The sequence below is a fragment of the Vulcanisaeta sp. EB80 genome (assembly GCF_002078205.2).
On the sequence record NZ_LCWN02000004.1, the window covers coordinates 1 to 57671 of the forward strand.

The following is a 57671-nucleotide window of genomic DNA, read 5'->3' on the forward strand; positions in this document are numbered from 1 at the left end:
GTGGGATCAGGCGGAGAATAGGCTTCATACATCAAAGGCGGTATTGATATCCCTACTTACATGAACTCAAAAATCACTAAAGCCACGGAATTAAATACGCTAAGGAAGTGTGTAAGCTTTATTAATAACGGGATCCTTGATCATGTCGTATGAGAAGGTGGGCTGGAATAATCGTAATATTAACCTTATCCCTAACCGTGGCATTGTTAACCGCGGCATTATTAGCCACTGAGTGGCAACAGGTTTATACGAGATCAATAACAATACATGCACTCGCAGTATCCTCAAACGACACAGGTGCTGTCATAAACATAACAGTAACAGCAATGACGCTAGGCTCGGGCTATGTGTACATTGCCTCAAGCCCATTACCAACCGCCGAGAGCGGCACGTTCATCTCATCATCACAGATAGCTGCCCTGGTCGCCACATACTTGGCGAACCAACCATTCAATAAGTATAACTTCCTAATAAATGTGGAACCAACAACCCTCGAGATCGGCGGACCATCAGCCAGTGGTTACATGACCGTTGCCATGTGGGCATTAATAACAAACCATACATTAAATCCCGACGTCGTGATGACCGGCATGATATTGCCAGATGGGTCCATAGGACCAGTGGGAGGGTTGCCAGCTAAAATAAAGGCCGCTGCCCAGGAGGGCTACGAGGTTGTGTTGATACCGTATGGGCAGCAGGAGTACCAAACGAGTACTGGGCAGGTCATTAATCTAGTGAGTTATGGTAGAAGCCTTGGTGTGGATGTTATACCCATAATGAGCGTTAGGCAAGCCATTTACTACTTCACTGGTATTAACCTCACAATACCATCGATATCAAGCGAGGAGTTGAAGAATACGGCCTACGTCAATATTACGAAATTCCTCTGGATGAGAATATATGACAGGTTAATTAAGAGCGGGGCCATTAATTCCACGGACCCAAACGTTTCCAAATACGTAGAACGGGCAATCAATTATGCAAACCAGGGCATGTACTACACAGCGGCAAGCCTCGGTTTCCAAGGATTAATTAATTATTACCAAGATGAGATGCAGAATTATACCACAAGCCAACTCTACGGATTACTTAACCAATTAAATAATGAACTCAACTACTATAGTGACGCCGTTTCCCACTACAATGTAACCACGGCAAACATAGACATAATAATTGGAATATACGATAGGATTGAGGATGCGCAGCAGTCATTAACGGCTGCAAGCCAGGACTTGGCAACGAACGATATTGCTGACGCAATAAGTAACTTAGCATATGCTAAGGCTAGGATTGAGACCTTGGGTGATTGGCTTGCAGTACTCAACGCAATAAATGGTGGTGCACCAATATCGACTAATTATCTCGAGGAACTAACGAGTATGTACCTGGTCTATGCTCAGTCAATAACTGAGTACACAATCTCACTATTGAACGCTGTCGGTCTTACTAATCTTCCTAATATAAAGCAGTGGATGAATTCCATAACGCAAGAGGTTCAGAATGCCCAAAACAATTACCAAAATGGGCTTTACCCACTAGCCCTGGCGCAGAGCCTTGATGCAATATCGAGTAATGACGTAATGCTGCACTCGCTATTTACACCAACAATCAATGGGCAGGAAAGTGCTGGTTATTTAATAAATATAACGGAGTACGTTAGGAAGTTAGCGGTATTCAACACGTACGAGGCCGAGAATAGATGCGGTCTATTCCCAATGCTTGCAATATCCTACATAGACTTCGGCAATTACTACCTAAACGACTACAACTCAACAGGTGGCATCAATGATTTAGCGGCAGCGCTCCAACTCTATGAACTAGCCGCATCGTATTCACAGGCACTTTACGAACTAGCCGCATCAACTAACTCGTGTGGTACGCCCTTCATAATAACTAATATACAATCAATAAATGTGAGCAATGCGTCATTCAATATTCAAAACACCTCATTAACTGGCTACAACATGGCATTCTTAGTGGTTGGCATAGCGTTGGTGGCATTGGCTGTGGGTGTCGCCATATTTTCATTAAAAAGCCTAAAAATTAATGAATAAGCCGGGGTTTGTATGGATTTCATATACGCATTAATTGCGGTATTCATAATAAGTTTCGTAAGCAATGCATTACCATTCTTCGGCGAGGCCTACACCGTTTACGCCTCACTGTTACTACTGAGCATTGGTGCCTCCCCCTACAACACCCTAATAGTAATTATTGTGACCGCCGTGGGCGCTGCGATATCAAAGAACGTATCCTACGCGTTGGGTTATGCATTAAAGAGGCCGTTGAGGAAGACGAGCGCTGTCAGATTGATAGGAGCCTTATCGAACAAGGCACCACTATGGATCTTGGTAATCGTACTAGCCGCAATACCGGGCCTTCCACTTGATGATTACCTCTACATAGGGGCTGGGGCGGCCATTATAAGCCCATTAAAGCTAAACACCTACGTTCTAGTTGGTAAGGTCATAAAGAGCTCCGTTGAGATACCGATAGAGCTATTGCTATTCTCATCAATATACACAGCATTTAGATATAGCATAGGCATATCCCTATTCCAGGTCATCATGGCTGTCATATTCACGGCCTTGGCAGTGGTAATATTCAAGATTGATTGGGTGAAAATTTACGTAAAGCTCCAGTATAGGCTTCCGTATTTACCCAAGATAGGTAATGATGATTTTTAATTTTGAAGCGTTGCCTTATTTTTATTATTATGATGATTGAACAAGCCTCTTAGCGAGTGCGTATATGAGTGGTATGACTATTATGCCGAAGGCTATGGCCAGACCCCATGACATGGCATATATTATTTGCGTTATATTCGCAAACGGCTGAACTATTATTGCAACAACAACCAGTATGAACACGGCGTATAAGATGAGCCTAGCATAACCAAGCACACTACCCATCTCTGGATGCTCCTTCTTAAGGTCATTAATTGCCTTGTTAACGATGCTAAAGCTGAAGAGCAGTATTATGGATGCGATTATTATGTCGTAAAATAGGTACGGACTTATATTCGGTATCCAATAGAATATGGCTAGGTTAGCCGCTATCGTTATTATGACCGCATAAAGACCGAACCTCAACACGTTGATTATAGTACCGAGTAACTCATCGGTGGTACCCATCTTCTTCTGCATGTAGTCCACGAGCAAATCAACGAGGAGCAAGCCGAGGGTTAACAGTATTATGGCACCTGCGAGTGATGGCAGGTACTTCGCAATCATGGCAACCCACACGGTAGCGGGCCCGAGGTTAAGTACGGAGAATGCGATTGCCAAGGCAATGAGTATTATGAACGCCTCAACAGCACCAGCAATGATACTCACAATCTCAGGACTCAAGCCAGCCTGCTTAATCAGCATTGGCAGGAGCCTCTTTATTACCTTCGCCACGATAACGGCTATGGCATAACCTATCAACGCTATTATTATGAACAGTATTATGGATGGTATTGCAAGTATTATCGTAGACAACATGCTCGATAAAGCAGTCCATACAGACGTTGTTGCTTGTAATATCACGGCTGCCGTCATGGGATACATTTTTTGAGAAATCTTTATAAATATTACGTGATTCTTAGGATTAAAATATCATTAATCAACGTATATTAAAGAAATTTTACAAAGAAATAAAGCATAATCCCGAATTAAATCTCGAATTAATGCAATTAAATTTCAATTTCCAAAATAACAATTAATGAGTTTTATTTGGTGCGGGGGGTGGGATTCGAACCCACGCAGGCCTTCGCCAGCGGATCTTAAGTGCGGCCTCTTTTAACTGACCTGAGGTGTCCGCCCCCTTTGACCTGGCTCGGGCACCCCCGCGGGTTTGGATGCACAGTCACAAACTTATAAAGATTACTTACGAACTTACGAAAACGTTGTTCAATACCATTAGAAAGAGTTATAAGTGTATTTTTCGATAACGACTAAGTGTCGGCTGTTGTGTTCAATCATGTTACCAAGAGGTTTGGTCACGTTATTGCTGTTGAGGATGTCTACCTGGAAATACCCGAGGGCAGGATTGTCGTGCTTGTTGGCCCCAATGGAGCTGGCAAAACAACCTTGCTTAGGCTAGCGGCTGGTATATTAATTCCCGACGGTGGTTATGTCTCGGTATATGGTTACAGGTCTACGGACCCAAGGGCTAAGCGCAGGGTTGGATTTATGACGCCCATGGATCGTGGAGTTTACTGGAGAATCTCCGCAGTGGATAACCTAGTATTCTTTGGGGCGTTGTATGGCTTATCGCTTAGGGAGGCCAGGGCTCGGGCGATTGAATTACTTAGGGACTTGGGTCTTGGTGAAAGGGCTAATGATTGGGTCGCCACATACAGCACGGGCATGATGAGGAGGTTGGAGATTGCCAGGGCGCTCATACACGATCCCGACGTGCTACTGCTTGATGAACCAACCAGCGGCATTGATGCGGATGCTAAGCACGCAATACTTGATTTCCTAAGGGGTCTTAGGGGTAGGAAGACAATAATACTTGCGTCTCACGATCCCCAGGAGATAGAGCTTGCCGATACGGTGATTTACATCAATAAGCGAATATTGAATGAAGCACCAGCCCTTAAGACCGTTAAAGTCCTAATCAGGGGTGATGTCGTTAACCTTGATGGATTTAACGTGAAGCGTGTTGGGCAGGGCGAGTATGTGGTGGTGACAAGTATTGATAGGTTCAATGAATTAATAAGTAGATTGGCAATGCTCAATGGTAGGGTTAGGGTAGTGGATATCGACGTTGAGGTCGCCACGGCTGAGGGTAATGCACGTAGGATGGAGAGGGTTATGAGGAGGAGGGAGGGGTGGGCGTGATGGGTGTGTTGGATAGGGTTTATGCCTTCGTTGTTATTAGGGGTTGGAAGATGTGGATTAGTTACAAGACCCAGGTTTTCCTGACAGTCATTAATTGGGTGATTCCTGTGTTCATATACTTCTTCATTGGACTAACCCTCGGTTTTGGTAAATTCTCATTGATTAGGGATTATACGGCATTCATGGTAATAGGCACAGCATTTCAAGGGTACTTCTCAGCATCCGTGGTTACGCTAGCTGGTCGTATCAGGAACGAGGAATTAATTGGTACGCTGGAGTACCTAGTGGCATCACCACTAAAGCCAATGGCATTAATGATGTATAATACCATATGGGGATTGGTCATTAACTCCATGAGCGCCATCATGGTGCTAGCCATAGGCGTTGGGCTTGGTGTTCAATACCACGTTAACGCCGCATCAACATTATTATTTCTACTACTTTACTTATTATCAATAATCGGATTAAACCTAATAGCAGGTGCTGTGGTGCTTATTGTTAAGCAGGGAAACCCCGTGGCACTATTCACCTCAGTCGCCTCAAACCTATTGGGTGGTGTGGTTTTTCCAGTATCCATCCTACCCACGTGGTTGAGGTACGTTAGTTACTCGTTATCGCTGACCTGGGCATTATCAGGCCTTAGAGAAGCCATGCTCAATAACTACGGCACACCACAATTGCTGGGTTACCTATGGCCATTGGCTGTGCTCACGCTGGCCTATCTAGTGATTGGTATCTCATTATCGAATTACGCATTCAGTAGAATCCTTAGGGAGGGCACAGTGCACATGTACTAGGTGCTCGTTTGAGCAGGCTTTTCCTGGCTTTCCACGGTCTTTCCACGCACCATTCCTTAAATATCGGTGTGAGAACTCCCTGGTGATGAGGACGCAAATAGTAATTATGGTACTGGCACTGGCCCTCTCAATAGCTGTGGTGGCCACAGTGCACGCCCAAACCTCTGTCCAAGCCTCAATGGGCCTTGAGGTGTCCTATGAGGTTCACTTACAAATCGCTGAGCAGTGGGTAAATAAACTAGGTGAGTATGGTATTAATACTACATCTGTTACCCAATTAATAAGTAAGGCACAGGCTGAGGCGTCGGTTGGTAATTACGTAGAGGCAATAACCCTCCTAAACCAAGCCATAGCATTATCAGCGCAATTAATGGCTAGCCACATATCAAACAATACATCACTAATCATAAGCAACTACGCCAATACAGTAACTAACCTCAACTCGTACGTTGAGACTTCACTAAATAACAGCAATGTAACCACGGCATTAACACTCAACGCACTAGGTTATGCAGGTGGTTACGTTAACTCGGGAAACATCCAGGAGTCGCTAAGGGTAGTGTCTCTACTCAACACCACACTCGGCACGGCGGTGGCGATAAGCCCTGGGCTCAGCGCCACGGTACAGACTGTCACGCCCATACTCAACAACCTATACCTAAGCATAAAGAGTGCGGAGTATACGCAAAACATCACTGAAGCACAGTTGGCGTTATTAAGGGCTGAGGTCTCCGTAACCACTAAGGTGGTGAGCAGTCCAGGGGTTAGGGAGGAGTACCTACGATTGATAATGAGCACGTGGGAGGGGCAGTTAATGAGCGGTGTGAATTCCACGTACCTAAACATAACAAGCACACTAGGTGCGAGTGCCTGGTCCTACGTGAGTGGTAACGTCAGTGCATGCCTATCCGCAGTGAATAATTTAATACCCAGCGTTGCTGCGGGAACAATAGGCCCAGAGCAACTCGTTAATGCGTATACCACGTGCTTAACCAGGGAGGAGGCACTTAAGCTCCTCGCAAAAACTGGGGTTAAGGCAATCATGAAGCTGCATGAGGAGTCCAAGGTATTACTTAGGCTTGGGTATGTTAATTACAGCAATTACTTAGCAAGCATGGGTAATGCATGCAGCAATGTAATGCTCAATAACGCAATCGCAGGTAACATAGCATCCCTAAACGCCAGCATAAACACCTGCGTAGCATTGGCTAGTCAATATGGCGAACGCATAAGGTATGTATCAACCATACTCAACATTAGCAGTAACAATATCGAGAAGCTCAACGAGACGCTGATTAAGCAATTAAAAGCACATGGGCTAGGTACTACTGAGGCTATGTTATGTTGGGTTAGGATCTACGGTAATTTAAGCTCAGTCATAGACTCGGAAATAAACTCCATACTCAACGGCACGGTGGCCCCGCCGATGGCAATCAACGCCATAAATAATTACTTCATAGGCCTAAACTCGAGTATACAATCAATAGTGGCTGGATGCCTTAATGCAACAATGCCAGGCCCCGGCAGAAACATACCCATGACCGGCGTCAGCCAGGGACAACCTCAGGCCAGACCAATCGAGCTTGGGTTAAGTGCCAATGGTTCCATAGAGTTATCACTACTTGTAACGAACCCAACACAGACCAACCTGTACATAAGCGGCCTTGTGCTGGGCGGGCTTAAGTGTAACTTTAACAACGTCCTCACGCTAGGCGCGAACTCGCAGGGGATCCTAACGATAACGTTGTACGTAACCAACAACGGCGTTATGGGAACCGCTAAGTTGAATACGAATTCCAGCATAATGGGGTCCCAGGAGACGGCATTGACATGCGTGGGATCGCAAACCTTCATTGTAGGCATGCAGTACATGGGTTATCTAACGCTGACTAACCATGAGGAGTTGCAATTCCAGGTACGGGCTACGGATTCCACAATACCCTTTAATTGGTAGTTAAGGTAATTGTAAACCTTATATTATTTGCTGTTAGGAATTGAAGTACTACCTCTATCATACCCTCTAAAGAATATGAAATATAGTATGGGATCCAGTAGGGCGATTGAACCGCCAATCAACATGGATAGGAGGTAATCGGCATAATCCATCAATAAACCGGCAATACTACTACCGACACCGTATGGAATTCTACGCGCCACACCTGTTAATGATAAACCCCTTGCTCTCTCGCTTTCATCAATAATATCAACTGATAGGGATTGGCGCAGTGGGATTGTTATCATGTATAGCGCCACCCTGGTTATGTAAAGGGCTGCATCAACTATGAATATGGGTATTAATGCCATTATTATGAATGCTACTGTGGATAATGACCTAAGTATTGTGATCGCCCTAACCCTGCCCAGGAAGACCTCAATTCTTCTTGCGAACATCATGAGTATTATCGACACCGCGTAGGATGCCGTGTACATACTATTTATTTCAATCTCACTTGCATGAAGATAAAGCCTAAACCACAGCGGTAGTAATGGTGTAACCATTCCAAGACCAAGGCTACCCAGGGAACCTGCAATTGCTATCTTAGTTATGGATCTAGATGACCTCCTCGGCATAACACTCTTAATATTAAGTGATTTAACCCTGGGCCTATCCCTAGCAATTGGGAATAGTAAGAATAGCGATGCAACACTTAAGGCTAGGGATAACCTGAAAAGCACAATGTCGTTAAAACCCATGCTTAAAACCAGGTAGGATACCACGGAACCAAGTAGGGTAAATACCATGGTAATGGATACCGCCAAACTAAAGACCTTAGTCCTCTCATCACGCTCAGTATAATCGGCGAGTAATGAGGTCTGCAGCGGCGCGACGGGACCACCACCAGCACCACCCCCGCCAGCCGATCCCGTGGTTGTGCCGAAGATGGATGTTAGGAATAGTAATAGTTTATTGCTGGTTATATTGAATATAAGCATTGAGATTATGAATAGGCTTGACATTATAATTAACGAATTCCTCCTACCAATAATATCACCCATAAAGCCTGAAAGCAATACTAGCAGTGCTGACGAAATCGTGGCTATGAAGAAGTACGCACCAACAAGGGTTGCTGAGAAACCCACCGCATGTAGGTATAGGGGTATTATGAATGTTAAATAGCCAAACGCCATACTCCTCAACATCCTGGACGCAATGAGTAAATAAACGTCCTTACGCATTTGACTACATGCGCATTTGATTGTGCGGTCTTAAATTCCTTAATCGCATGCCGTGCACTCACCACCATCGATGACTATCGCATGCCCTGTCATGAATGACGAATCATCACTAAGTAGGAATACGACAGCCCTGGCAACCTCCTCAGGTAGTCCGAGCCTACCCATGGGTATATACCTAATCAATCTCTCAACCTCTGAATCACTTAACCAATTAATCCAACCAGTCTTGATACTACCAAGAACTACCGTATTGACCCTAGTTTTAGGTGCTAATGCTAACGCCATAGATTTCGTAAGTGCGATTATACCAGCCTTGGCTACCAGGTATGGTATGCCCATCGTATCCCCTGTTTTTGCCGAAATCGATGCTACATTGATTATTGAACCACCATTCCTCATAAGCCTGATGCCAAACTTGGTGCATAGGAATGTACCCTTTAGATCAACGTTGATTACCTCCTCGAAGTCGCCCCATGTTAATTCATTGAATCCCTTATTCCAGATAATAGCTGATCCATGCCCTGCATTGTTAACAATGCCGTACAGCTCACCGTAATTCTCCTCAACGACCCTAAACATGCTCTCAACATCCTCCTCCCTAGACACATCAGCCCTAATACCAAGTACATCAGCACCACTCTCCTTCAGCCTTCTAACAAGCTCCTCAGCCTCCCTGCTTGAGGACCTATAATTAATGATCGCTCTAGCACCCTCGGCGACCACGGCTTCGGCTATAGCCCTACCTATACCCCTCGACGCGCCCGTGATCAACACAACCTTGCCTCTTAATCTCGACATCAATCTCTGATGCCGCTCACTAACAAAAACCCTTTGTTAATGATGTGTTTAATCTTTAATAATGAGGCTTGGGTAGTCCTGTTGATGGATGCCGTATTACTTAGGAGGGTTAAGAGGAATCCTCACGAGGTTAGGGCTTGGTTTAGGGATAGATTGTCAAAGCCCGGCATAGTGGTGGCACCAGGCGCCTTCGATGCCTTCGTGGCATTGATGATTCAGCAACTAGGCTTTGAGGCGCTGTATGTATCTGGTGCCGCATTCAGCAGCTCATTGGGTCTGCCAGACCTTGGCGTCTTCACGCTTGATGAGCTTGTTAAGTTCACGAAGTACATAACCGACGCCGTCGACATACCCGTGATAGTCGATACCGACACAGGTTTTGGCGAGACGCTGAATGTTGTCAGGACGGTGAGGGAGTTCGAGGCGATAGGCGCATCCGCAATACAGATTGAGGACCAGGAATTACCGAAAAAGTGCGGACACCTCTCTGGTAAACACGTTGTTTCCACCGATGAGATGGTGAAGAAGATAAGGGCTGCCGTTGAGGCTAGAAGGGATGAGAACTTCCTAATAATCGCCAGGACAGACGCCCGTGGAGTCTACGGCATAGATGAGGCAATATGGAGAGCACAAGCCTACGTGGAGGCTGGTGCTGACGTCATATTCCCAGAGGCTCTTGAGAGTAGGGAGGAGTTCGAAAGGTTTGCAAGGGAGGTTAAGGTACCATTACTCGCAAACATGACTGAGTTCGGCAAAACGCCGTACATAACGGCTAAGGAGTTTGAGGAAATGGGTTATAAGATCGTGATATTCCCAGTGACTACATTCAGGGTGGCAATGAAGGCTGTTAGGGATGCGCTCATTGAGCTTAAGGAGAAGGGTACCCAGAAGGGCTTGCTTGATAAGATGATCACTAGGCAGGAGCAGTATGAAGTAATCCATTATTGGGATTACGAGAATTGGGATAAGGAATTGGATGAGGAGGTCAATAGGAAATTCGCGGGCAAACTAAGGTTAAGGCAGCAATGAACTTATGCTGCTCGTAAAATAACCCGTGTAATGGTAATATTAAAATAATGAGACATCCTAATTATTCCGTATGTCAAGCTTGGGTATTCGAAGGGTTGCGGTACTCGGCGCCGGCACAATGGGTCACGGAATTGCCGAGGTATTTGCAATGGCGGGTTTCGAAGTTAGGCTCATGGATGTATCTGACGAGATTCTTAGGAACGCCCTTAATAGAATTAGGGATAGTCTTGAGCGACTAAGTAAGAGGGGCGAGTTGAGGGAGAGTGTTGATTCCATAATGGCTAGGATAAGTACAACCACAGACTTAGCAGTGGCTGTCAAGGACGTGGACTTCCTAGTGGAGGCTGTGCCCGAGAATGCTGAGCTGAAAAAGAGGCTGTTCAGCGAGGCCGATAGGTATGCGCCGCCTCACGCTATATTCACCTCAAACACGAGCACAATACCAATAACCGAGCTCTCTGAGACCACTGGGAGAAGGGAGAGGTTTGCAGGCATGCACTTCATGAATCCCCCACCATTAATGAAACTTGTCGAGATCATAAGAGGTAGGTACACCAGTGATGATACTATGAACATTGTCATCCAATTAACGAGATTACTCGGTAAGGAACCTGTCGTTGTCAACAAGGATGTGCCAGGTTTCATAGTTAATAGGGTCCTGTTTAGGGTAATGCTTGAGGCATGCCGTGAGGTTACTCAGGAGGGCACCAGGATTGTGGACCTGGATGCGATGGCCAGGAACGTGCTTGGCCTGCCCATGGGACCCTTCGAACTTCTTGATTACATAGGTCTTGACACGAGCTTATTCATAGTCAGGGCAATGATGGAGAGGGGGTTCAAGGCGCATCCATGCCCATTGCTTGAGGATCTCGTGAATAAAGGAAGGCTTGGTGTGAAGACTGGCGAGGGCTTCTATAAATACCCAGGTCCTGGACAATACGTTAAGCCCAAGGTCTTACCTGACCAGGGGCTTGACTTAGACCCTGTTAGGTTAATAGCACCTGCAATTAATGAGTTGGCTTGGCTAATTAGGGAAAACGTCGCCACAGTAGATGATGTGGATAAAAGCGTTAAACTCGGCCTTAACTACCCATGGGGCCTATCAGATTTTGCAGATGAGGCTGGACTCGATAATATTGTGGATGCCCTAAACAATCTCAGAGGCGTTAGCGGCTGGGAGGAGTATGAACCAGACCCATTACTTCTTGATTATGTGAAGGCTGGTAGGTTAGGTAGGAAGGCTGGTAAAGGATTCAGGGACTACCCCGAGGTTGAGGAGAGGAGGTTTGAGGAGGTTGTGCTTAGGGTTGACCCACCTGCCGCATGGATTGTGTTCAATAAGCCGGATAAACTAAACGTGTTGACTCAGAGGATGTCTGATGAAATTGTGAAAGCATTGAGGGCTGTTGAGGATGACCCAAGGGTGAAGGTCGTGGTTATTACGGGCAACGGTAGGGCATTCTGCGCAGGTGCTGATATTAACCAGTTCCAAAACACATCACCAATACAGATGTTCAAGGCAATGAGGCATTACCATTCAATGACTCTAGAGATTGAGTACTATACGAAGCCCGTGATAGCCGCGATAAATGGCTATGCCCTAGGCGGCGGGTTAGAGATAGCCATGGCTTGCGACCTCAGGATCGCATCCGAGGACGCCTTGCTCGGACAACCTGAGGTTAATCTAGGTATAATACCTGGCGCCGGGGGTACACAGAGGTTAACAAGGCTAACGAATCCTAGCATTAGTAAGGAGCTGATACTCACGGGTAAGCAAATAAGTGCCACAAAGGCTCTTGAGTACGGTATCGTTAATAGAGTCGTTCCTAAACATGCACTTGAGTATGAGGTTAGGAGGTGGGTTAAGGATCTCGCGTCCAAACCACCGTTGGCGCTTATGCTAGCTAAGTACGCCATTAATTATGGAATTGAAGCGCCAATATGGAGCTCATTGAATGGCGAGGCCTCATTATTTGGTGTCGCGATTAGCACCAAGGATGCGGTTGAGGGCGTGAGGGCATTCCTGGAAAAGAGGAGGCCCAAGTTCACCGGTGAATAGCTAGGGTTTAAATCGAAGACTTCCGCCGCCGATTATTTCTGCCAGGACCAGTATCACAATCGATATTATTAAGGAGGCTGATGCGTAACCAAGTGCCATGGGTAATCCATAAACCTCGTAGGTGTACCATATGAGTATTGGTAGTGGATACACGTAATTAAATAATGGTGGATTCACCACATAATAAGCGAGTATTACTATTGAGCCAAACTCACTGACAGCCCTACCCCACGCAATCATGAATGAGGATAACAACTCCCTATGCGTCATTGGAACCACAACCCTCATGAAAACACCCCATTGACTTAGACCAAGCGTCAAACCCACGTACTCATACGTTGGGTCTAACTCATCAAAGACCTGCTTAATTGCCCCAGTCGCTATTGGCGCCGAAACCACGAAGTAGGCTGCCACGAGACCCCATATGGTATCCACCAGGGGTAGCCTACGTACGATGGGTATTGGGGATATTGGTGAGACGAGAATTAATAGCGATAGCGTGCTAATGGCAAGCCTCGCCCCTTCTTGTCGTGAGTGGCTTTTAAGCCTGGTTGTTGCTTTTCTTGTGGATGTTGTGTAGGGCTGTGGCTGTTGAGCTTGAGGTTACTAGGGAACTCAACAAGCTGCTCCACTCCATTGAGTCTATGTATCTCAGCATTGTTCGTGAGGTCGTCGAGTACGCTGTTGAGAACAATGTCACGAGTGCGAATAAACTCCAGAGGTTGTTTTACCGCAAGTATAGGCTGGAGTACTCAAGCCTTAACTCGCAATTAATCATCCAGGCAATCAGACAAGCAGCGCAAATCGCCAAGTCATTCGTTGAGAGGAGGAGGAAGGGCTTAGCACAAAAACCATACCCTGAGGTTAAGGCTGTGTCCATTAGGTTCACCGAAATGGCTTGGAGTTATGGGAAGTTCATCAACTCAACAGCCCCAGTCAGGCTCAGCCTATCACTGCTTGGCGAGAGGAGGGAGGTTTGGCTCAGACCACACAAGCGCTTCTGGCTCTACTGGTGGAGGGTTTTGAGAGGAGAGGCGGAATTAGCGTCTACGCTGTTGATTAAGCGTAGGTTGAACAAGTGGTACGCCATATTCATCTTCAAGCTGAAGCCTAGGGAGGAAGAACCAAAATCAGTCGTTACCTTCGACATTAACGAGAATACTGTTGCTGTTGGTAGGATTGACTTGCTAACTACTGTGAACGAGGTTACTAACTGGAACAAGCAGTATCTCATGCCACAGCTCTATACAATAAGGACAGACTTCGGCAGATTGGCGAGACGATATGAGAAGGTTAGGAACGCGATTATCGAGAGACTCAAACCTAGATTCGCATTACCAAACGGTAAATACATAAACATAACAAACACGAGAGAGTTTAGGAAGCACATGAAGAGGTTGCGTGAGAGGGTTAGGAAGGTTGGTAGGGTTAGGCAAATCGCCAATGAATTGACAAAAACACCGGCAATCATAATCACCGAGGAGCTTGGCGAGAAACCACAGGAATCAATGATTAATGAAATCAGGAGGAACGAAACAAGACACCGCATAAAGCAGACACCATTCAAGAGTATTGAGAAAGCGGTTGGGGATAAGGCTTTGGAGCGCGGCTCCAAGATATTTCGTGCCTCATCATACAGAAACAGTAGAGTGTGTCCAATCCATTTCACAAGGCTTGAGAGAACAGATGATTGGCATGTACTAAAGTGCCCACTCGGGCACCTCGTGGATAGGGACTACGCGTCAGTAACAAACATGCTTTGGAAGATTACACCGAAAGCGTGGACAAAGGGAGTATGGTGGAGTTTAAAGGGTTTGAGCAGGAACATGAACTGGAGAAAATACGAAGGAAAATCAAACCTAATCATTCCCAAATACATCATACAGCACCTATATGCAATACTCAAGACTCTAACGGCCAGCGAGGAATGGCCCGCAATGCTGGCCCGGGCCAAACCCATGAACCACCACCAGATGCAAAATGAAGGTGGCGGCGAGGAAACCTCCCACACCCTTTCAAGACAGGGAGGAGGTCAGTGCACACTGTTTATTTAATTCAGAGAATACTTCATTCCAGGTTGGTTTTTCGAATGGTCCAAACCAGATCTTGTCAGCCTCAAGCGCCTGTCTCACCAGGATCTCGAGGCCGTCTATGTACCTTATCGAGTGCCTCTTGGCTAATTTTATGAGTGACGTATCGCCATTTACTGTATAGGCTAGGTCAAGGATTAAATTCGCCCCTGTTCTAACGGGGTCTATTGGGAACTCCTCACTTATGCCTAGGGGTGTTGCGTTAATGAGCAGCCATGCCTTAATAGAAACATTCCCAATACCCAGTGCCTTGCAATCCATACCCAGTGAATTGGCTAATGAGCATAATTCCTCGGCCTTACTCACAGTCCTATTAGCCACATAAATCCTACCACAGCCTAAATCGGCCAATGCCAGTACCACGGCCCTGGCAACACCACCTGCGCCGATAATTAACGAATCCTCACCCGAATAACCTCTGTTCATAAGGGCTTGTTTTACGGCCTCATAATCCGTGTTATAGCCTATCAACTCACCATCACGGTTAATCACAGTATTCACACTACCCAAGACGCGGGCCGCACCGACGGTGTCATCCAATAGATCAACGATGGGGACCTTATGGGGCATAGTTACATTGAAACCACTTAAGGCATCTCTTGCGAACTCAATAAAGTGCTTAAGCCTGCCTGGGGATACCTTAAGTGGCACGTAGATGGCGTCCTTACCCAAGGCCTTAAATACGTAATTATGGATCACCGGGGATAATGTATAGGTCAGCGGGTAACCAATTACGGAATAGACCTGCATTCACTCGTCACCATCCTTACGAACTCGTCAACACTAATCCTAACTAATTCCCATTTACCAACGTCAATAACCACAGGCAGTTTCAGGAAATTACCGCTCTTCTTCTTATCCCTGGATATTGCCTTGGTCACCGAATCAATAATGTTTGAAATATCAATCTTCGTAACTAAACCGTAACTATCCAAGGCGCTCAGTAAGGTCTTTGGTAAATCAGGGTTTGTAAGACCAAGCTTAACACCAACCCTCGCCTCGCAAATCATGCCCAGAGCAACGGCTCTACCGTGACTTACCGAGAACTCGGTGGCTGATTCAACAGCATGACCAACCGTATGCCCATAATTAAGGACAACCCTCTCACCACCCTTATCCAACTCGTCTCTCTCCACGATAGATGCCTTATTAATTAATGATTTATACACAACGAACTCCAACGCACCCCTATCCTTACTCAACAATGCGTCCTTATTATTAATAACGTAATTAAGCAACTCTCCATCCATCGTTACACCATATTTTATGACCTCAGCAAACCCATCAACATAGTTATGCACTGGTAATGTGTTTAGGAATGATAAATCAACGATTATAGCCCTAGGCTGCCTGATCACGCCAATCACATTCTTAATCCCCATGGCATTAACACCAGTCTTACCGCCAAGCGATGCGTCGACCATGGATAGCATTGTCGTGGGGACGTTTATGTAATCCACACCCCTTAGGTATATTGACGCTGAGAAACCGACGGTATCGAGGACACTACCACCACCAACGCCAATGAGCACGCCATCCCTATCGAGACCTAACCCATGGACCCACTTAATTATGCCTATGACGGTGTTTATGTCCTTACCCGACTCGCCATCATTAATAATCATTGTTGGGCAATCGACCTTTACGGCGTCGGGTAAGCCCCTCGACACAAGAGCCGCGCAACCCGTGTATTCACGTATCAATTCCCCCAATGACCTGGCGTAATCCACGTTTATGAGAACCCTAACCTCGCCATCCCGTGATTTGTACGTGAACTCCCTCATATGTACCTACCAATGGCCCTGGCGACCTCCCTACCCTTAACCATCAACTCCCTAAACATCTCAGGGGTTAGTTGTTGCTCAGCATCAGACAATGCCTCCCAAGGCCTTGGATGTACCTCAATAAGTAGCATGTCTGCGCCAGCAGCTATGGCGGCTAGAGCCAGCGGTATGACCAAATCCCTCCTACCTGCTGGATGCGATGGGTCAACGCATACCGGCAAATGCGTTAATTTCTTAACTGCCACAGCCGCGCCAAGATCCAGTGTGAACCTTGTGGATCGCTCAAAGGTCCTAATACCCCTCTCGCAGAGCACCACATTACTATTGCCCTCGAGCAGTATGTATTCGGCGGTCTCGAGCCACTCCTCCACGGTATTACCCAAACCCCTCTTCAGGAGCACAGGCTTTCCTGACCTACCAACCTCCTTCAGCAAATCAAAGTTCTGGGCGTTCCTAGCACCAATCTGTAGCATGTCCACGTATTCGCTGATTGTCTTAACCATCCTCGTATCCATAACCTCGGAAACCACAGGCAAGCCAACCTCATCCCCAATCCTCCTAAGTATTTTCAACCCCTCAACACCAAGACCCTGAAAACTATACGGGCTGGTCCTCGGCTTAAACGCACCACCCCTGAGCATCCTAGCACCAGCCTCCTTAACGGCTACGGCAGCCTCCCTAACCTGCTCATAACTTTCCACGGCACAAGGTCCCGCGGCAATAATAACACCGTCATCCCCAATCCTAACGCCACTAACGTTCACGATGGTCTTACTTCTCCATTCAGAGCTTGCGAGTTGATACCTAGCCTTTACATTGATTATGACGGCGCCCCCATCCACGCTCCTTATAAGTGCCTCATCAACCTTAGCCTCCGGCGATGTGACGATAAGATCCTCGCCAAACAATCTAACCTCCCTAAACCAAATACCCGCCTTATCTAAGGCATGGGTGAGATCCCCAACCTTGTTAGGTGTCGGTTTAATAATCATCTAACCACCTCATCCAATCTACCCTCACTCATTAAATCAATAACGAGTCTCAACGTGTTTATAAGCTCCTCCTTAACGGAGCTTGAGTACGGATTAAGCCTCTGTATTTCATAAACCACATCCAACTGCGTTATCACCCTCTCTATAGCCCTGACCGTGTACTTAAGGCTATGCGTCAACAAGGGCCCCCTTAAGTCAATCCCCGCATTCCTAAGCAACGCATAGAGTGCCAGTAAGGCTGTGTGATGGGCAACCTGTAGATAAGCCATTAACCTATCATGCTCCTCAGGACTCTTCAGCATTACAACGCTTAAACCCGCATTACTAAATAAATCCCTAACAAGGTTTAGGTAATCACCACTCGTTCTAGACGGTATCAGGACTATACTCTCACTAATTGGTTCACCAACATCACCAAACAATGGATGGGCACTCACATAATGAAACCCATGTTTAATCGATAAGTCCTCAAACGTGGTAAAGAAGGTAGATTTCACTGAGAATAAATCCAGAAGCACTGAACCACGAATTACCTCCACATTATTTATTACAAAATCCACAGAATCACGTGTTGGTTTAGTAGCCATGATGAACACATCAGACCTAGCTGGTTTATCATTTAGATGAATAAGTGACACGTTAGCAACACGGTTAAGAACCCTTGCCATGGTTCTACCAACGCGTCCAGACCCAATTATGGTTACGTTAATACCGAGGTTGCCGCCAACCTGGACGTAGGTCGAGGCCTTAATTATTGCGTTAACCAATTCATAGGCGACATCTTCATTCAACCCAGCACTCCTCAATTTACTAACCCATCTATTAATAACCTCATTCTCGCGGGACTTATCAACAATAGAAAGTCCAAGGCTCCTCTTGATATTACCTAACCTCCTGGCGAGCTCTAGGCGCTTAATTATTAGGTTAATTAGCTCCTCATCTAATAGGTCAACCTCACCCCTAATGGCATCCAGCATGTACATCACCCATGTAATACATAATAATTATTGATTCACCACCTAAAGCCTTAGCCGACCCCATTAACGATATTGATATTCCATATAGGTACCCCCAAAGCTCTAAAGAAGCTATATTTTTAAGCGTTACCATAAAATAAGCACCTGGACCCACAACATGGCGACTTGGAATCAATAAAGTTCAGGGGCTAGGACCCTATTTCTTAACAACCCTAGGTATTAAGCCAGCCCTCATCGCGTGGTCCACGAGAACAATAGCCGTCATGGCCTCCGCAGCAACTAAGGCTTTCGGCGCTGTAGATACGTCATAACGTCCCTTAAACACTATGGTTGTCTCCTCCATCTTGCTTAGGTCAACAGTCCTCTGGGGCTTCCTAATGCTTGGCGTTGGCTTAAAGGCCACCCTAAACCTAATTGGTTCACCAACGCTCATGCCACCCAATAAACCACCAACCCTATTCGTCTCAAGCCTTGGCCTGCCACCCCTAAGCACTATCTGGTCATTAGCCTCACTACCCCTCATCCTAGCCAACCTAAAGCCTAACCCGAACTCGACACCCACGACAGTACCTATCGAAAACACCGCCTTCGCTAGATCTGCCTTAAGCTTATCGAAAACAGGCTCACCCAGGCCAGGTGGCACCTCGGTGGTTAATACCTCACCTATGCCGCCGACGCTATCACCCTCGGTGGCTGTCTTAATGAGCAGGTCGACAGCCCTCTTAACGGCCTCATCATCAATCATTGGAAGCGGCTTCTCCCAAGCCTTAACAACATCCTCAAAGGTATAATCATCCCTATTAATCGAGACACCACCCAACTCAACCAGGTGGCTGCTAACCTCAACACCAATGGTTTGCCTAAGCACAGCCTTAGCAATGGCGCCAGCAGCAATCCTAGCCGCAGTCTCCCTACCGCTAGCCCTACCGCCACCCCTATGGTCATAGAACCTACCAAACTTTAGGTACCAGGCTAGGTCAGCATGGCTCGGCCTAGGCTTCATCCAAAGCTCCTCATAATAATCCGAGATAGCCCTCTTATTCCAAATGACTATGGCTATAGGCGTACCCTCAGTAAACCCATCCTTTATGCCAGAGAGTATTTGGAATTCCTCATCCTCACACCTAGGGTTGAGGACAGGTATGTGGCAAAACCTCCTCCTATTAAGCTCCCTCCTAACATCCTCCTCACTAACAGCCACACCAGCAGGCACACCATCAACCACAACACCAATGGCAACACCATGACTTTCGCCGAACGTAACTATCCTAAACAAAACACCAATACTACTCATCAAGACCAAAACTATTGAGGTAAATATAAGCATTAAATAATTTATAAACCCAAAATAACAAACCATGGAGATGAACCACTGCACCAATAAAGAGAGGGGTTTCGCCAAAGCCGTTATCCACGGGGAAAATTTAAAAATCATAATAGTAAGGATAAGGTAGCGGCCGTCGTCTAGGCTGGTCTAGGATGGCGAGGGTGCCCAATCCCCCATATGCCCCCCGAGCCGCAGAACCCGGGTTCAAATCCCGGCGGCCGCACCAAGACGTTGTAATGCTTATTCTCTGCTTTGCATGCATGTGCTCAGCGTTGTCTTGGTGTGCTGTTGTAAGGGCATTATGGTTGGGCCTGTCAATGCGGCTACGGCTTTATCTAGTACTTGTGATGTCCGTGATCATTGGTGGTTAATTGACTATACTTAGGTCTTCTGTATTGGTATGGCCTTAATGCGTTCACTGTATTGCTTTCCGTAATCCTTCTCAATCATGGCGTACTTTCATGGTTTCGCTTATTTCTATTTCTAGAAACTAGAGTGTTAGCGTTCTGTGGTAGAACGTAATTTTGACGTGGCTTAAAACAATATTGTAGGGTTTTGGCTGTTTAACCTTGCTCTGTTTTGTTCATTAGTTGCATTAATTGGTTGAATAGTTGTTGGTTGAATGTGAGGGAGTAGCTTATGAGGGTTTCGTTGGTGATGGTTACTGTGGTGGCGGATAGTGAGGGTTGGGTTGGCACTGCGTATGTGTATTCGATTAAGCTGGCAATTACACCATTACCTAATATGCAAATTGTCGCGTTAGTAGTTATGACACTCCAGGGTGGCCCTATGATTGTTCCGTTGGGTGGCGAGATTGTTATTGATGGTTCTATTGCCATTATCTTTGATACGAAGCAGTACGTGGTTTTGCCATTCCATGAGCCTTCGCCAACGTACGTGGCATTACTCAGTAATTCCTTGGTTATATAGAAGGGGAAGCGATACCTTGTGTAGTTGTTATAGGGTATGCAGTACTTAATAATCCCACTACTAGGTGCGTATGCAATTAATACTTGGCATAGTTTATCGTCAGATAACCAATAGGCATTTATAACGCTTGAGCTCACGCTTTTTCCATTTATAAAGGATATCCCCGTGCTATTTGCTACCGTGGCATTGAGTGCTGGTGATCTTGATATTATGACGACACCGCTGGATTGCACAACCCTTGGTGTTGACGAGCCTGGAGGGTATGTCTTAACTATGCTTGATATATCGTATGTACCAGTGAAATTATTACTCAATAATAGTTTCCTTGCATTTAGGAGGGCTTTCTCTGGGTTATTTTGGTTCATCAATAGGTAGGTGGCGGCAATGGCAATAACCAAAACAATCAGGACCACGGCGATGATTAAGGAAGTCCTCATCGATTTCGTGATGTTATGTCTTACTTTTAAAGCTTCTTTTACGTAAATGCTCCTATAAGGAGATAAAGAAGGTTTTAAAGTCATTGATTTTAGTCTAGGTAAATATGAATGATCAGGCGGTAAGGATGAATAACCAGGTTGATAGGTCTCTTGGCACGCTTGGTTTAGTTGGTGCGGTCTTGATATTTATTGCTGCCTGCATATCTGTGTTTATAGTAACGATTCCGGTAGCCATTGTTTTAGGTCTTGCGGGATTATTAAATGGTACTGGTGACCTTTAATAAATTATCAAGGACTTATAATAACCCCGCAATGTATAGACACGCGTTGTATGGATCAATACTGGGTATTGTTGGTATCGTACCCGTGTTCTTTGCCGCTGTATTTCTATTCTCATTCTTAACCATTATTAATTATTCCACTGTGCACCTTCAATCATTAATGGAGATTGTAGGAATTGTTGCTGGTGCTTACGTGGTGAATATTTTTGCGTATAAGTTCCTCAGTAGTGCCTATAGGGGCTAGCCAGGTTGAGTAATATTGATGATTTTAATGATGTCGCAAAATGGTATTGGTACGGTGGGCTCCTAAGCATAGTCATTATAGGTTTCGTATTAATGGCCATAGGATGCATCTATGCGATGCTTGGATTTAGTAGGTTAAGGTTGTGAGGTTTAATTCTTGGTGTCAGTATCTATTGCATATCTATAAGGAAAATATGTAAGAAGTGGTTTCGCAAATACCGTTAGTCTATATTTTGTATTTTGATTAATTGTTGTGAAATAATATTTTATGTATTCGGGGGTATTGTTTATATACTCTTGGGTAGGTGGTCAACAGCCATGGGTGAAGTGGGGTTAAGGAGGGGCGTTGTAACTTTTTGGGAATTGGTGTTTCAATCACTAAGTTTTACTGCACCCGCAGTTGCGGCTTTAGCCACCTTAAGTGGAGCTGTTGCCTTTGCTTATGGCTCTTCCCCATTATCAGTGGTTTTGGCTGCGATTGGTGTTGCATCGGCTGCTTATGCTGTCTATGAGTTCTCACTAAAGGTGGCCTCGAGTGGTGGCTATTATGGGTACATAGAAAGGGGGTTGGGTACAAGGATAGGTACCTGGAGTGGTTTGTTGTACTTACTATATGCTGGTATAGCCGCTACACCATTCATATACTTTGAGACAGCATTGACTATAGAGTACGGTCTTAGTGCAGTTAGTGTAAACCTGCCACAGTGGTCGTGGTTTCCACTTGGAATAGCGGTGGCATTGCTGGCGCTTATTGGGTGGTTAGTGGCAACACTTATTTATTCCTGGATTAAACCAGCCACTGTCAGGCTTGAGGAGGGTGAGGAGTTATGATAGTTATTGATGGTAGGAAGGAGGAGAACCTGCATTATAAGTGGTCACCAAATCTAAGACCCATAGCCAATGTCCGTAGTGGTGATGAGATTTATGTAATCGTGCCTGACTCATCTACATGGCAAATAAAGCCTGATTTCACGACGGAGGATTTAGGTAAGATAGATGGGTCAAAGTTTGATGCTGCTGTTGGGCCAATATTTGTTGATGGTGCGGAGCCCGGTGATGCGTTGATGGTTGAGATTGAGGATATTGAGGTTTCTGATTGGGGTTGGTCGGCGATACTTGGTTTCATAGGGTTACTTAAGGGTAGGTTTAGGGATAGGTTGGTGATCTGGAGCATTAGTAATGGTTATGCAACCACTAGGGGTGATTTCCTTAAGGGCATTAAAGTACCGATTAGGCCGTTCTTGGGGGTAATTGGTACGGCGCCTAGGGAGGGTGAGTTTGGGATGATTCCACCGCAGTACTTTGGTGGTAATATGGATAATAAGCTTCATGGGAAGGGTGCCAGGGTCTACCTACCCGTCAATGTCAAGGGTGCACTACTCTCTATTGCCGATCCACATGCATCTCAGGGTGATGGTGAGGTCACAGGGACAGCGATAGAGACCCAGGCTAATGTTAGGCTTAGGGTGGAGGTTGTGAAGGGGCTTAACATACGTAGACCGTTCACAATAGCCCCAACCTATGAGGAGGGCGAGGTCATAGCCGCAATGGGTATCTCCAACGATCTATACGAGGCGGCTAGGCAAGCTATTGAGGACATGTTGGCGTTGCTAGGTAGGTTCTATGGGTTAAGCCCTGAGGAGGGTTACGTATTGAGTAGTGTCGTGGGTAATCTAAGGATTTCGGAGATTGTTGATGAGCCGAACTTCGTAGTTACTCTCTCAATACCAAAGAGAGTACTGCCTCAATAATCGGTTAATCAGCAACACTGCATTTAAATTATGGGCTACAATCCCGCTGGTAATGAGGGTTTTGGAGGTAACCCGTGACGACATACCCAAGGACTTCATAATCCTAATCCCAATAGGTTCTATAGAGCAACACGGCCCTCACCTTCCATTAGGTACTGACTCTATAATCGCCGAGTATGTAGCTGGTGAGGTTGAGCGCAGGTTTTCCGGTAAAGTTTTACTGTACCCTACGATCACCGTTGGTTCCTCCATGGAGCACGTCGGCTTTAAGGGTGTCACCTGGGTTCGTTTTGAGAGCCTAGTTCACTATTTGCTAGATCTCGTAGAGAGTACATCAGCTTGGGGTGCTGGGGGTGTGGTGTTTGTTAATGGTCATGGTGGTAATGTTGATGCATTGAACATCGTTGTTAAGTCCTGGAACTACAACCATGATAAGCCGAGGGCCCTTCATTATTACATTTACAATCCACGGGTTACTAACTTCATGAAGAGGTTCTTTCCATCCTTTGGTCATGCTGATGCTGTTGAGACTTCGATAATTGCCTCAATAAGTAAGGACTTGGTTAGGTGGGATAGAGTAGTGGATGTTGAGGTTAGTGGTAACATTAATGTGGTTAGGGCAATCGATGTTAGTTCTACGGGTATTATCGGCACCTTAAGGAGGGACTTGATCAAACCTGAGTTTGGAGCTGAGCTGCTAAGGTTCATCATTGATGATTTAATTAATCAATTAAGGATTTACTACCCAACCCTTGAATCAACCCCAGGCTAGTTAAAGTCGGATTAAACGCATTATCCCCTTCAACAATTACACCCAATAACACCCCTTAAACAACCACTCAATAAATACCAGTGCCTTACCTGGGATTATTGATGGTGGATTTAATCGAGAAGTTCCTGAGGACGTTCGCCAGGAGAGGTAGATCAATAATTCTAGCCTATGACCACGGCATTGAGCATGGCCCTGCCGACTTCATGGATAACCCTGACTCTGCCGATCCAGGGTACATACTTAAACTAGCCAGAGAGGCTGGGTTTGATGGCGTGGTTTTCCAGAGGGGTGTTGCCGAGAAGTACTATGACGGTAGTGTACCGTTAATACTAAAGCTGAATGGAAAGACCGGCCTGTATAATGGCGAGCCAATTTCCGTGGCCAACTGTAGTGTTGAGGAGGCCATTAGCCTAGGTGCCAGTGCGGTGGGTTACACAATATACCCAGGCAGTGGTTATGAGTGGAGAATGTTCGAGGAGTTACGCACGATAAAGAGGGATGCGTTGAGGTTCGACATACCACTCATTATCTGGTCATACCCAAGAGGTGGCAAGGTTACAAACGAGACGGCACCCGAAGTCGTAGCCTACGCAGCTAGGATAGCACTTGAGGTTGGTGCGGATGCTATGAAGATAAAGTATACGGGTGATCCAAAGACTTTCTCTTGGGCAGTCAAGGTTGCTGGGAAGGTTCCAGTCCTCATGTCGGGCGGCCCAAAGACTAGGACTGAGGAGGAGTTCCTCAGGCAGGTCTATGGTGCAATCGAGGCTGGCGCCTTGGGTATAGCCGTTGGTCGTAATGTTTGGCAGAGGAGGGATGCTTTGAAGTTCGCAAGGGTCCTCTCGGAGATTGTCTATGGCAACAAGAAGGTCGTGGAGGTTCTGGGTGGTCAATCATGAGGATAGGCATCCTAACGGGTGGTGGTGACGCACCTGGGCTCAATATTGCCGTGTACACGCTCACGAAATTGGTAGAGAAGAGGCACGAGGTTTACGCAATACTTCATGGCTGGAGGGGTATTCTGAATAGGGAAATTAGGCGAGTATCCTCTCGGGATTTACTTGACTTCGCGTTCACAGGTGGTACTTACATTAAAACATCTAGAACTAACCCATTTAAGGATGAAGCTAGAGCGGAACAATTCGCCAAAGCCATTAAGGAGCTGGGCCTTGACGTAATTGTGGCTATCGGCGGTGATGACACATTATCCGTAGCTGCTGAGGCACAAACCAGGGGTTTGGTCAACACCGTTGGTATACCGAAGACCATCGACAACGACGTGTACGGCACCGACTACACGATAGGTTTCGATACGGCGGTTAACGAGGCCATTAGGGTTACGGAATCCTTTAAGACTACGTTAATATCCCATGAAAGGGTTGGTGTTGTTGAGGTCATGGGTAGGGAGGCCGGTTGGATTGCGCTGTTCACGGGTTTAGCTACAATGGCCGATTTCGTCCTCATACCTGAGAAGTCTGTTTCATGGGATGCTGTGGTCAAGAGGATTAAGGAGACTTATGATAATAAGAGGTGGGCATTAATTGTTGTTTCGGAGGGGATTAAGGAGTACGAAGGCCCTAAGGACGAGTTCGGGCACTCAAGACTTGGTGGTGTAGGTAATGAATTGGCAAACTACATAGAGAAGACCACTGGTTTTGAGGCTAGGGCTGTCATACCTGGGCACATAATCAGAGGTTCGGCACCCACGGCCTTTGATAGGATTTTAGCTGTAAGGTTCGCTACCGAGGCCTATGGCGCCATTGAGGAGGGCGATTACGGCAAAATGGTTGCCTATAAAGGCGGTGATATTACTAGGATACCAATAACGGAGGTGCTGGGCAGGAATAGGCTCGTTAGTGGTTACTGGCTTAGGCTCTACGAAACCTTCTGGGGCATTTAAACTACGTTTAAACTATGCCCTGGCTCTTCATCATGATGTACGTCCTTAGATATTCCGCGTGGCTCCACAGTAATGGCGTGACCGACGTCGGCAAACCCCTAAATGGGTCGACCTGCTCGGGTAGGAGGTTTGTGGGGGTCTTCACCCTATTAACCCACGCCATCAACTCCTTAGCTTTAGTAATATCACCCCTCGCTATGTAGTATTGCGCCACCCACAGGGTTGTTATTATCCATGGGTTACCTGGTATGTTACTGTAATCACCTGGAACCCTTTGATAGTAATCACCCTCATAACGTGCAACACCACCTATTGGCTTAACCCAGAGCCTATTCATAATAACCTTAACACTACTCTCCAGCATGGGTTCCCAAGCGTCGAAAACACCAAAAAGGAAGACGCCCATTATGCTGGCATCCACCGTTCTATCAACCTCAACGATTTTTCCATCATCAACCTTAACGTACCTATAGAAAACACCACGTTCCTTATCGAATAAGTAATTCCTAATTGCCTCACGCACTTCCATAGCAGCCGCCTCCCACTTACTCGCACTTTCATACTCACCGAGGACCTTAGCCAGGTTGCTTGCGGCAAGCAATCCCGCGTATACGGAGGCTGCGGTGTACGTATGGACACCGAGTCTCTCCTCCCATAGATCGTATGATTCCAGGGGTAGTTTCAGTTTCTCATCTCTAAAATTAACCATGAAATTGGCGGCTCTCGTTATGACATCATACACCTCCCTAAGCAGGTCATAATCCCTAGTCCTCCTAAAGTAATGCCAAAAGGCGTATATCACGGTTGCAGTCTCGTCCTCCTGTATATTGAGCGACTTCCTACTCCTAACCGTGAATGGGTGCCACGTCGAACCCCAGGTACCACTTGGATTGTATTTCTGAAATAGGAATCCCTCACCGCTGAATAGCTTGAATACCAAACTGTAGAACTTCTTCGTGAATGTGAAGTAACCAGCTATGTCGAGCGCCATTGTTACGAATGCCGCATCCCTAGGCCATAGGTAACCATACGTGTCCAGGTTAAACTTTATTATTGATGTATCCAGTGATGCGGGTATTGACCCATTAGCGCCAACATGCCCGAGGAGAACCACAATGCTTTGGGCCGCTAGTTTGTCATCAGCGAACTCGGATGCCACATTACCCCAGTAATTGATTGATCTAACGAAGTACGTCTCCAACCTCTTCCTATCCCTAAGATCAATAATCAACCTTAAAACCCTATCATAACTATCACCAGCAACAATGAAGTAGTAAAACTCGGGGCTGGCTATGGATATTGCGGAAGCCACGGAACCCTGGGCTATCGGATTCTTACTCAAAATCCCGTCCTCACAATCAGGAAGTACAACATTCAAATCCCTCCTACCCGTTGTATACTCATACAATGGGTTTGTGGACGCCATACCAAACCATGTGGCACCTTTGTAATGAAATACTGCATCGAGTGATGGATCGTAAAATGCCGTATCCCCAACCTCATAACCATCAAGCCTAAAGTCGTGGTAAAATATGACCCTCACAAAACCAGGACCCCTAATCAACACGTGCTTAACGAGTGCTGGTTGTGGTATGAGAACGGTGTCCTCCATCGTTATATCAAGGCCATCCCATTGAGCATGGAGTACAGCCTTGGAACCATCAAGGAGTATTTCTTTATTTCCTATGTTTTCGAGCCACGAGAATTTGCCATCATGCCAAATACCAATCTTGAACTTACCACCGAATGAGTGGTGGTGATGTTGACCAAGCAATGGGTAGTAAAGATCTCTTATGTAATAATTCTCATCATACAATACAGCGAAACTACCATTACTAAGGAATACTAATCTCACGGGTTTAGGTAGTGATGCTTATGATATATAAGTGTTATGTAGCGATTCTATCCCTGTCTATGTACCAGTAGGTCTTATTTCCAACATCACTTATAACAACACCCAACTTACCTAGCTCACTCCTAATCTCATCAGCCAAGTCGAACATCTTCCTAGTTCTCAACTGCGATCTAATACTTATCAGGGTGTTCACCAACGATATCAATGATGGGGGTATTTTCGTCCTATTGAGTAGACCAAGTATACCTGCCAAGTCACTGAATGCCGTTAATGTCTGCGTTAACGCACCCTTGGAGTAATTCTGGGCGTTGTAAATTAGGGTGGATGTTATGTACTTGGCAAACTCTATTATAGATGCCACGGCACCGCTGGTGTTTACGTCATTGTTGAGTGAGGACTCGAAGGACTCAATATAACCATTGACCCTACTTATCAACTCCTCATCTTTAGAACCAGCCTCCGGCGCCTCGTTTATTGCCTCGAGCAATTCGTCATAGGCCGCGTAGAGACTCATTAATGTATTTCTAACCTGATCCAGCGAATCCGGGTCGAAATCCATAGGCTTCCTGTAATGGGTCATTGCGTAGTAGAGCCTAAGGACCTCCCCGTCGTATTTCCTGAGCACGTCCATTATTGGTATTATGTTGCCCAGAGACTTGCTCATCTTCTGTCCCTTGATCGTCACCAAGCCCACGTGAATCCAATACCTCGCGAAGTAATCAATGCCGAAGTACACCCTGGCTATTGCGACCTCATTCTCGTGGTGTGGGAATATTAGGTCCTGGCCGCCACCATGTATATCGAACGGGACGCCCAGGTACTTACTGGACATGACCACGCACTCCAAATGCCAGCCAGGCCTACCTGGGCTCCACGGGCTATTCCACCACGGCTCGCCCTCACTCCATGATTTCCACAGGGCAAAATCAAGTGGGTTCCTCTTACCTGGTTCGGGTTCGACCCTAGCCCCCGCAATTAAGTCCTCTATCTTTTGTCCAGAGAATTCGCCGTATCTAGGCACCTTAGTTATGTCGAAGTACACAGAGCCATCGGGGCTTACGTACGCTAGACCCCTATTGACTAATTCCTGTATCCACTTCATCATGTCGCCTATGTTCTCGGTAACCCTTGGGTAGGCATAGGCCCTCTTTATGTAGAGCCTATCCATGGCGTCGAAGAACTCCTTAATGTATCTGCTCGGTACATCATACCACCTATTAACCATGTCCGAACCAAACTCCTGCCTAGCCCTGTTTATTATCTTATCATCAATGTCCGTGAAGTTGGTTACAAACCTAACCTCAAGACCCAGGTACTCGAGGTACCTCCTAAATATGTCGTAGAACACGAAGGTCCTTGCATGACCAACATGCATTGAGTCATAAGGTGTCAAGCCACATACGTAAATCCTAACGAGCCCAGGTCTTAGGAGGGTTATTCTCTCCATTCTCTTTGATGCTGTATTGTAGACGGTTATTGGTAAGTCCTTGGAGTTCGCGTAGGCGCCCTTGGTTGGCAAATAATAATCACCGAATACGAATAACTGGGAAATTAATAAGTGTTACGAGTTTAACTAAGGAAAGCTTATTTTTATGGGCTGTAATGCTCTAGTTAATGGCTGCTGAGGCCATAACGATATTACTGGCGCTTAAGAGGCATGGTAGGATGGGTAGGTACTCCCTAAGCTCCATAACGGGCATCGGCGAGGGTGTGGTTAGGAGGGTGCTAAATGAGTTGAGGGAGCAGGGCGCCATTAGGGTCATGAAGGGTGGGGCCGAGTTAACGAGCAGGGGCGAGGAGATTCTTTCGGCAATGCTAAGCAATGCCGGTATAGTTATAATAAACGAGGATGAGGAGTTCGCAAAGGTGTTCAATTGTGGTTGTAAGAGATGCTACGCGTTAGTGACCAGGAGGAGTTTTGATGAGAGCGATGTTGTGAGACTTAGGGATATCGCGATAAAGAATGGTGCAGATGCCGTACTATTCCTAAGATACGATTGTTCGCAAAACAAATTCCTAATTCTAAGGCTTGGGACATATTTTGAGGATATGTATAAGGACCTTGGCGAGAGACTTCGTGGATTAGTAATGAACATAAAATGCGATGATTCTGTTATGATAGTGTGCGGCTCGACAAACTATCAGTTAATCAAATCAATTATGGGTGTACTAGGTAATGTACTCTAAAGTATTAATAATTTAATGGTAATAATTACGCCTTAGCAACAAGCTTCTGCGACTCGTACTGCCTAGCCAAATTCTCTATCGCATCAACCAACTCCTTCTCGTAATCAACGAGTTTTTGGTAATCCTCATTCTTGATCTCCATCCTAAGCCTAGGCAATCTCTTCACCAAATCAAGCTCCCTAAGCGCCGCTGCAGGCACTCCACGGTTTATTGCATCAAGGCCCTTCCTGTAGAACGTAATCATCAACCTAAGCAACCAATACTGCTTAGGCGGTAAAGACTTAACATCAACTGGGTGGTAAGCATCCTGCTTCAGGAAACCCTCCCTAATTAGGAATGCCGCATTGAGTAAATGCTTCTCCTGCTCACTCAGGGCCTCGGTACCCAGTATCCTAACAACCTCCTGAAGCTCAGCCTCCCTGGTCAATATCCTAACCGCCTCATCCCTAATATCCTTCCAGTCAGTATTAACACTCTTCTGGTACCACTCAGCCACCGTATCCACATACCTACTGAACCCCATCAACCAATTAATCGCTGGATAATGCCTTGAATAGGCGAGCTTAGCATCCAGTGGCCAAAACGCACCCACAAACCTCAGCGTGTGGCTTGTTACGGGTTCCGTGAAGTCACCACCCGGCGGACTGACTGAGGCAGCTATGGTTACGGAGCCGAGCCTACCCTCCTTACCGAGCGTTACAACCCTACCAGATCTCTCGTAGAACTCGGCCAACCTAGTCGGTAGGTATGCCGGGAACCCCTCTTCACTAGGCATCTCACCGATTCTAAGTGCGACCTCCCTCATAGCCTCAGCCCACCTACTCGTTGAATCAGCCATTAGGAATGCATCATATCCCTGGTCCCTGAAGTACTCGGCAATCGTAACGCCCATGTATATACTTGCCTCCCTGGCTGCCACGGGCATGTTTGACGTGTTCACAATTATCGTCGTCCTCTCCATCAACGGCCTACCAGTCGTAGGATCAATAAGCTTGAGTAATCCCTGCAATGCATCCGCTGCCTCATTACCACGCTCACCGCACAGGACTGGTATTACGTACCTGGCCTGGCTGTACATAGCCAGGGTCCTTATCGTTACTGTCTTACCTGAGCCGAAGGGCCCAGGTATTGCTGCGGCGCCGCCTATGGCTATTGGGAATAATGTGTCAATAACCCTAATGCCGGTTATTAGAGGTTCAATTGGTGGTAGCTTCTCCCTGAAGGGTCTTGGTCTCCTGACTGGCCATTTGTGCCACATCTTTACCTGCACTATTCCTTCATCGGTCTCTACCTCAGCGATTACATCATTTAATGTATACTCCCCCTCAGGTGCTATGTACTTTAATGTACCCTTCTTGTACAGTGGTGGGTATAATATCCTGTGCTCAATTAGTGGCGTCTCCGGGACAACACCGAGTAGGTCCCCAGGTGCGACCTCATCGCCAACCTTTGCCTTCGGTATCCATTTCCAAGGCTTCTTGAAGTCCAGTGGTGGTGTTCTCTCGTAATTAATGCCCCTGGCGACGAACGGCCTCTGCGTTAGTTCAAAAATATTCCTCAGGGGTCTTTGCACACCATCATAGACCTGGTTAATGATGCCAGGGCCCAACCAAGCGCTCAGTGGCTCTCCAGTCCTAACCACAGGCTCTCCAGGCTTTAGGCCCGTTGTTTCCTCATAGACTTGTATGAATGCCATGTCACCCTGAATCCTCACAACCTCACCAAAAAGCCCTAATTCACCTACGAAGACTAATTCATAAAGCAATGCACCAGGTAGTTCCGCCTTAACAACTGGTCCGCTGATGTACACTATCCTACCCTTCCCTACTGACACGAAAAGCCACTGTGTATTTGCATATTTAAAATTAATTCTACGTAAACACCCCCAACCCTGAAATGACTGGATCAAAAGCTAATCCCAATAATCCACAATCAATTTATCAATTAATTAATGACCCTAAGCCTCACTCTTTAAGGTGGCGGCTATGTGCGTTAGTAATGTCTTTATTTGGTGCTCCATGAGACTTAGCCTTGAGTCTAGTGTTGCGTCGACCTTTATTGATCCATCACTGGAGCTAACTATGACGCCCAGGAGATCTTTATCCGTAGTGTTTACTGTTGCATCTAGGTTGAGTTCTGAAATTATCTCGTTAACCATATCCTCATCTGCCTTGCTTGCTGTTATAACGAGTTGCTTCGATTCTATTATGGATGTTGCCCAAAGTATCGAATTCCTAAGGAATTTCTTATAATCATTGGTGCCTCTCATGGAGCTAAGCCTCTCCCTAACCTTACTAACAACCTCTGCGTATGCACTCTCAATAACACTGAGTCTCTCCCTCTTAGCATTCATGGTCTCATTATAGAGCCTATACTCCCTGTCCATGTTGATCTCCTTCTCGATATTCTCAAGCGTGTCTGCGTACTTATCAATGACGGCCTTAACGCCATCCATCAATTCAGCCTCAGCCTTCAATCTCAGGTTATTACTCCATTCCTCAATCTCACTGCTGAGGCGGTTCACAATGCCATTAATTAGCCGTTCAGTTAGTTCTTGATCAGACACGAGAGCTAGGGATTACTACACAACTTTAAAACTTTGCTTCTCCTCACAACCTCGGTTCCATCCAACGGCTTGGGCCTAGGATCCTGGTAATATAAATCTAACCTCACTGCTTCTTCATAGAGAATGACTTCCCAGTTTTTCTCAATTTACGACCACTTATTAAGTATGTGCAATTACCAATATCTACATAGAACCAGCAATCCTCCTTTATCACGGTCTTTATGGAGCCCGTTAATGTCAACACCTTAACCGTATTCGCAGTTTCCTCGATTACTATACCGTGAATCCCGTTGAGGGACTCATTTCTGCATTTAGTGGTTGTTATAGTCCTCCCAAAGACGTTAAAGTCTTTGTTATTAATTGCCATAACTGCCTTATTATGAAACTACGTGTTAAACCTAGATTATGAGTATTGTTAATTAATAATTACCTAGAGGCTTTACTCCTCGCCTCCTCGTTCATTATGGTTAATATCCTGGCTATGGCTCTCCTAACGGTCCTAACCCTACCTGGGTTTTCGAGAGTTCCCCTGGCCCTTTGGGATTGCAACTTAAGTAACTCCTTCCTAAGATCATCCAGTAACCTAGCCCTATCCTCAGGCTTCATGTTCCTAATTGTTTTTGCATTAAGTCTCTGTCTGCTCGCCACCCTCACCACCTCCCTCACTCACTCACTTGCTGTGCCTGCACCTCAGCCGCGGCCTCCCTGCCAGGTGGTTTAATCCTATACTCATCACTGAAGCGTACTGGTGGTGTTATCCTGACCTCAATGCCGTAGAGACCAGGTTTGAGGAGTACCTGCCCGACGAACCTCTGAACCTTTGTTCTCGAATCGTAACCGTTCTTATATACGATTCCATAGACATACTTCTCAAACCTGGATCTTTCACTGGTTAGTTTGCCGCTTATTGTTATCTCGGCACCCTTGGCACCACCATCCATTATCTGCCTTATGGCTATCATACCAGCCCTCCTGAACTTAACGCCCTTCGTCATCGCCCACGCTATCCTGTTCGCAATTATCTTAGGATTAAGCTCTGGGCTTTGTATCGGTGTGACATCGATTATTGGATTATCAACACCAAGCTTCTTACTTAGTAGGTCTGTCAGTTCCTTCACGATGACACCCTTCCTACCAATTATCCAATTCGGTCTCTCTGCGTATATGATAATCCTAGTACCTAGTGGTGTCTTTAGGACGTCTGAGTCAACATAGCCCTGCTTAGACAATCTGTAGTTTAGGAACTCCTTAATCATCCACTCCTTAATCTTATCCTGAATTATCTTCTTATATACAGGTATCCTAGCCTGCCTCTGTGATTGGCTCATTCAGGAACCAAAAACCAATGCCCTTATTAAATTTTTAGTACATACCCGTTCCCTAGGCTGGTTCGAACCCGACAATATCGATCAATGAACCCCTCCTCTCATTCGCAGGCCTAAACACGGGCTTAACCTTAAGCCCCACCCTCACGTTGCTAGGATCTACATTGATTAGATAATGCACGAGACCTCCAGTAATTCCTGGAAACTCTATAAAGCCTATTATCACGGGCTTCGGTAACCTATTGCCGTAGGAATCTTCGTAAACTACCGTGTATGACCTAACAATACCCAATGGCGCTATCTCCACAAGGTCCTTTATCTCTGCGAAGTCATATTGGCAAAAGGCCTTTGGCGGTATCATAACCCTACCGCACACAGGGCATTTGCCAGCTAATAATTTACCTGCCCTTAGGCCTTCGAGGAATTTGGTGCCTATGGGGCCAGCTGTGTATCTATAACCCTGTTCTATTGTATGTAACCAATGCCTTACGTCCTTGTTTATATTCAACTTCTCGAATGACATTCCCATCACCTCGCAGGTTCGAAGCACTCAATATCGAGTATAGACCCAGTCCTTTTATCGGCAGGCTTCCACCTGGCCCTAACTCTCATGCCAAAGACCTTCATTGACTTAACATCCTCGGGATCAACACATAGGTAATGCATTATACCTGGAAATCTATGCTCACCAAACTCCTTCCCTGGAGCACTCAATTTAATGACACCAACAACCCTAGGCTCCTTAAGGGGCTCCCTAGTGGCACTAATATAACTAATGACTGCAGTCACGACAACACCCTCATCCTTAACCTCGATCCAACCATCCACAGGCCTGAAGCAATATGGGCAGTACATCTTCGGAGGCACAAATACATGACCACACCGATTACAGTAAGTACCATATATCTTCCCATTCTTAAGTCCCTCAAGAAACCTTGAATATGCTGTGCCCGCAGTTACGTTGTACTGAAACGGTCTTGTCCACTCCTCATAAGGGTAATTCTTTACCTCACTCTCCTTAATGGGTGTTCCTCCAACCATAGTTTAATGATAATCCCTTAGCAATTTAAAAATTACCTCCTATCCTCACAATTATTTTCAATTCCTAAGGCATCCTACACAACAATCCTCTCCAAGGCGCGTTTCATTAAAGATTACTAATCACTAATCATGCTTCTATTATCATAATTAAAATTAAAAATAACCGGTTTAGTGCAAGTACTGAGATGATGAGTAGGCATTTGACTGAGTGAATGAGTGAGCGCTGGAACTCCTGATCACTGGTGTAATTCGGATTACCAGACCGTCCTTATTTGAGAAGACCAATATTAACTGATTGTATGAATACCATACTTAACTTTCGAAGTTTCTACATGTCTTTCTTAAGCGTGTTCTTTACGTACTCCTCTGCATCGTTTCTTAGGTCTACAATGCTTATGGGTAGCTTCTGTTTATCAACTCCCCTCACCATGACTAGGGTGGCTATTATGCCAGCGATCTTGCTTGCATTACCCCCAACTCTGGCCTTAATGAAGGGGGTAAGTATTTTCAGCTCTTCATTAAGTTCCACAACATCCAAATTCCTCAGAAAGCCATTACTCCTTAGGTAATTAGTGAACCATGAGTATACTAGATTGAGCACAACCCCCCTAGCTACCCCATACTTCGTACCAACATCGTTAGCTATACCGTATGGATCTAAGAAAAATACTACGGCGTTCATGGGTAAGCCCCTATTAATCACATTCAATATACATGCCACCTTACCCCTCATCTCCCTGGTCACGTCTATAGTCGTTGGGTAACACCTAAGGAATATCTCCGAATATGCCGTGTCGATACCCTGCTGTGTGGCACTTACGTAACCAATAACGCCAAGGTCCCACCTAACCATCGATAATCCTACCACTCTACTCATTACAGAGGTTATGTGTTGCGGTATTATTTAAAAAGGCGAGTTTGTTGTGGTTGGCGGGTATGAGTGCGGCTAGGGCATTGACTAAGGTTGTTGTTTGTCCATTATGTAATTACATGGGGGATGACGTTAACAAGGTAGTTGAGGCTATAACAAAAGCCACACCACAACCCAGGCTTAAATGCCCAAAATGCGGTGCTGAGGTTGATGCCAACACTTTCGTTACCCACCTACGCAGGCATGGACGTATTGGTGGCAAGACCATAACCTGCGATATATGCGGTGCCAAGGTTAATGGCGAGGGCGCCTTCCTAAGGCACCTCAAGGAGCACCTGGTAGTTGCTGTTAGGAAGGGTGGCATGGATGTGTATTACTGCCTGGTGTGCGGTGCGGAGTTCATAACCAGGAACTCAGCCATCACACACCTCCTCAAGAGGCATAGTCTTGAGTGATTCCTCGTGGATTTACTGTGGGATTTAGCCGTAACACTATTGATAATATGGCCTCCCTATGTTGCCAACGCGACGCCGGTGGTTGCGAGTAAGATATTTAGGAGGAGGACGCCCATAGACTTCGGTAGGAATCTCCTCGATGGTAGGAGAATTTTCGGTGATGGTAAGACCTATGAAGGGTTCGTAACAGGGTTACTTGCTGGGTTCCTAATTGGTGAACTTACGTACATCATTGTGACAAGCGCAATCAAGGTCGCCTGGGAATTACCGAAACCATCAACGGTCTTTGTAATGTGCACGGCGGCTCTTCTTGGAGATTTACTTGGTGCCTTCATTAAGAGGAGACTTGGGTTACCCCGTGGTGCCCCCGCACCATTGCTTGATCAACTTGATTTCCTACTTGCAGCACTTCTCGCGCTATGGCTTATTCAGCCCCAAGTCCTGCGTTGGGTGTATGTGGTGATGGCGGTAATAATTACGCCACCAATACACCTACTAACAAACACTATAGCCTACTTACTCAGGCTGAAGAAGGAGCCCTGGTAAAGTACGGCAGAATACCTCGCCCTGCATATTGCATCACCGCGTGAAATCAAATTTTTAAGTCTGCATTGCATCATCCCTACGTGCGTGCAGTAGTAATTGGTGATGAGCACACGGTGTACACATTCAAGCTCCTTGGATTTGAGGGTAGGGTGGTTAATGAGGGCGATAACGTCATCTCAATAATTAGGGAGTTGAGTGTGGAGGAGGATGTCGGCGCTATACTCGTAACGAGTGAATTAGCTGATAAGGCTAGGGAGGATTTTGATAAGCTTAGGATGAAGATGAGGAAACCAATGCTCATTGAAATACCCTCATTGAGGGAGGCGAAGCTTAAGGAGGTTAATTACCTGGCAATCCTGAGGAGCGTCCTGGGAATATGAGATTAAGCTTTACTTAGTTATTAATATCAATAGGGCTAGGAGTAGATAGGCTATTATCGTTACAGACATCGCCAATAGCGACACTGACCTAAACCTATCCGCATAATCGCTCCTACGCAGTACAGCTATGCATATGTATGTTAATATTAAATCCGTAATTACTACACCAATCGTCAGTACGAACCCGAAGGGTTCGTTTAGGGATAGAATTATTATCAATGGCGACACAGCCACAGCGGTTAGTGTGAACGCCACAGCCATGACTATTGCCGTTGTAATGCCGTACGTATTGGCCACGGTCCTCACGCCAGCCTTAATATCGCCAGGTATATCAAGAGCGCCCTTAACCAGCTCCCTACCCATGGTTGCCAATAGGGATACCGTGAATAGTAAGTATGGTAAGTTCATTGTTGGTAATGTTGATGTAATGGCATATAATCCATATAGGAAGGTTAGGGATGAAGTTATTGCAACCAATAAGTTATTTACGAAAACCACCCTCTTCAACCTATAATTGTAGGAGAAGCCCGTTATGATGGCAATGATCAGTATTGAGATGCTCCATGGCGCCAGGTAATTAAGGACAACACCAACAACGTTAAGTAGGATTGATATTGATACGGAAATCAACGACAGCACCCAGGCAGTTCTGATGGATACATCACCACGCACTAACGGGGCATCAGGTCTATTCACCCTATCCTCTTCTATATTGTATATATCATTTGTGACGAATAGAAATACCTCAGTCAGCAATGATGATATGAAGAGTAAGATCATTGCAATGGGATTATTGCCTCCAGAGATTATGTATGAAGCAATCACTATGAGGCTTGTCAATACTCCATGCTCAATCCTGGAAAGCCTCATAAACGCCCTCAGATCCACGGTAATTCTAAACAAGCAACAGATTTTTAACTAGTACGACTTAACCCACGTCCTCAACAACCACCACCCTGAGGTATAAAGGTCCTTAATTGTCTCGGGCCATGTCTCATGATGTACACCGAATCCCTAAGATTGGAGGGGATAATTTAAGACGACACATGGCATAAAGTTAATCCATGAGAGGGTAATCTAAACTCCTAAACTCCACACTTAACTTATGAGGTCGTTTTTAAGCTAGATCTCAACATATGTCCCTACGAAGCTTAGAAAGAGCTCAGGGACGTTGAGAGCAATAGGGTGGAGGGACATTACTCATTCCTTGAGATAGATGAGGATACAGCGAGGGATTGTGTTGAGTTCGTCTCAAATAACCTCATACCACTGATTAGGTCGGTTTGGAAGGATAGGTGGTGTGAATAAGCTGACGAGAAGGAGCGAGGCTTCATATTAATTTTGTGATTTCTTGGTACTTGCGTGCTCTAGATATCACCATATACGTATTGTATTCCCAGCATTTTGGCAACGTCTTTATCAAGTGCTGCTATGTCTTCATCGCTCAATTCCTTAATGTCGTACTTACCCAACGCAGAGACTAGCATCTGTGTTTCCTCCTTAACCGCCTCTATGTAATTCGCGACCCCCTTCTCGCCCTTAACCATTGCGGCTATGAGGAATGGTCTCGCCATGTATACACCACTGGCGCCAAGCGCTACCGCCTTCACAACATGCGAACCATTGTACAACCTACCAGCTATTAGGAGTGACAAGTCCTTAATGCCAAGTTTCCTGGCGTCCCTAATCTTCTTCAATCCGACAATTGTTGGATAGCCCAAGTGCTTCAGCGCCACGGATGGTGCCATGCCCGTCCCACCCTCCTTACCATCAATCACCACAGCGTGTGCTCCCTCCTCATGGGCAATGCTTATCACCCTATCCACGTCCCTGTAAGGACCGAGTTTAATCCATATCCTAGCCCTTGGATACGCAGTCCTCATGAACCTAATCATACCCCTTAGTATATCCTCGGTGTATGTACCAGGTACTGAGTACCTCGTTATGAACTTGTCCTTAACCTTCTCAGGATCAACCTCAAAGTGGTACTTCGCCTTTAACCTAATCGCCTCTTCCTTAGGTATTTTAATGACACCACCAAGTCCAGGCTTGGCCCCCTGCCCCATCTTAATCTCGAAGCCAACTAAACCCTCCTCTATGTACGGCTCCAAGTCCCTATCACTGTAAACCTTATTCCAAAGCTCATCATACGCATCCTCAACGTTTTGCTGTATAATGACCCCACCGTACTTATCAACATTCGTCAGATACGCCATGACCCTCTCCTTAAAGCTTGGGTGACCCCTGGTGTACCTCCTCGAGTAACCCCTCACCGTTGCCACGTTCTCCCCAATACCAAACACAATACCCGCCTTAGCAGCTGCCCTGGCTATATCCAGACTAAACCTACTGGCTATCGATGTCGAACCCATCGAACCAACAACAATGGGCATCGAAACCTTAAAACCACCCAACTCGCCCTCAAGGTTCACATCCATGAACGTTGGTTCCCTAAGCAGTTCGGCCATCTTCTCGAGCCTACGTGGGGTGAAGGCTGGGGGTAGTAGTATCAACGAGTCGTCCAAAGTCCTGAAGCGCGGGTAACCTCTACCTTCATAAATTCCGGACCCAAGTACGGCGGAGCCGTATGAGGTGACTTCACCAAAGGGGTAAACGGCGTCCCGACCCTTAAGCGCCTTTAGGGCTATCTCATCGAACGGATAATCACTAATGAAATCCCTAAGTCCCCTAATAGCTGCCCAATAAGCTCTCAATCTAATGAACACCCTCACCAAATCAATCAGCACAGATGCCGTCAGAAGTAAGGCCTTATATACATGATTAAAGAAATGACAAACCTTAGATACTAAGTTAGGTATTAAGTTTTATATAATTGAAGAATATCTATCATATTGACTACTAACTATCGATAATTAATGACATCTTATCTAGACTATCTAGATAATGCAGACAACCTCACTCCACTTTCATTTGTCAGGGAATTAGGGAATCGCTTGGATTACCCAATATTCCCAAGGGACCTCGAGATAATATTAATGAAACACCCAGCAGTCAAGGAGACCTTCGTAACAGGCGAGCAGTCTGAGGACTCATCAATAGGGCAAATACCGGTGGCGTATGTCGTGGTTAAGGACGAGTACAGAGGCAAGGTCTCAGAAAAGGAGTTTATAGATTTTGTGAATTCCAAGGTTGCCTTTTACAAGAAACTTAGAAAGGTGTATCTCGTAGATAAATTACCCATTAAATAGTCTCTTACATCTGCAACAAGAGTTGGAGATAATTAAAAATCATGTATTTGCCCTCCATATAATACTACCTATATCACCTGGGACTTTATACCCAGGTAACTTCTCAAGTCTCTCCTTAAACTCGGGACTTCTTAATAGGTTTAGGAATGCCTTGACACTATCCTTATCCAGCCTATCAATGGGTATGGCAAAGTCGTAACTCTCCCAACCCAATGGTATGAAGTCTAGACCATACATTGCCGCCGCAGCCCTAATGCCAACACCAGCATCAGCCTTGCCCTGCGCCACCGCGGCAGCGACCGCCGTATGAGTCTTTACCTCGTAGTAGTAACCGTTGATTCTCTTGACTAGGTCTTCGAATTTAACGCCCATTCTAGAGGCCACATCCTTCAGTTTTATATCGAGTAGAAACCTGGTTCCCGCGCCCTTATTCCTATTCACGATTTTAACATCACCCTTGAGTAGGTCCTCGATACTGTTGACATTCTTTGGGTTGCCCCTGGGGACTATCAAGCCCTGTTCCCTCATGTAGCCCCTAACCAGCACGGCATTCCTAACGTCGTACTTGACCATGTACGGTATGTTGTACTGCCCAGTCTCCTCATCTACTAGGTGCAAGCCAGCCACGTCAGTCTCGCCACGCTTAACCGCGTATAACCCGCCCATGGAGCCTACGTTGATAACCCTGGCCCTTACGAAGCCGGGTAGCATGGGTATCAGTAGGTCTAGGCCGATGTCGTGGGAGCCTATTATGTATAGGTTCGATGGCATGTACTGGTGCGTAAACAGTGCCACCTCAACCTCATCCCCACTATCCAGGTACTCAACGGTCTCTGGGATCACTATGTAACCATCGGCGTAGGCCAGCGTACTTATTGCCCCGGACTCGGCAGGTAATGGGTAGGCCACTATGCCGTGGCCTGTATCCACAAGCCCCACTGGGTAAAGCGCTCTCCTGCCCCTGGCACCCTCGGCCCTAATCGCCAACCTAGCCCTTATCCTCGTCTCATCAACGCTGGTACATAGCATTTTGGCTAGTATTGGTTTGACTATTATGTTGAATATCATTAATGCGGAGCTTGGGTAGCCAGGCAGGCCAACCACCAACTTACCATCTCTGGAAACGGCAACCACCGTAGGTTTGCCTGGCTTGACCTTGAGCCCATGTATTATTATTCCAGGCGGCCCTATCTCATCAAGTACGCGATACGTTAAGTCAGCAAGCCCAGCCGACGTGCCTCCCGAGAGGAGTACTAGATCACTTACGCTTAATGCCTTAGTTATGGTGTTCCTCATCTCGTTGATGTCATCCCTAACTATACCCATGATCACAGGTTCAGCGCCCATGGACCTAACAGCGTGAGATATGGTGTACGTGTTTATGTCGTAAATCTTGCCTGGACTAAGGGTTCTGCCGGGGCTCACGAGCTCGTTGCCCGTGGATATTATCGCCACCCTAGGTCTCCTGAAGACCTCGACCTCGCGAAGCCCAACCGCGGCTAATAAACCAACCTCCCTCTCCCTAATCACCGTGCACTTTCTGAGCACTAGCTCGCCCATCATAACGTCACTACCTGCCGACATCACGTTCTCCCCAGGGGTAACCGATCGATATACCAACAACTCATCGCCAACTCTCTTCGTATACTCAACCATAACCACGGCATTGGCGCCGGGCGGTAATGGGGCTCCCGTGGCTATTTCGGCAGTTTCGCCAGGGTTAATCCTGGGAAGCCCCTCGGCTCCAGTCTCGATATTACCAACAACCCTCAACTTGATGGGGTTAAGTTCATCGGCGCCAAATGTGTCCTCGGCCCTAACAGCAAAACCATCCATTGTGGATCTATCGAACGGTGGCACATCGATCCTCGAGTAAATGTCTGAAGCCAAGACTCTACCATAACTATCCTCGATCTTGACGATTTCAACACCCACCGGCTCAATCTTCACGGTACTAAAGATCTTGTTTAATGCGTCCTCGGGTGTTAATAATTCATGGAAGATAACCCTCTTACCTGCCTCAGACATCATCACCCATGTATCATCAATGCTTAAATGCATTTTTAGTTAGGGAAGTGCGGTTCCCTGTGAGATTAATATTTAAGTTCCTAAACCACACTGGTCAATGATGGGTAGGTTAGGGAAGAATTGGCTTACACTTATGCTTACATTTTCAGCAATAGGTCTCTTCGCATCATCAGTGGTCATTTATACATATTATTATTTACATAAACTGCCACCACTTTGTACTCAGTTTAAGTCGCCATTTCCTGGAGTGACCATTGATTGCGAAAGAGTTCTCTCGAGCAAGTACTCAGACATAGGTGGTGTCCCCCTTGACCTACTGGCTGCTGTGTGGTTCGTAATAAACATAGTCCTGGTGATAACTTACGATTTTGGCCCTGGACGCATAGCCAATGTTGCACTTAGTACGCTCTTTTATTGGAGGTTCCTTGGTATAGTCGTGGTTCCCTACTTGATATATGTCGAGACTTACCTACTCCATGCCCTATGTATTTATTGTACAGTAATGCACATAATGATAATAATAGACTTCACCATAATAACGCTTTACTTCACGAAATTTAAACGTATTAATGTCCAGAACCCCGGTGGGAATTAGTGGTAATTAGAGCTCATTGGTATGAGGGGAATAGGGTATTTGCTTGAGCTCCGTCTAAGAGGTCCACGAGGCTTTTGAAGGAGTAGGTGGGTTTTATGCCTGATAGATCTAAACCCCACACGTCCCTTACGTAATTTAGCTTATTCTCCCAATCGCCAATGAACACGGTTACTAAGCCACACATTGATGGGTAGTACACATCAAATAATGGGTTGTCTCCAATCATGGCTCGACCATCCCTAAAGAATTCACAGCAGTTCTTCGGGCACCCTATTAAGTCAGGAGTTCTTATACCATCTATGTATTGTGAAAACCCCAGTTCCTTAATGACGATTGATTGATACTTATATAAGCCATTGGTTGCTATGATAATTCTATGACCTAAATCCTTCATTGTCTCTAAGAGATCATATGCGCCATCGTACGGTTTAAACCCGTGCACGTAATTCACCAGGAACTCATTAATATCTATGCTCACTGATGCACCGAATCTATGAGCCACCTCAGTGAATATGTAGTCCCAATCGAAGGCTTTAATGCTGAATCCACGTAATAAGGATTTGTTCAATTCTTTAGCGGCCCTATATATAACGACCCAGTCAACGCCAATCCTCTCAGCAATGTACCTACTCGCGTCTTGAAATACGGGATCCCAGGCGTTAAGTGGTAGTAATGTGCCATCGAGGTCTATCAGGACGAGCACTGGAGTTAGTGCCAGGTCTAGGTTCTTAAAGCATTATGATTATGTATTTCTGGGCCAGAACTCTGGTTTCAGTATGTTTCACGTGGAAGCATCGTGATTTTCAGGGAGATTTCCTTATTAGAGGATTAATTTATGGTCTGGGTGATGGGTATGGGAAGTAGAACAATAATAAATATGGAGGTAATAACGCTAACAATAGCACTGGCGCTAACGTTAGTGCTGGCCGTGGTGATGGTTGCGAAGCCCATAATGGCCTCAGGTACGGGTAACCTCACGAACTCGACCGTGCCAACCGTGGGCACGAACTCCACGACAACCACAACAAATACTACAGTAACTAATGCAACATGCACACCCGGATTACTAACTGCCATACAAGCCAACCTGTACATTGACGACATGTGGCTTATGAGGGTTGGAGCCAACATGAGCAGCTTTAACGCTACCGCGTTTAACGCAACCCTTGCTAATGCCACGTTCACAGGGTTCAACATAACGAGGTTTAACGCAACGGGCTTTAACGTAACAAGCCTTGCCCTAACACCAGCCACGCTACAGAACATCACCAACTACTTCATTAGCAAGGGCGAGTGTCTACTAGCCCTGCAGTTCCTGGTACACCTTAGGCATTACCTAGTCCATGAGTACGTACTTGAGAAGCATGCCGAGATTCTGAATAGAACCTTAACCTATAGATTAATGCTACTGAATGAGACGTTGACAAGACTTGAGGAACAAGGACTACTAAATAGCACACAGGCAAGTGAGGTTTACTCCTTACTGTCTCAGTTAAAGCAGGCATTAATCAGTGGTAACTACTCAGAGGCCGAGGCGTTACTTAGCGAGTATAATTCCCTAATTAGTAATGTAACTGCCCAGTATTATGAGGAGCAGAAGATAGGCTTCGCAAACAGGATAAACCATGAACTCGAGCACTACATTAAGCAAATAATAAAGGGCGCAACAACGCTTAACCAAACCCTAACGCAACTAGCCATTTTAGACCATGAACTTGGCATGCTCACGAACATGACAAGTCTAAACATAACCAGCGTTAAGGAGTTACATGAGCTATTCAAAGAATTGTTAAGCATATACCCATTAGTACAGGGCAACGAGACCGCCCAGGCACAATTATTACAATTGCTCAAGCACGGTAAGGGCTTCAACGACTGGCTAAACACGGTACAGCAGTTCGGTCAAGAAGCAAGTTCATGGCATATGCACGGTCACGGTAAAGGTAAGGGTGGGCAAGGTCATGGAGGTGGTATGGGCGGTCAAGGAGGAGGCGCAGGTAGAGGTATGGGTGGCCAAGGTAACGGCGGTAATGGTCGAGGTAATGGCGGTCACTAATGTATTAATTACTATATCAAAGTAGAGTAAAAAGTAAAGTAATTAGAATAATAAAGACTGTTTAAAATTAAACCTCATTTCAATTTTACGGAATTTCTTTATCGCTCTATTTCTCTTCTTTTTATAAGGAGAATCAGCAAGATTTTTAAGTCCTCAATATAATTGTTTATGATGTTCCCTATAATTATGGTTTCAATAATAATTTATCTAATGAGCAATGGATCACTAGTCAGTATGAACGTTACAACAACGCAAAGTGTTGCTTTGCTAAATGTTACATTACCCGTGGAACCAATAGAACCAACATTAACTGTACAAAGCGCCAATGGTACATCAATACCTGCAATACTGATAGGTAATCACTTGATTATACCGGCGTTTAGTAATGGCACATTCATAATAAAGTACGTACCCCTAATTACACAAACACCAAGTGGCTATTTGGCAATGAACGTATCATCTCCATACGTGGTAAATCTCTTTATAGGAAACAGTATATTACTGACTCACTTGCCCATTAATTTAATAGTGAATTTCACGAGGGTTAGCAACGGCATAATACTCCAACTAGCACCTGGAAACTATACAATAGGTTTTGTACCAGAAACACCAACAACAGGCGTAGCAACCACCAACACAACAACTACCATAGCAAGAACAACGAATACGACCAAAACATCAACTCAATCAACGAGTAACCAAACATCGCCAAAGGTAACGAAGACAACCCCATCAATCCCACAATACGTATATTACGTAGTACCTACCGTAATCATAGCAGCAATTGCGTTATTAATATACGTGTTCATAATCAGACACAGAGGTCCTGAGGTGAACCCCATAATAGTCGAAGGTCTAAACCCAACTGATAAGGAGGTCATTAAGGCATTGATGGAGATGGGTGGTGAGGCCTACCAGGCTGATCTACAGAGGAAGCTGAATATGCCCAAGGCAACGCTTTGGAGGGCCATTAAGAGGTTGGAGGCTACCGGTTACGTACAGGTGATTAAGGAGGGCCGTGTAAACAAGGTCAAGTTAATTAGAAAGCCAAGTGATAAAAATACTAAGTTGAATTGACAAAACTCGACATTTCGGATGTGCTTTCTGCAGATCTCGATAATTACTTTTAAATATACGTGGAAGCGGGCGAAAAGGTTTTAAGCAATTTAGCATCAATGAACAGGCCATGAGTAGTGAAGAGATACCCCTTAAGCCCGTGGGTAAGGAGGACATTAGGAAGTTGGAGTCCGCTTTAATAACAATGGCGTTGTTTTCTAAGGAGACCTTCGAGGAGCTTCAGAACCCGCACGGCAGATTGACGTGGGTCGATAGTCTATACACCGCAGCCGCCGCCCTGGCCAGGGAAAAGGCTGGGATGAGCCTCAGTCAAATAGCTGAGGAGCTCGGGGTTACCGAAGCAACACTCAGGAGGCATTTAAAGGGCGAGACGAAGGCCGGCCAACTCATTCTAAGGGCCTACGAGAAACTGTCCAAGGAGGGATTCAAGATTGAATTATCAATAAGCACGCCATTGACGGATAGGTTAACCAAGCTCGAGGATAAGATGAATAAGGTTAGGGAGCTCCTAAGGCAAGCCCTGGATGAATTATCTGCGGTATAAGGTTCTTAGTTTGTTTAAATTTTAATTTTTACAAGGCTTATTCCTCCTCAACCTCAACCTTGGCCTTACCAACCTCCTTACTAATCATTTCCGCCTCCTCAACAGCCCTCCTCATCTCCTCAACCTCCTCCTTGGGCAATGGCTGTATCGATACCGAGGTTCCAGTTATCTTGAGGTACTTATCCCACTGTATGACGACGCCTTCGTCAGTTATATCCATTGGATGCCTAACCATGCTGATTTTTGTATCCCTCATCTTCCAAATAACTATGGATCTGTATAGCCTGCCGTCGACCTCGTCTAGGTCAAGCCTAGTTATGCCATCAACTGCGTGCTCAACCCCTGGTCCGCCGAACCCCCTCTCAGTCACTGAGACCTGGCTTATGAACATGGCGGTTGCCCCAAGCCCAGCAATAACCCTCTTCAGCAGCATGACCGTCGACCTAGCCACGGAAGGCTTAGTTAGGTAAAGCGTGCTTACCGAGTCTATAGTTATCCTAACCGCTCCCGTATCCTTAATTGCTTGCCTAAGTACGTCGATGAGTTCATGAACATTATCAATATCCTTAACCACATACTTCTCCCTCTGGGCTGCGGAGCCTATGCCCGCAGTGAATGCGTCAACGATTGCGAACTTGCCCTCCCTCTCGTACTTATCAATATCCCAACCAAAGTGCTTAAAGCTTCTCCTAACCGCGACTGGGTGCTCCTCGAGAGCCACGAAAACGCCGGCCTCACCCCTGACCAACCCATTGTAGAGGAATTGCTTACCCATTATGGACTTCCCAGTGCCTGGGCCTCCCGACACTAGTACAATGCTTCTTTCGGGTATTCCACCGTATAGTATCTCGTCGAGTCCGGGTATGTACGTCCTAACTCGTGGGGTCTTCATCAATTGTTCGACGTATTTGCTGGTTTATATATTTATTTTGTCTCGCTATAGGCCATCCTCACTGATTATTAGCGCTCCATGTTGTTTATTTCGTATCCTAAGTTCGTCGAGAGCCTCCGTCGCCAATTTCATGGCTGTCCTACCCTTCTTTGCAATACCTACGCCAATCCTGGCATTAAGTAATCTAGCTATTGGCCTCAGTTCTTCCTCATCGATTACTGGCTGTATTATTGATACGATGTTATCACCGCCCAGGTAAAGCGTCACCGCGCCGTAAGGTGCTAGGTAAAGCCTTACCTGGTTAATCACGCTCCACACGTGTTCGTAAAGGAGGTAGCTGGAGGTCTCCTCAGTATTTGCTGTGGAGTTTATGAGATCTATGTGGGCTATGCCGACTATGTCATTGTTGGTATTACCTACAAGGTTTTCCCAGGGCCTAGCCCTAAGTGCGAGTTTGAAGGCCTCCCTCTCGGCAATACCTGGCTTCTCATGTGCATAGGTACCGCTTGATAATGGCACGGGTAAGTCCTTGCCGAGCTCCCTAACGATACTCGATAACTCATTTGCACTAATGCCGTTTGTTATTGCGAGTAGGTAGTCGTACCTAAATGGGTGGGCCCATGCATCAACCCTGGAGAATAACTCCACAAGCCTACTGTGCATCCTGGCTTGAACACCCTGTATAACGTGTTCCCTATCCGGGCCTAGGCTCTCCGTCCACTCCCTATACCCCACCAGCCTTATTATCGTTATTTGAACCAAAGGTTTAGCACCGATGACGTGCTTAAACCATTAGTTTAAAAACATAACCCCGCACTAAGGAACTAATGCATTTACTCGAAGTCCTATTTATTTAGGTATACTACTCAAAATTCGATTTCGTTTCCTAATGACGGCAATGCTTAAAATATGAGCGGGGTAATGCTATATGGTGCATAATGAGTCTGAAGGTCATAACATTCGATGTTTACAATACGTTGATCAACTATGGTAAGGAATTGATAGAGGAAATAACTAGCAACATAACCAAGTACCTGAAGTCCATAGGTATAGAGGCCAGTTTCGAGCATGTGTATGAGGCTTACGTAGGTTTGGATAGGGAGATTAGGCTTAGGAGGGTTACGGAGATGGTTTATGTGCCACCTATGGATAACGTAAGGGCATTCCTAGAGAGGTTGATGCACAGGTACGGTGTAGAATTAAATGAGAGAATGGTGATGGACGTCGCCAACATAATATCAAATACATTACTTGAATCAAAGAATGCAAAGCCAGGTGAGGATGCGCAATACGTGCTTATGGAGATGAAGGATGACGGATACAGGGTTGGTGTCGTTTCGAACGTGATATTCTGGAGCAGTTCGGTAACAAGGAGGTTACTTGATAAGTACGGACTTAGTAAGTACATTGATGTACAAGTCTATGCGGATGAGGTTGGCAAGGCCAAGCCGCATCCAGCAATTTTTGAGCGTGCGTACTCACTGCTTACGCATGATATGGAACCAGACATCGCGATACACGTGGGCGATGGATTCAAGGAGGACCTACTTGGGTCAGTTCTTGATGATATAATTGGCGTGTTCATCGATAGGGAGGGTAAGTTCGTGATTAGTGGCAGCCCTGCCGAGTTCATTAAGTGTAGGGCCTATGGGGTTAGAAGATTGAAGGAGGTCCTATTAATACCGCATTTAGTTTCATCCTGTTCAATATGACAAAACGAGCGGTAGATCTTGTTGTGGGTTGTTTTTGTTCGTGTTGAAATACCAGGAAGAAAATATTTTATTCTCCTAAGGCTTGAATGATAGGTGTGGTGACTGCGTTTAAGTGCATGCCGAATTGTGGTTACTGCTGCACAATATCGCCAGTGACGGTATTTCCACACGAGATGCTGATACTCAGTAAGTTAGCTGAGAGGCTTGATGTTAAGGATTTAACGTTCAAGCCTGGTTACATAGTGACGGATGTTAAGGGTGGCGTTAGGATCGCGCTGTCATATTTAATGCAACTGAATGAAAAGGGTATGTGTCCATTCCTCAATCCCGACGATAAGACATGCATTGTTCACTCACTGTATAAACCACTGACCTGCCGATCATTCCCATACCTACCCAGAGTTATTAGGTATGTAATCGATCCGGAGCTGAAAATCGTGGATTTCACGGTGGAGTTTGTGGTATCGAGTCTATGCCCAGTAATAAGGAATAATTACACACCGGATGATCTTGAGACCATAGCGCGTAACGTGAAGATAGCCATTAAGGCAATGCCTAAGGAGGTCGATGCCGCCCAGGAGGCAATTAGGGTTAGGAAGATTTATGCTGATGCATTAACAGCACTGTGGAGAGCTGGTTATGTTGAGCTGAGGAGCAATAGTAGCGATAGTACTAATTGGCCCATAGTGAATGCCTTCGAGTACATTAGGCAATTCATTCCACAGCTAACGCTTGATCAATTTGACCCAAGTATTAGGAGAATTTTGAGGGAGGTTTAGGACTAGGTTCACTACCCGATATCGGTTTAGAGAAAGATTTATATAACATCAAGGTCTCTGGGCTAGTGAGCGATAATCATGGAGTCCGCAATTAAGGCAATTAATTTGACAAAACGTTATGGAAATTTCACCGCAGTGGATCATATAAACTTCGAAGTTTATTATGGCGAGATATTCGGTTTCCTAGGTCCTAATGGCGCTGGTAAGACTACCACGATAAAGATGTTGACTACGGTTACTAGGCCTAGTGAGGGTACGGCTGTGGTCAATGGTTATGATGTTATTAAGCAGCCGGCTAAGGTTAGGGAGAGTATTGGTGTTGTTCCTCAGGAGTATACGGCTGATGAGGATTTAACTGGTTGGGAAAACCTAATGCTGATAGCGGCTCTTTATGGGATACCGAAGAGTGAGGCTAGGGAGAGGGCTGTTGAATTACTTGATATGGTTGAGTTATCATATGCGGCTGATAGGAAGGTTGAGACGTACTCGGGAGGTATGAGGAGGAGGTTGGAGATAGCCATGGGTTTTATAAATAGGCCGGCGATACTTTTCCTTGATGAACCAACTCTGGGTCTTGATGCCCAGACTAGGGCGGCTATTTGGGAGTACGTGTATAGGTTGAGGAGGCAGTTTGGCACGACAATCTTCATGACGACACATTACCTGGAGGAGGCTGATCAATATGCTGAGCGTATTGCTATCATTGATCACGGGAAAATATTAGCCATAGGCACACCTAAGGAGCTTAAGGAGAAGGTTGGTGGTGATGTGATAACGATAGAGGTGAATGGTGATGTTAATGTGGCTAGGAAGGTTATTGAGGGTATTGATGGCGTTTCTGGGGTTACGATGGTTGGTAATACAATAAGGTTTAAGGTTAGGAATGGAAACACTGCGGCGCCAGTAATACTTGAGTCACTTAATAAATTGAGCATAAGGGCCACCAGTATAACGATAAAGGAACCAACAATGGATGAGGTATTCCTTGAGTACACAGGCAGGAGGTTAAGGGATGAGGAGAGTAGTGGTGAGGAGTTCATGAGGTTTAGAAGAACAATATCAAGGGCCAGGAGGTGATGCGCATGGAGTCCAGACTACATCCACTTCATGGCTTATGGTCATTAACAAATAGGGAGTTAGCCAAGTGGTACAAGGTGCCGGTCATTTTAATAATCTCACTTATCCAACCTATCGTTTGGTTGGCATTCTTCGGAAAGTCAATGAACTTCGCATCCATGTTCACAAGTGGACTAAACATACCAGGCCTAAACGTACCTAAGCAGATAATTGATGAAATTGCATCGGAAGTTCTTAAGGCCAATTTTGGGACCACCGATTACTTCTCATTCCTTGCCGTTGGTATGCTCTCATTCATAACATTGTTTACGTCATTGCAGAGTGGTATGAGTATTGTTTGGGATAGACGCCTAGGTGTGCTTAGTAAGTTGTTAACTACGCCGGTGCCTAGGGGTAATATTGTGATGGCTAAGGTACTTAACTCAATGATTAGGTCCCTAGTTCAAGCAAGCATAGTCCTGGTAATAGCCATACTACTTGGGATGAAACTAAACCCAAGCCTCAACCCACTCGATGTGGTGGGCGCCTACGCAGCACTGGCCTTAATGTCCATGGGATTCGCGTCACTCTTTGTAACGCTAGCCCTAAGATCAACCTCCTGGGAATCGCAAATGGCGATAATGAACCTACTAAACATGCCCCTAATGTTCGCAAGCAACTCATTCTACCCAGTGAAGTCAATGCCATGGTGGTTAAAGCCTATTGCCTACATTAACCCATTGACTTATGTAAACGACATAAATAGGCAGTTATTACTAGGTGTTGCGGGGCATAATCTCCTACTTGACTTCACATACCTATTAATCTTCGCCATAGTGTTCTCAGCGCTTGGCATCACATTATCCTGGAGGTTCCTGTCTGAATCATGAAATACACTTTTTAACTGAATATAACTGAGTAAATGATTAGTCACGTGAGTATACGCCCATGTACTCGGCCGTACCGATTATGTTACTCCTTATTATCCTCAAAACCTCATCCTTACTCGCCCTCTGCTTTATGTTAGGTACGGTATTCAGTGCATATAATCTAAAGAAGTACCTGTGTGGCTTGTGTCCGCGTGGTGGGCAGGGACCACCATAACCAACCCTACCAAAGTCGTTTACACCCTGAACTCCTATACCTTCAACCGTGGGTGTCTTGGGTACATTCTCGGGTAATTCACTCCTATCGGGCGGTATGTTATAGAGTACCCAATGTGTGAACACGCCCATTGGTGCATCGGGATCCTCCATAATTAACACAAGCGATTTTGTACCAGTGGGGGTACCTGACCACTGTAGTGGTGGGCTTACATCGACATCATCACACGTATATTTCTTCGGAATTCTCTCGCCATATTTGAAGGCGGGGCTTACTAGTGAGAAGGGCATCACTATTATTGGTGGGAAACCAAGTATTAAAGGGTTATTATCAGTGTATTGTACCGAGGCGGTACAACACCACTTCAATAGAACATGTGAGATAATGAATATAAATACTTAGTCGGTAGATATAGATTTAATATGGTCAGGGTGAAGTTACAGAGTAGGGATCGATACGAAGGTGTCTTAAATGCACCCCATAGGGCTTTCCTGAGGGCAATTGGGTTTGCTGACGAGGATATTGGTAAACCTCTCATAGCGGTGGTCGCTGCCTGGAGTGAGACTGGTCCCTGTAACATACATACCCTGACGTTGGCTAATCACGTTAAGGAGGGTGTTAGGAGGGGTGGTGGTTCTCCATTGACCGTGCCCACAATAGTTGTTAATGACAACATTGGCATGGGTACGGAGGGCATGAGGTATAGCCTGGTGAGTAGGGAGGTCATTGCTGATTCAATAGAGGCCCAGATAAATGCCCATGCATTTGATGGCTTCGTTGGGATAGGTGGTTGCGATAAGACAGAGCCTGGAATACTAATGGCCATGGCTAGGCTGAATATACCAGCTGTTTACCTGTATGGGGGTACGGCGGAGCCCGGGTTTTATGGTAACATGAAGCTAACGATAGAGGATGTTCACGAGGCAGTTGGTGCCTACTTAGCGGGTAAGATAACGGAGGATGAGTTATACGAGATAGAGAGGAGGGCGCACCCAACCTACGGCACCTGCGCGGGTATGTTCACGGCAAACACCATGGCAGCAATCGCAGAGGCATTGGGCATGGCGCTACCGGGTAGTGCATCCCCACCAGCAACATCAGCCAGGAGAATCATGTACGCTGTTGAGAGTGGTGTTGCATTGATGAATGCCATGGAGCTTGGCATCAAGCCTAGTGATGTGATGACTTACGAAGCATTTGAGAATGCAATAACGGTGCTCATGGCAATGGGTGGATCAACCAATGCAATACTTCACCTATTGGCTATAGCCTATGAGGCTGGTGTTAAGCTCACGCTAGATGATTTCGACAGAATATCCCGCAGAACACCCTACATAGCCAGCTTAAGGCCGGGTGGCGATTACGTTATGGCCGACCTCGATGCTGTTGGTGGCGTTCCATTAGTTATGCTTAAGCTACTAAAGGCCGGCTTGCTAAATGGTAAAGCGATCACGATAACCGGCAAGACAGTTGAGGAGAATCTCAGGGATTACAAATTCCCGAATGTGCCCCACGACCACATAGTTAAGGATGTGAGCAATCCAATAAAGCCCTGGGGCGGCATTAGGATACTAAAGGGCTCGTTGGCGCCTGAGGGTGCAGTCATAAAGGTGGCCGCAACCAACCTATTAAGGTTTGAGGGTAGGGCTAGGCCGTTTAATAGTGAGGAGGAGGCCTTCCAAGCAATTAGGCGTGGTGAGATTAGGTCTGGTGATGTTGTTGTGATTAGGTATGAGGGTCCAAGGGGTGGTCCGGGTATGCCCGAGATGCTTAGGGTTACTGCTGCCATTGTTGGTACTGGTTTGGGTTCTGACGTTGCCCTGGTCACAGACGGCAGGTTCAGCGGCGCAACAAGGGGCCTAATGGTCGGTCACGTAGCACCAGAGGCAGCAGCAGGAGGACCAATAGCAATAGTAGAAGACGGAGATAGAGTACTGATTGATGTTGAGAATGGGCGTCTTGAGCTATTAGTTCCTGAGGATGAGGTCAAGAGAAGGTTTAAGAATTGGCAACCACTACCCCCTAGGTATTCACGAGGCTTACTGGCTAAGTATGCTTCTCTAGTAACCTCGGCCTCAATGGGAGCTGTAACACTGCCTAAGTTACCTGGTTAGTTGCGTTATTATCTTCTCAATACCTTCGCTCTTCAAAGTCCAGTGGTTTATTTTTATCACGGCCTTTATTACATCATCACCATCATCAAGCCTAATGACGCCTGAATATGCAAGTTGTTTATTGAATCTTAAGTATAGTTTCCCATTTTCAAACCTACTTCCTAGACTTACGAGTATTATTTCCCTATCGAGTTGATCTATTGATGAGAGTATGTACTTAGCAACGAATAGCGATTCCTCACCCTTGAATTGAACCTTTATTGTCTTTATATCATTACCAAAGTGGCCCTGGCCCTCGTTAGTTATTATTTTAACTCCATCCCTTAGTTGGGGAGGGACTAGGTTCAAGAGAGCCCTTACGACTTTAAGCTCGTTCTCTGTTGCATGCACATGCGTGCTTAATTCCACGCTCTCTACAATATTCATGGTTAATAAATAGTGACTAACCCCACTTAATAATCCTTAGTGAGTATGATTTTTGGTACCTTACAATGCGTGGCGCGCCTTAACTCCTCCAATTGGGCCTCATCGATATTTCCCGACCAGGACTCGGTCACCATGTACATATCCTCATCCTTAACGCCCCTAATCATGGCGCACATGTGCAATGCGCACACCTTAACATAGACATACTTGGCATTAAGCTTAATTCTTAAATCGTCAGCTAACTTGCTGGTGAACCTTTCCTGGAGTGTTGGCCTGGCTGCTAACCACTTAACGTACCTAGCCACCTTACTCAATCCAGGGACTTCGCTATTGAGCGGTTCGTATATCACAGTGGCTGTGCCTATTATTGGTAGTAGGTGGTGTTCGCATATTGTCGTGAACCTAATGTCGTTAATGCTTATACGACCAACATACTCAACGCCCTCCATTGGGAAGAACTTAACCTCAGGCGCGGGTTCCCTTAAACCACGCGTTAACTCCAACAATGCATTCACAAACCTCCTAGGCGTCTCTCTTAACCCTGGTCTCTTGGGATCTTCGCCCAAAAACCTGAGGAGGTTTCTAATATCTTCCTCAATCTCGGAATAATCATAAACGTACTCGTCGACCACAGGGAGTGTTCATTAAGTATATCTATTTAAATAAGTTTGGTGTGATTAATGAAAATAGATCAACTTGGGAGGGAATTAGGTCCTTAGGTAATGGTAAGAATCATTAGGGTAAGGGCTATTCACAACCGAGTGTTCTTAATGTAGTTTCCTAATGATAAACGTGATGAGTAATACGGCAATCGAGACACCTAGGACTACTAGGTAAATTAAGTGATTAGGTATTGCGGTCACCATACTAACTCCGTGACTAGTGGTTTTATTGCCCTGCACCGCTGTTTTGTTAAGTAATTGCAGTAGGTATTGGGTATTTACTATGGAGGGCATCTCCACTATGAACGTCTCTTCAATGGTTACGTCGACACTTACATTGGTATTGTTAATCCGTAGGTAACCTAGGTATTGGTTGGCGAGCGCGTTTAGCACGGATATCCTAACCTCATCCTCCAACATCATACCCCTAAGTTCTCCCTCGTAATTACTTATTTGCATGAGGTAAGACATAGCCCTTGCTTGGTATGATGCCACACCCAGGTACGTGCTTAGTAGTTGGTTCGTAAGGTTGTTCAACTCGTTATGTAATAGGTATAGACTCTTCGATATGCTGATTATCAAAGCCTCACTCTCGTTTGCTGCATATATCGCGTAATTTAACCCTTCCACAGCCTGGTTAACCTGAGCTTGTGTAGAGCTTATCTCACTCTGTATCTCACCAAGGTTATTGTATACCTGGTTGAGCATTATTATTAAATTCTCGACTTGATTTATTGCATTTATTGTGTTATTTATCTCAGCATCTAGGGTGCTATTGTTCGTGAATTTCTCGATCTGTGATAGGTCATTTTTTAACGTATTCAACGCGTTGATGTAGCTCTGCTCATTACCAACAATGGGGTTTAATGAGCTCCTTAATTGCGATATTACGTTTGCCTCGGTACCGAGCACCTGGCCTCCCGCCGTGAGTGCTATCTTCAACTCAATTAGTTGGGCTTGGAGTAGGCTTTCTACCAATAATGTTGAGTTTATTAAGTAGGCTGAGGCACCAAGCACATTAGATGTTTGATTGAGTAATGCAATTAACTGTAGGAATTGGGTCGTATAGTTATTGGCTGTGGAGGACGCATTAATCACCGAGCTAGATAAGGCACTTAATTGATTAATTGTCGCATTTAACTCATCAATAGCACCCCTGAGGGAATTTATCGACTGGTTTAAGTCGATACTCACCTGCACACCCACCGGATTAACCCTAATACTGTGCCAAGGTCCCAAATCCTCGACAACCATTCCCAACCCAAACGATGTATTATTGCTTGTACTAAATAACCAATAATCCACCTCATAACCTAGTATGTTTTGTGTTATTGTTGGGGTTATGTTGTATTCGTAATAGAGCCCTGACTGTCTTGTTAGCGATATGGTGGTCATTGTGGGGAATGGGAGTAGGTTCGTTATGTTAGTGAGTAGGTTGATCTTAGTACCCACACCGCTGTTAATTATTGTCGTATTTACAGGGGTTCCATTAACGAGTACCTGATAGTCAAGCGATGCTATTGGTAATACGGTGTATATGGGCTTGAACCTAACTTCAAGGGTTTCCTCGGAATATGGCTGTAGGTTTACTACCCACGTAACCTCATTACTCGTCACGTTAGCAGTTGGTGACGTATAGAGAACGCTTGAGTATTGCGGCAACTCGATTGAGATTGTTAATGGTATTGGGTATGGCTCATTATTGTAAAGTGTTAGTGAGTATTCTATGTAGTAATTCGTAGCCTGCCCACTGGGGTTTAGGTAAGTTACATAATTAACCACGAAGTAACCCCTCACAGCCTCATTAGCATGTGCAATACTGCTGATCGCTAGTATGACTATGATCATCACCAGTAATACGCCCCTCAACCTCACAACCTCACAAAACAACCACCTTAATTAAACCTATTCACTCAACTTTCGTGTTTTCCCAGGAAATCGTTGATTGAATTCCTCCTCCTCTCCACATCCGTCATATCAAGACCAAGTCTCCGTAACCTCCTCTCCTCGATATCCAG

The 57671-nt window shown here is 45.7% G+C and carries 61 protein-coding genes, 2 tRNA genes and 1 pseudogene (1 of these 64 running past the window's edge); 32 read left to right on the plus strand and 32 right to left on the minus strand.

All coding sequences use genetic code 11. The annotated features are described in order from the left end of the window. Positions 1-149: 149 nt before the first annotated feature. Together B7L70_RS01435 and B7L70_RS01440 are read left to right on the plus strand one after the other, a co-directional pair. On the plus strand, positions 150-2054 hold the full coding sequence (locus tag B7L70_RS01435) for a S16 family serine protease (RefSeq protein WP_081226125.1): 1905 nt from the start codon (positions 150-152) through the stop codon (positions 2052-2054). Positions 2055-2066: 12 nt separating this feature from the next. Then, a complete protein-coding gene (locus B7L70_RS01440) occupies positions 2067-2687 on the plus strand; it encodes a hypothetical protein (protein WP_081226126.1) in 621 nt (206 codons plus the stop codon). Between the two features lie 27 nt (positions 2688-2714). On the opposite strand, the gene B7L70_RS01445 is transcribed toward B7L70_RS01440, so the two are convergent. Together B7L70_RS01445 and B7L70_RS01450 are read right to left on the minus strand one after the other, a co-directional pair. Then, the gene (locus B7L70_RS01445; protein ID WP_081226127.1) at positions 2715-3542 is read right to left on the minus strand and encodes a hypothetical protein; all 828 of its coding nucleotides are present in this window, start codon (positions 3540-3542) and stop codon (positions 2715-2717) included. Between the two features lie 175 nt (positions 3543-3717). Further along, positions 3718-3833 (minus strand) — tRNA-Leu (locus tag B7L70_RS01450). Between the two features lie 108 nt (positions 3834-3941). On the opposite strand from B7L70_RS01450, the gene B7L70_RS01455 reads away from it, so the two are divergent. The 3 genes from B7L70_RS01455 to B7L70_RS01465 all read left to right on the plus strand — a co-directional run bounded on the left by B7L70_RS01455 (position 3942) and on the right by B7L70_RS01465 (position 7580). Further along, positions 3942-4829: an ABC transporter ATP-binding protein gene (locus B7L70_RS01455; RefSeq protein ID WP_081226128.1), complete on the plus strand. Its 888-nt coding sequence runs from the start codon at positions 3942-3944 to the stop codon at positions 4827-4829. Beyond that, the gene (locus B7L70_RS01460) at positions 4829-5626 is read left to right on the plus strand and encodes an ABC transporter permease (protein ID WP_081226129.1); all 798 of its coding nucleotides are present in this window, start codon (positions 4829-4831) and stop codon (positions 5624-5626) included. The genes B7L70_RS01455 and B7L70_RS01460 overlap by 1 nt, the downstream gene beginning before the upstream one ends. A gap of 85 nt (positions 5627-5711) precedes the next feature. Next, positions 5712-7580 (plus strand): hypothetical protein, encoded by a 1869-nt coding sequence (locus tag B7L70_RS01465; RefSeq protein ID WP_081226130.1) that lies wholly within the window; start codon positions 5712-5714, stop codon positions 7578-7580. 23 nt (positions 7581-7603) lie between these two features. Here the strand turns inward: B7L70_RS01465 and B7L70_RS01470 are convergent, their stop codons facing one another. Continuing rightward, positions 7604-8803, minus strand: coding sequence for an MFS transporter (locus B7L70_RS01470; RefSeq protein WP_081226131.1), 1200 nt, complete (start codon positions 8801-8803; stop codon positions 7604-7606). A gap of 39 nt (positions 8804-8842) precedes the next feature. Next, the gene (locus B7L70_RS01475; protein ID WP_081226132.1) at positions 8843-9601 is read right to left on the minus strand and encodes an SDR family NAD(P)-dependent oxidoreductase; all 759 of its coding nucleotides are present in this window, start codon (positions 9599-9601) and stop codon (positions 8843-8845) included. A gap of 84 nt (positions 9602-9685) precedes the next feature. Here B7L70_RS01475 and prpB point away from each other — a divergent pair, with 84 nt between their 5' ends. Next, the gene (gene prpB, locus B7L70_RS01480; RefSeq protein WP_081226133.1) at positions 9686-10630 is read left to right on the plus strand and encodes a methylisocitrate lyase; all 945 of its coding nucleotides are present in this window, start codon (positions 9686-9688) and stop codon (positions 10628-10630) included. Positions 10631-10700: 70 nt separating this feature from the next. Further along, on the plus strand, positions 10701-12689 hold the full coding sequence (locus tag B7L70_RS01485; protein ID WP_081226134.1) for a 3-hydroxyacyl-CoA dehydrogenase/enoyl-CoA hydratase family protein: 1989 nt from the start codon (positions 10701-10703) through the stop codon (positions 12687-12689). Here the strand turns inward: B7L70_RS01485 and B7L70_RS01490 are convergent, their stop codons facing one another. Continuing rightward, positions 12690-13124 (minus strand): ABC transporter permease subunit, encoded by a 435-nt coding sequence (locus B7L70_RS01490; protein WP_369907329.1) that lies wholly within the window; start codon positions 13122-13124, stop codon positions 12690-12692. 134 nt (positions 13125-13258) lie between these two features. Between B7L70_RS01490 and B7L70_RS01495 the strand changes: the two genes are divergently transcribed. Further along, positions 13259-14743: a zinc ribbon domain-containing protein gene (locus B7L70_RS01495; RefSeq protein WP_081226135.1), complete on the plus strand. Its 1485-nt coding sequence runs from the start codon at positions 13259-13261 to the stop codon at positions 14741-14743. Here the strand turns inward: B7L70_RS01495 and aroE are convergent. The 5 genes from aroE to aroC all read right to left on the minus strand — a co-directional run bounded on the left by aroE (position 14705) and on the right by aroC (position 19826). Beyond that, positions 14705-15529, minus strand: a complete 825-nt coding sequence (gene aroE, locus B7L70_RS01500; protein WP_081226136.1) for a shikimate dehydrogenase — start codon at positions 15527-15529, stop codon at positions 14705-14707. The two genes, B7L70_RS01495 and aroE, sit on opposite strands and share 39 nt — an antisense overlap. Then, a complete protein-coding gene (aroB, locus tag B7L70_RS01505; protein ID WP_081226137.1) occupies positions 15511-16563 on the minus strand; it encodes a 3-dehydroquinate synthase in 1053 nt (350 codons plus the stop codon). Before aroB ends, aroE begins: the two co-directional genes overlap by 19 nt. Continuing rightward, complete coding sequence (gene aroF / locus B7L70_RS01510; protein ID WP_081226138.1) at positions 16560-17555, minus strand: 3-deoxy-7-phosphoheptulonate synthase; 996 nt, start codon at positions 17553-17555, stop codon at positions 16560-16562. Before aroF ends, aroB begins: the two co-directional genes overlap by 4 nt. After that, entirely contained in the window at positions 17552-18532 is a 981-nt protein-coding gene (locus B7L70_RS01515; protein WP_081226139.1) for a chorismate mutase, read from the minus strand. The genes aroF and B7L70_RS01515 overlap by 4 nt, the downstream gene beginning before the upstream one ends. Positions 18533-18728: 196 nt before the next feature. Further along, positions 18729-19826 carry a chorismate synthase gene (gene aroC / locus B7L70_RS01520; protein ID WP_081226140.1) on the minus strand — a complete coding sequence of 366 codons (1098 nt, stop codon included), beginning with the start codon at positions 19824-19826 and terminating at the stop codon, positions 18729-18731. A gap of 159 nt (positions 19827-19985) precedes the next feature. Here aroC and B7L70_RS01525 point away from each other — a divergent pair. Next, positions 19986-20085: transfer RNA gene (locus tag B7L70_RS01525), tRNA-Gly, on the plus strand. A 337-nt stretch (positions 20086-20422) separates the two neighbouring features. On the opposite strand, the gene B7L70_RS01530 is transcribed toward B7L70_RS01525, so the two are convergent. Then, a complete protein-coding gene (locus B7L70_RS01530) occupies positions 20423-21226 on the minus strand; it encodes a hypothetical protein (RefSeq protein WP_081226141.1) in 804 nt (267 codons plus the stop codon). Between the two features lie 104 nt (positions 21227-21330). Between B7L70_RS01530 and B7L70_RS13155 the strand changes: the two genes are divergently transcribed. The 8 genes from B7L70_RS13155 to B7L70_RS01560 all read left to right on the plus strand — a co-directional run bounded on the left by B7L70_RS13155 (position 21331) and on the right by B7L70_RS01560 (position 26173). Beyond that, positions 21331-21507, plus strand: coding sequence for a hypothetical protein (locus tag B7L70_RS13155; RefSeq protein ID WP_162009065.1), 177 nt, complete (start codon positions 21331-21333; stop codon positions 21505-21507). Between the two features lie 31 nt (positions 21508-21538). Beyond that, complete coding sequence (locus tag B7L70_RS14060) at positions 21539-21751, plus strand: hypothetical protein (RefSeq protein ID WP_255408821.1); 213 nt, start codon at positions 21539-21541, stop codon at positions 21749-21751. Positions 21752-21756: 5 nt separating this feature from the next. Further along, positions 21757-21897 carry a DUF996 domain-containing protein gene (locus B7L70_RS14065; protein WP_143701487.1) on the plus strand — a complete coding sequence of 47 codons (141 nt, stop codon included), beginning with the start codon at positions 21757-21759 and terminating at the stop codon, positions 21895-21897. 171 nt (positions 21898-22068) lie between these two features. Next, the gene (locus B7L70_RS01540) at positions 22069-22581 is read left to right on the plus strand and encodes a hypothetical protein (RefSeq protein WP_238376031.1); all 513 of its coding nucleotides are present in this window, start codon (positions 22069-22071) and stop codon (positions 22579-22581) included. Beyond that, a complete protein-coding gene (locus B7L70_RS01545) occupies positions 22578-23501 on the plus strand; it encodes an acetamidase/formamidase family protein (protein ID WP_081226143.1) in 924 nt (307 codons plus the stop codon). Before B7L70_RS01540 ends, B7L70_RS01545 begins: the two co-directional genes overlap by 4 nt. Positions 23502-23553: 52 nt before the next feature. After that, entirely contained in the window at positions 23554-24273 is a 720-nt protein-coding gene (locus B7L70_RS01550; protein WP_081226144.1) for a creatininase family protein, read from the plus strand. Positions 24274-24374: 101 nt separating this feature from the next. After that, complete coding sequence (locus tag B7L70_RS01555) at positions 24375-25172, plus strand: aldolase (RefSeq protein WP_081226145.1); 798 nt, start codon at positions 24375-24377, stop codon at positions 25170-25172. Further along, complete coding sequence (locus B7L70_RS01560; protein WP_081226146.1) at positions 25169-26173, plus strand: ATP-dependent 6-phosphofructokinase; 1005 nt, start codon at positions 25169-25171, stop codon at positions 26171-26173. The genes B7L70_RS01555 and B7L70_RS01560 overlap by 4 nt, the downstream gene beginning before the upstream one ends. 7 nt (positions 26174-26180) lie before the next feature. Here the strand turns inward: B7L70_RS01560 and B7L70_RS01565 are convergent, their stop codons facing one another. Both B7L70_RS01565 and cysS read right to left on the minus strand, forming a co-directional pair. Continuing rightward, complete coding sequence (locus B7L70_RS01565) at positions 26181-28028, minus strand: glycoside hydrolase family 15 protein (protein ID WP_081226147.1); 1848 nt, start codon at positions 28026-28028, stop codon at positions 26181-26183. A gap of 34 nt (positions 28029-28062) precedes the next feature. Then, entirely contained in the window at positions 28063-29547 is a 1485-nt protein-coding gene (gene cysS, locus B7L70_RS01570) for a cysteine--tRNA ligase (protein ID WP_255408822.1), read from the minus strand. Positions 29548-29642: 95 nt separating this feature from the next. Here cysS and B7L70_RS01575 point away from each other — a divergent pair, with 95 nt between their 5' ends. Beyond that, entirely contained in the window at positions 29643-30215 is a 573-nt protein-coding gene (locus B7L70_RS01575; protein ID WP_081226149.1) for a hypothetical protein, read from the plus strand. A 25-nt stretch (positions 30216-30240) separates the two neighbouring features. Here the strand turns inward: B7L70_RS01575 and B7L70_RS01580 are convergent, their stop codons facing one another. The 8 genes from B7L70_RS01580 to B7L70_RS01615 all read right to left on the minus strand — a co-directional run bounded on the left by B7L70_RS01580 (position 30241) and on the right by B7L70_RS01615 (position 36024). After that, positions 30241-32049 carry a V-type ATP synthase subunit A gene (locus B7L70_RS01580; protein ID WP_081226150.1) on the minus strand — a complete coding sequence of 603 codons (1809 nt, stop codon included), beginning with the start codon at positions 32047-32049 and terminating at the stop codon, positions 30241-30243. Between the two features lie 123 nt (positions 32050-32172). Beyond that, complete coding sequence (locus B7L70_RS01585) at positions 32173-32781, minus strand: V-type ATP synthase subunit E (protein WP_081226151.1); 609 nt, start codon at positions 32779-32781, stop codon at positions 32173-32175. Between the two features lie 103 nt (positions 32782-32884). Then, on the minus strand, positions 32885-33148 hold the full coding sequence (locus B7L70_RS01590) for a ribonuclease P protein subunit (RefSeq protein WP_081226152.1): 264 nt from the start codon (positions 33146-33148) through the stop codon (positions 32885-32887). 59 nt (positions 33149-33207) lie between these two features. Next, a complete protein-coding gene (rpmC, locus tag B7L70_RS01595) occupies positions 33208-33429 on the minus strand; it encodes a 50S ribosomal protein L29 (RefSeq protein ID WP_081226183.1) in 222 nt (73 codons plus the stop codon). Positions 33430-33443: 14 nt separating this feature from the next. Further along, on the minus strand, positions 33444-34109 hold the full coding sequence (locus B7L70_RS01600; RefSeq protein ID WP_081226153.1) for a 30S ribosomal protein S3: 666 nt from the start codon (positions 34107-34109) through the stop codon (positions 33444-33446). A gap of 52 nt (positions 34110-34161) precedes the next feature. Then, on the minus strand, positions 34162-34629 hold the full coding sequence (locus B7L70_RS01605) for a Zn-ribbon domain-containing OB-fold protein (protein ID WP_081226184.1): 468 nt from the start codon (positions 34627-34629) through the stop codon (positions 34162-34164). Between the two features lie 5 nt (positions 34630-34634). Next, positions 34635-35147 (minus strand): Zn-ribbon domain-containing OB-fold protein, encoded by a 513-nt coding sequence (locus tag B7L70_RS01610; RefSeq protein WP_081226154.1) that lies wholly within the window; start codon positions 35145-35147, stop codon positions 34635-34637. A gap of 328 nt (positions 35148-35475) precedes the next feature. Continuing rightward, a complete protein-coding gene (locus tag B7L70_RS01615; protein WP_081226155.1) occupies positions 35476-36024 on the minus strand; it encodes a hypothetical protein in 549 nt (182 codons plus the stop codon). Between the two features lie 59 nt (positions 36025-36083). On the opposite strand from B7L70_RS01615, the gene B7L70_RS01620 reads away from it, so the two are divergent. The 3 genes from B7L70_RS01620 (at position 36084) to B7L70_RS01630 (ending at position 37399) form a co-directional block, all read left to right on the plus strand. Next, positions 36084-36473, plus strand: a complete 390-nt coding sequence (locus tag B7L70_RS01620; RefSeq protein ID WP_081226156.1) for a hypothetical protein — start codon at positions 36084-36086, stop codon at positions 36471-36473. 6 nt (positions 36474-36479) lie between these two features. Next, a complete protein-coding gene (locus B7L70_RS01625; RefSeq protein ID WP_081226157.1) occupies positions 36480-37019 on the plus strand; it encodes a CDP-2,3-bis-(O-geranylgeranyl)-sn-glycerol synthase in 540 nt (179 codons plus the stop codon). Between the two features lie 80 nt (positions 37020-37099). Continuing rightward, positions 37100-37399 (plus strand): V-type ATP synthase subunit F, encoded by a 300-nt coding sequence (locus tag B7L70_RS01630; protein WP_081226158.1) that lies wholly within the window; start codon positions 37100-37102, stop codon positions 37397-37399. Between the two features lie 9 nt (positions 37400-37408). Here B7L70_RS01630 and B7L70_RS01635 read toward each other — a convergent pair whose 3' ends face one another. Continuing rightward, positions 37409-38287, minus strand: a complete 879-nt coding sequence (locus B7L70_RS01635) for a geranylgeranylglycerol-phosphate geranylgeranyltransferase (protein ID WP_081226159.1) — start codon at positions 38285-38287, stop codon at positions 37409-37411. Positions 38288-38584: 297 nt separating this feature from the next. On the opposite strand from B7L70_RS01635, the gene B7L70_RS14070 reads away from it, so the two are divergent. Further along, complete coding sequence (locus B7L70_RS14070; protein ID WP_255408823.1) at positions 38585-38707, plus strand: hypothetical protein; 123 nt, start codon at positions 38585-38587, stop codon at positions 38705-38707. 59 nt (positions 38708-38766) lie between these two features. On the opposite strand, the gene B7L70_RS01640 is transcribed toward B7L70_RS14070, so the two are convergent. Continuing rightward, positions 38767-40146, minus strand: a complete 1380-nt coding sequence (locus B7L70_RS01640; protein WP_081226160.1) for a glutamate synthase-related protein — start codon at positions 40144-40146, stop codon at positions 38767-38769. Between the two features lie 213 nt (positions 40147-40359). Between B7L70_RS01640 and B7L70_RS01645 the strand changes: the two are divergent. Continuing rightward, positions 40360-40608, plus strand: a pseudogene (locus B7L70_RS01645) (long-chain fatty acid--CoA ligase); the annotation flags it as partial. A gap of 39 nt (positions 40609-40647) precedes the next feature. On the opposite strand, the gene B7L70_RS01650 reads toward B7L70_RS01645, so the two are convergent. Further along, a complete protein-coding gene (locus B7L70_RS01650; RefSeq protein ID WP_081226185.1) occupies positions 40648-42636 on the minus strand; it encodes a molybdopterin biosynthesis protein in 1989 nt (662 codons plus the stop codon). A gap of 100 nt (positions 42637-42736) precedes the next feature. Between B7L70_RS01650 and B7L70_RS01655 the strand changes: the two genes are divergently transcribed. Beyond that, entirely contained in the window at positions 42737-43231 is a 495-nt protein-coding gene (locus tag B7L70_RS01655) for a vitamin K epoxide reductase family protein (protein WP_255408825.1), read from the plus strand. A gap of 13 nt (positions 43232-43244) precedes the next feature. On the opposite strand, the gene B7L70_RS01660 is transcribed toward B7L70_RS01655, so the two are convergent. Beyond that, positions 43245-43934, minus strand: a complete 690-nt coding sequence (locus B7L70_RS01660; RefSeq protein WP_081226162.1) for an HAD family hydrolase — start codon at positions 43932-43934, stop codon at positions 43245-43247. Between the two features lie 150 nt (positions 43935-44084). On the opposite strand from B7L70_RS01660, the gene B7L70_RS01665 reads away from it, so the two are divergent. The 3 genes from B7L70_RS01665 (at position 44085) to B7L70_RS01675 (ending at position 46908) form a co-directional block, all read left to right on the plus strand. After that, positions 44085-45287, plus strand: a complete 1203-nt coding sequence (locus B7L70_RS01665; protein ID WP_238376033.1) for a hypothetical protein — start codon at positions 44085-44087, stop codon at positions 45285-45287. Positions 45288-45458: 171 nt separating this feature from the next. Beyond that, complete coding sequence (locus B7L70_RS01670; protein ID WP_081226164.1) at positions 45459-46364, plus strand: MarR family transcriptional regulator; 906 nt, start codon at positions 45459-45461, stop codon at positions 46362-46364. Positions 46365-46473: 109 nt separating this feature from the next. Beyond that, positions 46474-46908: a helix-turn-helix domain-containing protein gene (locus B7L70_RS01675; RefSeq protein ID WP_081226165.1), complete on the plus strand. Its 435-nt coding sequence runs from the start codon at positions 46474-46476 to the stop codon at positions 46906-46908. A 37-nt stretch (positions 46909-46945) separates the two neighbouring features. Here B7L70_RS01675 and B7L70_RS01680 read toward each other — a convergent pair whose 3' ends face one another. Together B7L70_RS01680 and B7L70_RS01685 are read right to left on the minus strand one after the other, a co-directional pair. After that, entirely contained in the window at positions 46946-47800 is an 855-nt protein-coding gene (locus B7L70_RS01680) for a KaiC domain-containing protein (protein WP_081226166.1), read from the minus strand. Positions 47801-47845: 45 nt separating this feature from the next. Beyond that, positions 47846-48562: a GTP cyclohydrolase IIa gene (locus B7L70_RS01685; RefSeq protein WP_081226167.1), complete on the minus strand. Its 717-nt coding sequence runs from the start codon at positions 48560-48562 to the stop codon at positions 47846-47848. Between the two features lie 176 nt (positions 48563-48738). Between B7L70_RS01685 and B7L70_RS01690 the strand changes: the two genes are divergently transcribed. The 4 genes from B7L70_RS01690 to B7L70_RS01705 all read left to right on the plus strand — a co-directional run bounded on the left by B7L70_RS01690 (position 48739) and on the right by B7L70_RS01705 (position 52237). After that, the gene (locus B7L70_RS01690) at positions 48739-49512 is read left to right on the plus strand and encodes an HAD family hydrolase (protein ID WP_081226168.1); all 774 of its coding nucleotides are present in this window, start codon (positions 48739-48741) and stop codon (positions 49510-49512) included. 116 nt (positions 49513-49628) lie between these two features. Next, a complete protein-coding gene (locus B7L70_RS01695) occupies positions 49629-50291 on the plus strand; it encodes a YkgJ family cysteine cluster protein (RefSeq protein WP_238376034.1) in 663 nt (220 codons plus the stop codon). A 75-nt stretch (positions 50292-50366) separates the two neighbouring features. Next, positions 50367-51368 (plus strand): ATP-binding cassette domain-containing protein, encoded by a 1002-nt coding sequence (locus B7L70_RS01700; RefSeq protein WP_101940209.1) that lies wholly within the window; start codon positions 50367-50369, stop codon positions 51366-51368. Continuing rightward, positions 51368-52237: an ABC transporter permease gene (locus tag B7L70_RS01705; RefSeq protein WP_081226171.1), complete on the plus strand. Its 870-nt coding sequence runs from the start codon at positions 51368-51370 to the stop codon at positions 52235-52237. Before B7L70_RS01700 ends, B7L70_RS01705 begins: the two co-directional genes overlap by 1 nt. A gap of 36 nt (positions 52238-52273) precedes the next feature. On the opposite strand, the gene B7L70_RS01710 is transcribed toward B7L70_RS01705, so the two are convergent. Further along, complete coding sequence (locus B7L70_RS01710; RefSeq protein WP_081226172.1) at positions 52274-52741, minus strand: YbhB/YbcL family Raf kinase inhibitor-like protein; 468 nt, start codon at positions 52739-52741, stop codon at positions 52274-52276. Between the two features lie 132 nt (positions 52742-52873). On the opposite strand from B7L70_RS01710, the gene ilvD reads away from it, so the two are divergent. Next, positions 52874-54565, plus strand: a complete 1692-nt coding sequence (gene ilvD, locus B7L70_RS01715) for a dihydroxy-acid dehydratase (RefSeq protein WP_081226173.1) — start codon at positions 52874-52876, stop codon at positions 54563-54565. Here the strand turns inward: ilvD and B7L70_RS01720 are convergent. From B7L70_RS01720 to B7L70_RS01735, 4 genes are all read right to left on the minus strand, one after another. Further along, a complete protein-coding gene (locus B7L70_RS01720; RefSeq protein WP_081226174.1) occupies positions 54554-54991 on the minus strand; it encodes an RNA-binding domain-containing protein in 438 nt (145 codons plus the stop codon). The two genes, ilvD and B7L70_RS01720, sit on opposite strands and share 12 nt — an antisense overlap. Before the next feature lie 26 nt (positions 54992-55017). Beyond that, the gene (gene folE, locus B7L70_RS01725; RefSeq protein ID WP_081226175.1) at positions 55018-55623 is read right to left on the minus strand and encodes a GTP cyclohydrolase I FolE; all 606 of its coding nucleotides are present in this window, start codon (positions 55621-55623) and stop codon (positions 55018-55020) included. 135 nt (positions 55624-55758) lie between these two features. Further along, positions 55759-57528: a hypothetical protein gene (locus B7L70_RS01730; protein ID WP_081226176.1), complete on the minus strand. Its 1770-nt coding sequence runs from the start codon at positions 57526-57528 to the stop codon at positions 55759-55761. Positions 57529-57566: 38 nt separating this feature from the next. Next, positions 57567-57671, minus strand: the end of a protein-coding gene (locus B7L70_RS01735; RefSeq protein WP_081226177.1) for an ABC transporter ATP-binding protein. 771 nt of this gene lie beyond the right edge of the window; the window shows 105 of its 876 coding nt (coding positions 772-876); the start codon falls outside the window, past its right edge; its stop codon occupies positions 57567-57569.

Excerpts from the sequence above, each read along its gene's own strand:
- B7L70_RS01695 (WP_238376034.1), top strand. The coding sequence starts at position 49,629 with ATGCCGAATTGTGGTTACTGCTGCACAATATCGCCAGTGACGGTATTT.
- B7L70_RS01475 (WP_081226132.1), bottom strand. The coding sequence starts at position 9,601 with ATGTCGAGATTAAGAGGCAAGGTTGTGTTGATCACGGGCGCGTCGAGG.
- B7L70_RS01550 (WP_081226144.1), top strand. The coding sequence starts at position 23,554 with ATGAGGGTTTTGGAGGTAACCCGTGACGACATACCCAAGGACTTCATA.
- ilvD (WP_081226173.1), top strand. The coding sequence starts at position 52,874 with ATGGTCAGGGTGAAGTTACAGAGTAGGGATCGATACGAAGGTGTCTTA.
- B7L70_RS01690 (WP_081226168.1), top strand. The coding sequence starts at position 48,739 with ATGAGTCTGAAGGTCATAACATTCGATGTTTACAATACGTTGATCAAC.
- B7L70_RS01655 (WP_255408825.1), top strand. The coding sequence starts at position 42,737 with ATGGGTAGGTTAGGGAAGAATTGGCTTACACTTATGCTTACATTTTCA.
- B7L70_RS01705 (WP_081226171.1), top strand. The coding sequence starts at position 51,368 with ATGCGCATGGAGTCCAGACTACATCCACTTCATGGCTTATGGTCATTA.
- B7L70_RS01545 (WP_081226143.1), top strand. The coding sequence starts at position 22,578 with ATGATAGTTATTGATGGTAGGAAGGAGGAGAACCTGCATTATAAGTGG.
- aroE (WP_081226136.1), bottom strand. The coding sequence starts at position 15,529 with ATGCAGGTCTATTCCGTAATTGGTTACCCGCTGACCTATACATTATCC.
- B7L70_RS01620 (WP_081226156.1), top strand. The coding sequence starts at position 36,084 with ATGAGTGCGGCTAGGGCATTGACTAAGGTTGTTGTTTGTCCATTATGT.
- B7L70_RS01530 (WP_081226141.1), bottom strand. The coding sequence starts at position 21,226 with ATGAGGACTTCCTTAATCATCGCCGTGGTCCTGATTGTTTTGGTTATT.
- B7L70_RS01495 (WP_081226135.1), top strand. The coding sequence starts at position 13,259 with ATGTTGTGTAGGGCTGTGGCTGTTGAGCTTGAGGTTACTAGGGAACTC.
- B7L70_RS01560 (WP_081226146.1), top strand. The coding sequence starts at position 25,169 with ATGAGGATAGGCATCCTAACGGGTGGTGGTGACGCACCTGGGCTCAAT.
- B7L70_RS01680 (WP_081226166.1), bottom strand. The coding sequence starts at position 47,800 with ATGAAGACCCCACGAGTTAGGACGTACATACCCGGACTCGACGAGATA.
- B7L70_RS01515 (WP_081226139.1), bottom strand. The coding sequence starts at position 18,532 with ATGCTGGATGCCATTAGGGGTGAGGTTGACCTATTAGATGAGGAGCTA.
- aroF (WP_081226138.1), bottom strand. The coding sequence starts at position 17,555 with ATGATTATTAAACCGACACCTAACAAGGTTGGGGATCTCACCCATGCC.
- B7L70_RS01665 (WP_238376033.1), top strand. The coding sequence starts at position 44,085 with ATGGGAAGTAGAACAATAATAAATATGGAGGTAATAACGCTAACAATA.
- B7L70_RS01605 (WP_081226184.1), bottom strand. The coding sequence starts at position 34,629 with ATGTCATTCGAGAAGTTGAATATAAACAAGGACGTAAGGCATTGGTTA.
- B7L70_RS01610 (WP_081226154.1), bottom strand. The coding sequence starts at position 35,147 with ATGGTTGGAGGAACACCCATTAAGGAGAGTGAGGTAAAGAATTACCCT.
- B7L70_RS01710 (WP_081226172.1), bottom strand. The coding sequence starts at position 52,741 with ATGCCCTTCTCACTAGTAAGCCCCGCCTTCAAATATGGCGAGAGAATT.
- B7L70_RS01485 (WP_081226134.1), top strand. The coding sequence starts at position 10,701 with ATGTCAAGCTTGGGTATTCGAAGGGTTGCGGTACTCGGCGCCGGCACA.
- B7L70_RS01440 (WP_081226126.1), top strand. The coding sequence starts at position 2,067 with ATGGATTTCATATACGCATTAATTGCGGTATTCATAATAAGTTTCGTA.
- B7L70_RS01575 (WP_081226149.1), top strand. The coding sequence starts at position 29,643 with ATGGCTGCTGAGGCCATAACGATATTACTGGCGCTTAAGAGGCATGGT.
- B7L70_RS01460 (WP_081226129.1), top strand. The coding sequence starts at position 4,829 with ATGGGTGTGTTGGATAGGGTTTATGCCTTCGTTGTTATTAGGGGTTGG.
- B7L70_RS01670 (WP_081226164.1), top strand. The coding sequence starts at position 45,459 with ATGTTCCCTATAATTATGGTTTCAATAATAATTTATCTAATGAGCAAT.
- B7L70_RS01600 (WP_081226153.1), bottom strand. The coding sequence starts at position 34,109 with ATGAGCCAATCACAGAGGCAGGCTAGGATACCTGTATATAAGAAGATA.
- B7L70_RS01720 (WP_081226174.1), bottom strand. The coding sequence starts at position 54,991 with ATGAATATTGTAGAGAGCGTGGAATTAAGCACGCATGTGCATGCAACA.
- B7L70_RS01650 (WP_081226185.1), bottom strand. The coding sequence starts at position 42,636 with ATGTCTGAGGCAGGTAAGAGGGTTATCTTCCATGAATTATTAACACCC.
- B7L70_RS01590 (WP_081226152.1), bottom strand. The coding sequence starts at position 33,148 with ATGGCAATTAATAACAAAGACTTTAACGTCTTTGGGAGGACTATAACA.
- B7L70_RS01470 (WP_081226131.1), bottom strand. The coding sequence starts at position 8,803 with ATGCGTAAGGACGTTTATTTACTCATTGCGTCCAGGATGTTGAGGAGT.
- B7L70_RS01540 (WP_238376031.1), top strand. The coding sequence starts at position 22,069 with ATGGGTGAAGTGGGGTTAAGGAGGGGCGTTGTAACTTTTTGGGAATTG.
- B7L70_RS01465 (WP_081226130.1), top strand. The coding sequence starts at position 5,712 with ATGAGGACGCAAATAGTAATTATGGTACTGGCACTGGCCCTCTCAATA.
- B7L70_RS01435 (WP_081226125.1), top strand. The coding sequence starts at position 150 with ATGAGAAGGTGGGCTGGAATAATCGTAATATTAACCTTATCCCTAACC.
- aroB (WP_081226137.1), bottom strand. The coding sequence starts at position 16,563 with ATGAGGGAGTTCACGTACAAATCACGGGATGGCGAGGTTAGGGTTCTC.
- prpB (WP_081226133.1), top strand. The coding sequence starts at position 9,686 with ATGGATGCCGTATTACTTAGGAGGGTTAAGAGGAATCCTCACGAGGTT.
- aroC (WP_081226140.1), bottom strand. The coding sequence starts at position 19,826 with ATGAGTAGTATTGGTGTTTTGTTTAGGATAGTTACGTTCGGCGAAAGT.
- B7L70_RS14060 (WP_255408821.1), top strand. The coding sequence starts at position 21,539 with ATGTATAGACACGCGTTGTATGGATCAATACTGGGTATTGTTGGTATC.
- B7L70_RS01555 (WP_081226145.1), top strand. The coding sequence starts at position 24,375 with ATGGTGGATTTAATCGAGAAGTTCCTGAGGACGTTCGCCAGGAGAGGT.
- B7L70_RS01445 (WP_081226127.1), bottom strand. The coding sequence starts at position 3,542 with ATGACGGCAGCCGTGATATTACAAGCAACAACGTCTGTATGGACTGCT.
- B7L70_RS13155 (WP_162009065.1), top strand. The coding sequence starts at position 21,331 with ATGAATGATCAGGCGGTAAGGATGAATAACCAGGTTGATAGGTCTCTT.
- B7L70_RS01615 (WP_081226155.1), bottom strand. The coding sequence starts at position 36,024 with ATGAGTAGAGTGGTAGGATTATCGATGGTTAGGTGGGACCTTGGCGTT.
- B7L70_RS01675 (WP_081226165.1), top strand. The coding sequence starts at position 46,474 with ATGAGTAGTGAAGAGATACCCCTTAAGCCCGTGGGTAAGGAGGACATT.